General features: G+C 71.3%; 51 protein-coding genes and 1 pseudogene (2 of these 52 running past the window's edge). 20 read left to right on the forward strand and 32 right to left on the reverse strand.

Annotated features, from left to right (window positions below; translation table 11 throughout):
- Positions 1–107, forward strand: the 3' end of a protein-coding gene (locus ACZ516_RS23475) for an O-methyltransferase (RefSeq protein ID WP_358585532.1). 589 nt of this gene lie to the left of the window's left edge; the window shows 107 of its 696 coding nt (coding positions 590–696); its start codon lies beyond the left edge, outside the window; the stop codon is at positions 105–107.
- Between the two features lie 149 nt (positions 108–256).
- Here ACZ516_RS23475 and ACZ516_RS23480 read toward each other — a convergent pair whose 3' ends face one another.
- Entirely contained in the window at positions 257–424 is a 168-nt protein-coding gene (locus tag ACZ516_RS23480; RefSeq protein ID WP_003966491.1) for a DUF3117 domain-containing protein, read from the reverse strand.
- The gene (locus ACZ516_RS23485) at positions 412–693 is read right to left on the reverse strand and encodes a hypothetical protein (protein ID WP_358585513.1); all 282 of its coding nucleotides are present in this window, start codon (positions 691–693) and stop codon (positions 412–414) included. Before ACZ516_RS23485 ends, ACZ516_RS23480 begins: the two co-directional genes overlap by 13 nt.
- A 38-nt stretch (positions 694–731) precedes the next feature.
- On the opposite strand from ACZ516_RS23485, the gene chcB reads away from it, so the two are divergent.
- Positions 732–1,532, forward strand: coding sequence for a 2-cyclohexenylcarbonyl CoA isomerase (gene chcB / locus ACZ516_RS23490; RefSeq protein WP_358585515.1), 801 nt, complete (start codon positions 732–734; stop codon positions 1,530–1,532).
- 3 nt (positions 1,533–1,535) lie between these two features.
- On the opposite strand, the gene ACZ516_RS23495 is transcribed toward chcB, so the two are convergent.
- A complete protein-coding gene (locus tag ACZ516_RS23495; protein WP_469011614.1) occupies positions 1,536–2,126 on the reverse strand; it encodes a DNA-3-methyladenine glycosylase I in 591 nt (196 codons plus the stop codon).
- Between the two features lie 2 nt (positions 2,127–2,128).
- Positions 2,129–2,548, reverse strand: coding sequence for a DivIVA domain-containing protein (locus tag ACZ516_RS23500; RefSeq protein ID WP_361079613.1), 420 nt, complete (start codon positions 2,546–2,548; stop codon positions 2,129–2,131).
- A gap of 142 nt (positions 2,549–2,690) precedes the next feature.
- Here ACZ516_RS23500 and folP point away from each other — a divergent pair, with 142 nt between their 5' ends.
- Positions 2,691–3,551, forward strand: coding sequence for a dihydropteroate synthase (gene folP, locus ACZ516_RS23505; RefSeq protein WP_469011568.1), 861 nt, complete (start codon positions 2,691–2,693; stop codon positions 3,549–3,551).
- A gap of 191 nt (positions 3,552–3,742) precedes the next feature.
- Here folP and ACZ516_RS23510 read toward each other — a convergent pair whose 3' ends face one another.
- The gene (locus ACZ516_RS23510; RefSeq protein ID WP_469011569.1) at positions 3,743–4,519 is read right to left on the reverse strand and encodes an LOG family protein; all 777 of its coding nucleotides are present in this window, start codon (positions 4,517–4,519) and stop codon (positions 3,743–3,745) included.
- A 113-nt stretch (positions 4,520–4,632) separates the two neighbouring features.
- A complete protein-coding gene (gene dapE / locus ACZ516_RS23515; protein ID WP_469011570.1) occupies positions 4,633–5,712 on the reverse strand; it encodes a succinyl-diaminopimelate desuccinylase in 1,080 nt (359 codons plus the stop codon).
- A gap of 62 nt (positions 5,713–5,774) precedes the next feature.
- On the opposite strand from dapE, the gene ACZ516_RS23520 reads away from it, so the two are divergent.
- Together ACZ516_RS23520 and ACZ516_RS23525 are read left to right on the forward strand one after the other, a co-directional pair.
- Positions 5,775–6,677 carry a heavy metal transporter gene (locus tag ACZ516_RS23520; RefSeq protein WP_469011571.1) on the forward strand — a complete coding sequence of 301 codons (903 nt, stop codon included), beginning with the start codon at positions 5,775–5,777 and terminating at the stop codon, positions 6,675–6,677.
- A 324-nt stretch (positions 6,678–7,001) separates the two neighbouring features.
- Positions 7,002–7,490: an ATP-binding protein gene (locus ACZ516_RS23525; protein ID WP_358913658.1), complete on the forward strand. Its 489-nt coding sequence runs from the start codon at positions 7,002–7,004 to the stop codon at positions 7,488–7,490.
- A 66-nt stretch (positions 7,491–7,556) separates the two neighbouring features.
- Here the strand turns inward: ACZ516_RS23525 and ACZ516_RS23530 are convergent, their stop codons facing one another.
- Together ACZ516_RS23530 and fdxA are read right to left on the reverse strand one after the other, a co-directional pair.
- Entirely contained in the window at positions 7,557–8,651 is a 1,095-nt protein-coding gene (locus tag ACZ516_RS23530) for a bifunctional succinyldiaminopimelate transaminase/glutamate-prephenate aminotransferase (protein WP_469011572.1), read from the reverse strand.
- 122 nt (positions 8,652–8,773) lie between these two features.
- Positions 8,774–9,094 carry a ferredoxin gene (fdxA, locus tag ACZ516_RS23535; RefSeq protein ID WP_018089397.1) on the reverse strand — a complete coding sequence of 107 codons (321 nt, stop codon included), beginning with the start codon at positions 9,092–9,094 and terminating at the stop codon, positions 8,774–8,776.
- 143 nt (positions 9,095–9,237) lie between these two features.
- Here fdxA and ACZ516_RS23540 point away from each other — a divergent pair, with 143 nt between their 5' ends.
- On the forward strand, positions 9,238–10,239 hold the full coding sequence (locus ACZ516_RS23540) for a GNAT family N-acetyltransferase (RefSeq protein WP_469011573.1): 1,002 nt from the start codon (positions 9,238–9,240) through the stop codon (positions 10,237–10,239).
- A gap of 57 nt (positions 10,240–10,296) precedes the next feature.
- Complete coding sequence (locus tag ACZ516_RS23545; protein ID WP_361079625.1) at positions 10,297–11,145, forward strand: transglutaminase-like domain-containing protein; 849 nt, start codon at positions 10,297–10,299, stop codon at positions 11,143–11,145.
- A gap of 16 nt (positions 11,146–11,161) precedes the next feature.
- Here the strand turns inward: ACZ516_RS23545 and ACZ516_RS23550 are convergent, their stop codons facing one another.
- The 8 genes from ACZ516_RS23550 to ACZ516_RS23585 form a co-directional block, all read right to left on the reverse strand.
- Positions 11,162–11,812, reverse strand: a complete 651-nt coding sequence (locus ACZ516_RS23550; protein WP_469011574.1) for a response regulator — start codon at positions 11,810–11,812, stop codon at positions 11,162–11,164.
- The gene (locus ACZ516_RS23555) at positions 11,809–12,969 is read right to left on the reverse strand and encodes a sensor histidine kinase (protein ID WP_361079742.1); all 1,161 of its coding nucleotides are present in this window, start codon (positions 12,967–12,969) and stop codon (positions 11,809–11,811) included. Before ACZ516_RS23555 ends, ACZ516_RS23550 begins: the two co-directional genes overlap by 4 nt.
- Positions 12,970–13,025: 56 nt before the next feature.
- Positions 13,026–13,784 (reverse strand): ABC transporter permease, encoded by a 759-nt coding sequence (locus tag ACZ516_RS23560; protein WP_469011575.1) that lies wholly within the window; start codon positions 13,782–13,784, stop codon positions 13,026–13,028.
- On the reverse strand, positions 13,781–14,695 hold the full coding sequence (locus tag ACZ516_RS23565) for an ABC transporter ATP-binding protein (protein WP_469011576.1): 915 nt from the start codon (positions 14,693–14,695) through the stop codon (positions 13,781–13,783). The genes ACZ516_RS23560 and ACZ516_RS23565 overlap by 4 nt, the downstream gene beginning before the upstream one ends.
- Positions 14,696–14,804: 109 nt before the next feature.
- Complete coding sequence (locus ACZ516_RS23570) at positions 14,805–16,973, reverse strand: hypothetical protein (protein WP_469011577.1); 2,169 nt, start codon at positions 16,971–16,973, stop codon at positions 14,805–14,807.
- Between the two features lie 165 nt (positions 16,974–17,138).
- The gene (locus ACZ516_RS23575) at positions 17,139–17,555 is read right to left on the reverse strand and encodes a DUF6113 family protein (RefSeq protein WP_469011615.1); all 417 of its coding nucleotides are present in this window, start codon (positions 17,553–17,555) and stop codon (positions 17,139–17,141) included.
- 53 nt (positions 17,556–17,608) lie between these two features.
- The gene (mshB, locus tag ACZ516_RS23580; protein WP_361079633.1) at positions 17,609–18,532 is read right to left on the reverse strand and encodes an N-acetyl-1-D-myo-inositol-2-amino-2-deoxy-alpha-D-glucopyranoside deacetylase; all 924 of its coding nucleotides are present in this window, start codon (positions 18,530–18,532) and stop codon (positions 17,609–17,611) included.
- 55 nt (positions 18,533–18,587) lie between these two features.
- Positions 18,588–18,782 carry an SH2 domain-containing protein gene (locus tag ACZ516_RS23585; RefSeq protein WP_358583875.1) on the reverse strand — a complete coding sequence of 65 codons (195 nt, stop codon included), beginning with the start codon at positions 18,780–18,782 and terminating at the stop codon, positions 18,588–18,590.
- A gap of 148 nt (positions 18,783–18,930) precedes the next feature.
- Here ACZ516_RS23585 and ACZ516_RS23590 point away from each other — a divergent pair, with 148 nt between their 5' ends.
- Positions 18,931–21,108: a prolyl oligopeptidase family serine peptidase gene (locus tag ACZ516_RS23590; RefSeq protein WP_469011578.1), complete on the forward strand. Its 2,178-nt coding sequence runs from the start codon at positions 18,931–18,933 to the stop codon at positions 21,106–21,108.
- Between the two features lie 13 nt (positions 21,109–21,121).
- Here ACZ516_RS23590 and ACZ516_RS23595 read toward each other — a convergent pair whose 3' ends face one another.
- From ACZ516_RS23595 to ACZ516_RS23615, 5 genes are read right to left on the reverse strand one after another with little or no spacing between them, the layout of a single operon-like run.
- Entirely contained in the window at positions 21,122–22,162 is a 1,041-nt protein-coding gene (locus ACZ516_RS23595) for an ABC transporter ATP-binding protein (RefSeq protein WP_361079637.1), read from the reverse strand.
- Entirely contained in the window at positions 22,149–23,195 is a 1,047-nt protein-coding gene (locus ACZ516_RS23600) for an ABC transporter ATP-binding protein (protein ID WP_469011579.1), read from the reverse strand. Before ACZ516_RS23600 ends, ACZ516_RS23595 begins: the two co-directional genes overlap by 14 nt.
- A 6-nt stretch (positions 23,196–23,201) precedes the next feature.
- Positions 23,202–24,179, reverse strand: coding sequence for an ABC transporter permease (locus tag ACZ516_RS23605; RefSeq protein WP_469011580.1), 978 nt, complete (start codon positions 24,177–24,179; stop codon positions 23,202–23,204).
- Complete coding sequence (locus tag ACZ516_RS23610; RefSeq protein ID WP_361079641.1) at positions 24,172–25,095, reverse strand: ABC transporter permease; 924 nt, start codon at positions 25,093–25,095, stop codon at positions 24,172–24,174. The genes ACZ516_RS23605 and ACZ516_RS23610 overlap by 8 nt, the downstream gene beginning before the upstream one ends.
- A gap of 16 nt (positions 25,096–25,111) precedes the next feature.
- Positions 25,112–26,746 carry a peptide ABC transporter substrate-binding protein gene (locus tag ACZ516_RS23615; RefSeq protein WP_469011581.1) on the reverse strand — a complete coding sequence of 545 codons (1,635 nt, stop codon included), beginning with the start codon at positions 26,744–26,746 and terminating at the stop codon, positions 25,112–25,114.
- Between the two features lie 491 nt (positions 26,747–27,237).
- Between ACZ516_RS23615 and ACZ516_RS23620 the strand changes: the two genes are divergently transcribed.
- From ACZ516_RS23620 to ACZ516_RS23640, 5 genes are all read left to right on the forward strand, one after another.
- Entirely contained in the window at positions 27,238–28,221 is a 984-nt protein-coding gene (locus tag ACZ516_RS23620; protein ID WP_358583864.1) for an ABC transporter permease, read from the forward strand.
- Positions 28,222–28,307: 86 nt separating this feature from the next.
- Entirely contained in the window at positions 28,308–30,095 is a 1,788-nt protein-coding gene (locus ACZ516_RS23625; RefSeq protein ID WP_361079645.1) for an ABC transporter substrate-binding protein, read from the forward strand.
- Between the two features lie 90 nt (positions 30,096–30,185).
- Positions 30,186–31,166: an ABC transporter permease gene (locus tag ACZ516_RS23630; protein WP_358583861.1), complete on the forward strand. Its 981-nt coding sequence runs from the start codon at positions 30,186–30,188 to the stop codon at positions 31,164–31,166.
- Between the two features lie 12 nt (positions 31,167–31,178).
- Complete coding sequence (locus ACZ516_RS23635) at positions 31,179–32,258, forward strand: ABC transporter ATP-binding protein (protein ID WP_358583860.1); 1,080 nt, start codon at positions 31,179–31,181, stop codon at positions 32,256–32,258.
- A 26-nt stretch (positions 32,259–32,284) separates the two neighbouring features.
- Positions 32,285–33,325, forward strand: coding sequence for an ABC transporter ATP-binding protein (locus ACZ516_RS23640; RefSeq protein WP_361079648.1), 1,041 nt, complete (start codon positions 32,285–32,287; stop codon positions 33,323–33,325).
- Positions 33,326–33,434: 109 nt separating this feature from the next.
- Here the strand turns inward: ACZ516_RS23640 and ACZ516_RS23645 are convergent, their stop codons facing one another.
- The 8 genes from ACZ516_RS23645 to ACZ516_RS23680 form a co-directional block, all read right to left on the reverse strand.
- Entirely contained in the window at positions 33,435–33,995 is a 561-nt protein-coding gene (locus ACZ516_RS23645; protein WP_469011582.1) for a GNAT family N-acetyltransferase, read from the reverse strand.
- 440 nt (positions 33,996–34,435) lie between these two features.
- Positions 34,436–35,590 (reverse strand): ABC transporter ATP-binding protein, encoded by a 1,155-nt coding sequence (locus tag ACZ516_RS23650; protein WP_358583855.1) that lies wholly within the window; start codon positions 35,588–35,590, stop codon positions 34,436–34,438.
- Positions 35,583–36,644, reverse strand: coding sequence for an ABC transporter ATP-binding protein (locus ACZ516_RS23655; protein WP_358583853.1), 1,062 nt, complete (start codon positions 36,642–36,644; stop codon positions 35,583–35,585). Before ACZ516_RS23655 ends, ACZ516_RS23650 begins: the two co-directional genes overlap by 8 nt.
- A gap of 11 nt (positions 36,645–36,655) precedes the next feature.
- Positions 36,656–37,615 (reverse strand): ABC transporter permease, encoded by a 960-nt coding sequence (locus ACZ516_RS23660; protein ID WP_358583851.1) that lies wholly within the window; start codon positions 37,613–37,615, stop codon positions 36,656–36,658.
- Complete coding sequence (locus ACZ516_RS23665) at positions 37,608–38,537, reverse strand: ABC transporter permease (protein WP_358583849.1); 930 nt, start codon at positions 38,535–38,537, stop codon at positions 37,608–37,610. The genes ACZ516_RS23660 and ACZ516_RS23665 overlap by 8 nt, the downstream gene beginning before the upstream one ends.
- A 90-nt stretch (positions 38,538–38,627) precedes the next feature.
- Complete coding sequence (locus ACZ516_RS23670; protein WP_358583848.1) at positions 38,628–40,253, reverse strand: peptide ABC transporter substrate-binding protein; 1,626 nt, start codon at positions 40,251–40,253, stop codon at positions 38,628–38,630.
- Positions 40,254–40,765: 512 nt separating this feature from the next.
- The gene (gene typA, locus ACZ516_RS23675; protein ID WP_358583847.1) at positions 40,766–42,640 is read right to left on the reverse strand and encodes a translational GTPase TypA; all 1,875 of its coding nucleotides are present in this window, start codon (positions 42,638–42,640) and stop codon (positions 40,766–40,768) included.
- Between the two features lie 304 nt (positions 42,641–42,944).
- Positions 42,945–45,419 (reverse strand): ABC transporter family substrate-binding protein, encoded by a 2,475-nt coding sequence (locus ACZ516_RS23680; protein ID WP_469011583.1) that lies wholly within the window; start codon positions 45,417–45,419, stop codon positions 42,945–42,947.
- 408 nt (positions 45,420–45,827) lie between these two features.
- On the opposite strand from ACZ516_RS23680, the gene ACZ516_RS23685 reads away from it, so the two are divergent.
- From ACZ516_RS23685 to ACZ516_RS23700, 4 genes are all read left to right on the forward strand, one after another.
- Positions 45,828–46,148 (forward strand): hypothetical protein, encoded by a 321-nt coding sequence (locus tag ACZ516_RS23685; protein WP_358583843.1) that lies wholly within the window; start codon positions 45,828–45,830, stop codon positions 46,146–46,148.
- Between the two features lie 153 nt (positions 46,149–46,301).
- Complete coding sequence (locus tag ACZ516_RS23690; RefSeq protein ID WP_361079659.1) at positions 46,302–47,138, forward strand: hypothetical protein; 837 nt, start codon at positions 46,302–46,304, stop codon at positions 47,136–47,138.
- Positions 47,138–49,066 carry a fumarate reductase/succinate dehydrogenase flavoprotein subunit gene (locus tag ACZ516_RS23695; RefSeq protein WP_469011584.1) on the forward strand — a complete coding sequence of 643 codons (1,929 nt, stop codon included), beginning with the start codon at positions 47,138–47,140 and terminating at the stop codon, positions 49,064–49,066. Before ACZ516_RS23690 ends, ACZ516_RS23695 begins: the two co-directional genes overlap by 1 nt.
- Positions 49,063–49,839 (forward strand): succinate dehydrogenase/fumarate reductase iron-sulfur subunit, encoded by a 777-nt coding sequence (locus ACZ516_RS23700; protein WP_358583839.1) that lies wholly within the window; start codon positions 49,063–49,065, stop codon positions 49,837–49,839. The genes ACZ516_RS23695 and ACZ516_RS23700 overlap by 4 nt, the downstream gene beginning before the upstream one ends.
- A gap of 31 nt (positions 49,840–49,870) precedes the next feature.
- Here ACZ516_RS23700 and ACZ516_RS23705 read toward each other — a convergent pair whose 3' ends face one another.
- Positions 49,871–50,635, reverse strand: coding sequence for an SMI1/KNR4 family protein (locus ACZ516_RS23705; RefSeq protein WP_469011585.1), 765 nt, complete (start codon positions 50,633–50,635; stop codon positions 49,871–49,873).
- 57 nt (positions 50,636–50,692) lie between these two features.
- A complete protein-coding gene (locus tag ACZ516_RS23710; RefSeq protein WP_469011586.1) occupies positions 50,693–51,286 on the reverse strand; it encodes an MBL fold metallo-hydrolase in 594 nt (197 codons plus the stop codon).
- Positions 51,287–51,424: 138 nt separating this feature from the next.
- Between ACZ516_RS23710 and ACZ516_RS23715 the strand changes: the two genes are divergently transcribed.
- The 3 genes and pseudogenes from ACZ516_RS23715 to ACZ516_RS23725 all read left to right on the forward strand — a co-directional run.
- On the forward strand, positions 51,425–52,333 hold the full coding sequence (locus ACZ516_RS23715) for a GlxA family transcriptional regulator (RefSeq protein WP_358913679.1): 909 nt from the start codon (positions 51,425–51,427) through the stop codon (positions 52,331–52,333).
- Between the two features lie 75 nt (positions 52,334–52,408).
- A complete protein-coding gene (locus tag ACZ516_RS23720) occupies positions 52,409–54,526 on the forward strand; it encodes a TPM domain-containing protein (protein ID WP_469011587.1) in 2,118 nt (705 codons plus the stop codon).
- Between the two features lie 64 nt (positions 54,527–54,590).
- Positions 54,591–54,792: pseudogene (locus ACZ516_RS23725) on the forward strand (PspA/IM30 family protein); the annotation flags it as partial.
- A 22-nt stretch (positions 54,793–54,814) separates the two neighbouring features.
- Here the strand turns inward: ACZ516_RS23725 and ACZ516_RS23730 are convergent.
- Positions 54,815–56,314, reverse strand: the 3' portion of a protein-coding gene (locus ACZ516_RS23730) for a SpoIIE family protein phosphatase (protein ID WP_469011588.1). The gene runs 1,239 nt beyond the window's last position; 1,500 of the gene's 2,739 nt are visible here — the last part of the coding sequence; its start codon lies beyond the right edge, outside the window; its stop codon occupies positions 54,815–54,817.

Genomic DNA, 56,314 nt, shown 5'->3' on the forward strand with positions numbered 1-56,314 from the left:
AGATCCTGGCCCTGCGGGACCTGCTGCGCACCGTGCGGGAGAGTCCGGAGCTGGTGACGTCGCTGCTGCCGGTGGGCGACGGGCTGCTGTGCGCGGTGAAGCGGTAGCGCGGGGCCGGCGGGCATGAACAGAAAAAAGGGGCGGTTGCCGACCGCCCCTTTTTTTCTGCCCCCGCACCCCGGTCGGGCCCGAAAAAACAGCACTGCCCCGGCATCGACGATGCCGGGGCAGTGAAAAGAGTGGGTGCGCTTCCGCGTCAGCCGACGACCTTCTTCAGAGCGTCGCCGAGCGCGTCGGCCTCGTCCGGAGTCAGTTCGACGACAAGTCGTCCGCCGCCTTCGAGCGGAACGCGCATGACGATGCCCCGCCCCTCCTTGGTCACCTCGAGCGGGCCGTCGCCCGTCCGCGGCTTCATGGCCGCCATGCTCGTTCCCCTTCCTGAAACCAGCTCATCGCAGCCGACAACCCAGGTGTCACCGGCATCGAACATATTGCTTCCAGGCCATTATCCCGCATCGCGGGACCCGATGACCAACATCGGTCTGCATCGCTTGCGCAACGCGCGCCCGCAAAACCACCCAATTCGGCGATGTGGCTGCGATACTTCGCCGCCCCGCACACCCGACAGAACCGGAATTCTTTGACGCAGGTCACATATCCGGCCTCGTGCCGGACCGTGATGATCTCCGTCATGCTGAGGTCCACGTACTGGACCAGCGGAGGGGACCACCATGGCCGACAGCGTGCTCTACGAGGTGAGCGACGGACTGGCGACGATCACGATCAACCGTCCCGAGGCGATGAACGCCATGAACACGGAGGCCAAGGTCGCCCTGCGGGAGGCCGTGCGGTCAGCCGCCGCGGACGCCGAGGTGCGCGCGGTGCTGCTCACCGCGACCGGGCGCGCCTTCTGCGTGGGCCAGGACCTCAAGGAGCACATCGGCTCCCTCGCGGCCGACCGCGAGGCGGGCACGGGGCAGACCATGAGCACGGTCCGGGAGCACTACAACCCCATCGTGCGGGCGCTGACGGGCATGCCGAAGCCGGTCGTGGCCGGGGTCAACGGCGTCGCGGCCGGCGCGGGGCTCGGTTTCGCGCTCGCCGCCGACTACCGCGTGGTCGCGGACACCGCCACGTTCAACACCTCCTTCGCCGGGGTCGCCCTGACCGCCGACTCGGGCGTCTCCTGGACGCTGCCGCGCGTGATCGGCCCCGGGCGCGCCGCCGATCTGCTGCTCTTCCCGCGCAACATCACCGCGCAGGAGGCGTACGACCTGGGCATCGCCGGCAAGGTCGTGCCCGCGGCCGATCTCGCCGCCGAGGCCGCGCGGGTGGCCCGCGCCCTGGCCGAGGGGCCGACGCTCGCGTACGCGGCACTGAAGGAGTCCCTCGCCTACGCGGCCGGCCACTCGCTGGACGAGGCGCTGGACAAGGAGGACGAGCTCCAGGGCAGGGCGGGCGCGTCGCAGGACCACACGATCGCCGTCGAGGCCTTCATCGCCAAGGAGCGGCCGAAGTACCTGGGGCGCTGAGCGTCAGGCCCCGGCCGCCTCGCGGGCCACGCAGTCCGCGAGGTGGTCGTTGACCAGGCCGCAGGCCTGCATCAGGGCGTACGCCGTGGTCGGGCCGACGAAGCGGATGCCGCGCTTCTTGAGGGCCTTGGCCAGGGCGAGGGACTCGTCGGTGATCGCGGGGACGTCACCGAGGGTCCTCGGCGCCTCGCGGGAGGCCGCGTCGGGCGCGTACGACCAGATGAGCGAGTCCAGCTCGCCGGCGGACCAGTCGGCGAGCACGCGCGCGTTGGCGAGGGTCGCGTCGATCTTGGCGCGGTTGCGGATGATGCCCGGGTCGGCCAGGAGCCGGGCGCGGTCCTCCGCCGTGAACTCCGCGACCGCGGCGATCTTGAAGTCCGCGAAGGCGGCGCGGAAGCCCGCGCGGCGGCGCAGGATGGTGAGCCAGGACAGGCCCGACTGGAAGGCCTCCAGGCAGAGCCTTTCGTAGAGCGCGTCGTCGCCGTGGACGGGGCGGCCCCACTCGTCGTCGTGGTACGCGATGTAGTCCGCGGTGGACAGGCCCCAGGGGCAGCGCAGGGCGCCGTCCGGGCCCGCGAGCGCGCTGCCTTCGATGCTCACTGGCCGCTCTCCCCGTCCTCGGTGTCCTGTATGCCCTTGCCGTCCGCCGGATGGGCGCCGGTGGCCCCGCGCCGCTCGTACCCCTCGAAGAGGGCCGGGCCCGCGACCGCCGTGGCCTGGACGCCCGCCAGGGCCGCCTCCAGCTCGGCGATGCGGGCGTCACGCTCGGCCAGTTCGGCGCCGAGGCGGCCGAGCACGTCGTCGACCTCGTCCATGTGGTAGCCGCGCAGGGTCGTCGGGAAGCGGACCGCGTCCACGTCGGCCCTTCGCAGCGGTCGGTCGGGGGGCAGCGGATCGGTGAACCGCTCGGGCGCGGCGTCGGGCAGGACGGCGCTCTCGCCGCCGCCGACCACGGCGAGGGTCACCGCGCCGACCACCACGACGAGGGCGATGACCAGGAACAAGAACAAGACCATGCCGTCAGGCCCTCACACTCGACTGCCCGTACTGAAACTGTGCGGCTCCGATCGTGCCATGCGCCTGTGACAGTTAAGGTCGCAGGCGGCCGAACCGCGGCACGGACCCACCAGCGACAAGGACCCAGGAGGGCCACAGGGGATGCTCAGGCTTGGCAGGCGCGAGTTCGACGCGCACGAGCCGGTGATCATGGCGATCGTCAACCGGACCCCGGACTCCTTCTACGACCAAGGGGCCACGTTCCGCGACGAGCCCGCGCTGGCCCGGGTGGAGCAGGCGGTCGCCGAGGGCGCGGCCATCATCGACGTCGGCGGGGTCAAGGCGGGCCCCGGCGAGGAGGTGACGGCCGAGGAGGAGGCGCGGCGCACGGTGGGCTTCGTCGCCGAGGTCCGCAGGAGGTTCCCCGACGTGGTGATCAGCGTCGACACCTGGCGGCACGACGTCGGCGCGGCGGTCTGCGAGGCCGGCGCCGATCTGCTCAACGACGCCTGGGGCGGCGTCGACCCGCGGCTTGCGGAGGTCGCCGCGCGGTACGGCGTGGGCCTGGTGTGCACGCACGCGGGCGGTGCCGAGCCGCGGACGAGGCCGCACCGCGTCACGTACGACGATGTGATGGCCGACATCCTGCGCGTGACGGTGGGCCTCGCCGAGCGCGCGGTCGGCCTCGGCGTGCCGCGCGAGTCGGTCCTGATCGACCCGGGGCACGACTTCGGCAAGAACACCCGGCACAGCCTGGAGGCCACCCGCAGGCTCGGCGAGATGGTGGAGACGGGCTGGCCGGTGCTGGTGTCGCTGTCCAACAAGGACTTCGTGGGCGAGACGCTGGACAAGCCGGTCAAGGAGCGGGTGATCGGCACCCTGGCGACGACGGCGGTCTCGGCGTGGCTGGGCGCGCAGGTCTACCGCGTCCACGAGGTCGCGGAGACGAGGCAGGTACTCGACATGGTGGCGACGATCGCGGGACACCGGCCCCCGGCGGTCGCCCGTCGGGGGCTGGCCTGACCAACCGGGCCCGCCCCCCAGCGGCCGGACGGAGTCCGGCACAGCCGTGCGAAGCCCGGGAGGCGCCCCGGCGCCGAGCGGTGCGAGGACGGCACGAAGAAACGGCCATGGTGGCGAGCATCGCCGGGCACCGGCCCCCGGCGGTCGCCCGTCGGGGGTTGGCCTGAGGTGTTCGTGTGGGCGCGTTGCGGTTACTTGCCGACTTCCTTGGTGACCAGGGAGATCGCCTCTTCCACGTCGTCCGTGACGTGGAAGAGGAGCAGGTCGGCCTCGGAGGCCTTGCCCTGGGCGATGACCGTGTTCTTCAGCCAGTCGACCAGGCCGCTCCAGTACCCCGTGCCGAAGAGGACGATCGGGAAGCGCGTGACCTTGCGGGTCTGGACGAGGGTGAGCGCCTCGAACAGCTCGTCCAGGGTGCCGAGACCGCCGGGCAGCACCACGAACCCCTGCGCGTACTTCACGAACATCGTCTTGCGGACGAAGAAGTAGCGGAAGTTCACACCGATGTCGACGTAGGGGTTCAGGCCCTGCTCGAAGGGCAGCTCGATGCCGAGGCCGACCGAGGTGCCCTTCGCCTCGACGGCGCCCTGGTTGGCCGCCTGCATCGCGCCGGGCCCGCCGCCGGTGATGACCGCGAACCCGGCCTCCACCAGCGCCTTGCCGATCTCGACCCCCGCCGCGTACTCCGGCGAGTCCATCGGGGTGCGCGCCGAGCCGAAGACGCTGATCGCGGGCGGGAGTTCGGCGAGGGTGCCGAAGCCCTCGATGAACTCCGACTGGATGCGCAGGACCCGCCAGGGGTCGGTGTGCACCCACTCGGAGGGGCCGTCGGAGTCGAGGAGACGCTGATCGGTGGTGCCTGCCTGGACCTTGTCGCGGCGGCGCAGCACCGGGCCCAGCCGCTGCTCCTCGGGACGCTTCCCGGCAGCGGGGGTCCCTCGGTCCGTGCCGGCGTCGGGGTTGGTCATCGTCTGCTCCCTCCATGCGTGCGTGACCCACAGGGTAGGTCCACGCGGGTTACACCGGAGGGACCTGTGGATGTCCGGCACCGGGAGGGTGACCCGGTGCCCCTGGGGTCGGGCTAGGCCGTCAGCCAGGCCCGCAGCCGCTCCTCCGCCTCCGGGATCCGCGAGGCCTTGACGCGTTCGTCGACCTTGTGGGCGAGCAGCGGGTCGCCGGGACCGAAGTTCACCGCGGGCACGCCGAGTGCGCTGAACCGGGAGACGTCCGTCCAGCCGAACTTGGGGCGGGCCTCACCGCCGACGGCCGCCATGAACGCGGCGGCGGCGGGGTGGGTGAGGCCGGGGCGGGCCGGGCCCGTGTGGTCGTCGACGACGAACTCGTCGACGCCGCAGTCGGCGAAGTACTCGCGCACGAAGGCGAGGGCGTCCTCCTCGCTGCGGTCGGGGGCGTAGCGGAAGTTGACGGTGACGGTGCACTCGTCGGGGATGACGTTGGTGGCGACGCCGCCCTCGACGCGGACGGCGTTGAGGCCCTCGTGGAACTGGAGGCCGTCGACGAACGGCCTGCGGGGCTCGTACGCGGCGAGCCTGGTCAGGATCGGGGTGGCGGCGTGGATGGCGTTGGAGCCCATCCACGCGCGCGCGGAGTGCGCCCGTACGCCCCTGGTCCTCAGCAGGACGCGCAGGGTGCCCTGGCAGCCGCCCTCGACCTGGCCGTCGGTGGGTTCCAGGAGGACCGCGAAGTCGCCGGCCAGCCAGTCGGGGTGGGCCTCGGCGACGTGGCCGAGGCCGTTGAGGTGGGCGGCGACCTCCTCGTTGTCGTAGAAGACGAAGGTGAGGTCGCGGTTGGGCTCGGTCACCGTCCGGGCGATCCGCAGCTGGACGGCGACGCCCGACTTCATGTCGCAGGTGCCGCAGCCCCACAGGACGCCGTCCTCGTCGAGGCGCGAGGGCACGTTGTCCGCGATCGGCACCGTGTCGATGTGCCCGGCGAGGACGACCCGCTCGGCGCGGCCGAGGTGCGTGCGGGCCACGACGTTGTTGCCGTGCCGGTCGACGCTGAGGTGCGAAAGGCCGCGCAGGGCTGTCTCGATGGCGTCGGCGAGGTCCTTCTCCGAGCCACTCGGGGACGGGAAGTCGACGAGCCGGGCGGTCAGCTCGGCGGCGTCCAGCGTGAGGTCAAGCGGGGTCTGGGACATGCGCACGACCCTAACGCCGCGGGGCGGGCGGGCCGGTCGGCGGACTCCAGTACCTTGGTCGCGTGCCTGAGCCACCGATCTTCCCGCGGCGCGGCCGACTGCGCCGCCTGGCGGCCGCGGTCCTCGTGCTGTGCGCCGTCGCGGGCTATGTGGCGGTGCAGTACGTGTACGGCGGCAAGCCGCCGGCGCGGTGCCGGGTGGTGTCGGCGCACGACGACGGCGCGACGTACGAGTTCACCGCGGAGCAGGCGCGCAACGCCGCGACGGTCGCCGCCGTCGGCACCTCGCGCGGCATGCCCGAGCGGGCCGTGACGATCGCGTTGGCGACCGCCCTCCAGGAGTCGGGGCTGCGCAACATCCGCCACGGCGACCGGGATTCGCTCGGCCTCTTCCAGCAGCGCCCCACGCAGGGCTGGGGCGACGAGCGCCAGATCATGGACCCGGCGTACTCGGCGGCACGCTTCTACGAGCATCTCGCCGATGTCCCCGGCTATTCGAGGCTGCCGCTGACGGTGGCCGCCCAGCGCGTGCAGCGCAGCGGCTATCCGCAGGCGTACGCCAAGCACGAGCCGGACGCCGTGCTGCTCGCCGCCGCGCTCACCGGCCGCGCGCCCGCCGCCTTCAGCTGCGAGGGCCGCCCGGGCGCGGACCCCGGCGGCCCGGCGCGGGTGCGGGCGGCGCTCGCACGCGACTTCGGGCGCGGGGTGCGGACCGGGGGCCAAGGGCGGACGGTGACGGTGCCGGTGCCCGCCACGGCCGCGGCCGACGGCAGGGCGCCGCGGCGCGGCTGGGAGCTGGCGCACTGGGCGGTGGCGCAGGCCTCCGCGCTGCGCGTCGAGCGCGTCTCGTACGGCGGGCGGGAGTGGGTCGCCGCCGAGTCGGGGACGTGGCGCAGGGTGCGCGGGGACGGCGCGGCGGGGCCGGGCGGCACCTCTGGCGAGGTGCGCATCGTCACCGGGCAGTAGTACGCCCCGTCACCCGTTCGGGGGGCGGCGCTCCTCGCGGCGCGGCGGGTCCGCCGGTCTCTCCACCGCCTGTGCGGGCCCCGGCCCGATCCCTTGGGGGCAAAGGGGATGAAGGATTCGGCAGCGCCCCCGACCGTGATCCGTTTGCCCGTTTTTATCCAGAGCCGATAATGCGACGTATTGCCAACTCTTTACGTCCGCGCACCGCAACCTTCCCGGGCTTCGAGCGGTAGTCACGGCGTCCGATCGCCGGAAGCCATCCGGTGGGACGCCGGAGCCGATCCGGCTGGACACCCAACGTTCTCTCCCGTCTGAAGGAGCACCATGTCCCTCCCCCTGACCCGCCGGATCGCCCGCGCCGCGCTGCTCAGCGCCGCAGGTGCAGCTTCCGTGGTCGGTGCGGCCGGCTCCGCGAGCGCCGTTGGCCTGCCCGCCTCCCCCGACCTGGGCGGGCTGACCGCGCTGGACGGCGCCGGTCTGGGCAACACCGTCGACGGCGCCGCCCAGACCACCACCAAGACCGCCGGGGACACCGGCGGCAAGGCCGTGAAGAAGGCCGTCCCGGCCGCGGGCAAGGTCGTCGGCAAGGGCGCCAAGACCGCCGCCCCGGCCGCCCAGAAGGCCGCCGGCGACGTCGCGGGCAGCGCGGGCGAGGTGCTCGGCGACACGGCGGGCACCGCCACCAAGGACGGCCTGCCCACCGACGCCGTCAGCAAGGGCGGCCTGCCCACCGACGTGGTGACCAAGGGCGGCCTGCCCACCAGCGGTCTGCCCACCGCCGGTCTGCCGACCCAGGGTCTGCCGCTCGGCTGATCGCCCGGCACCCGCACGCGGGCCCGGAGCCAGTGGCTCCGGGCCCGCGTCATGTCCGGGCGCGGCTCACGCCAGGCGCCGGACCGCCGCCGCCACCCGCTCGTCCGTCGCCGTCAGCGCCACGCGCACGAAGCGCTCGCCCGCCGGCCCGTAGAAGTCACCGGGCGCCACCAGGATGCCGAGCCCCGCCAGATGCCCGACGGTCTCCCAGCAGGACTCGTCGCGCGTGGCCCACAGGTACAGGCTCGCCTCGCTGTGCTCGATGCGGAATCCGTGCTTCAGCAGGGCGTCCCGCAGAGCGGCGCGCCGGGCCGCGTACCGCTCGCGCTGCTCGCGCACGTGCTGGTCGTCGCCGAGGGCCGCGACGACGGCCGCCTGGGTCGGCGCGGAGGTCATCATGCCGCCGTGCTTGCGGATCTGCAGCAGGTCGCCGAGGACGGCCGCGTCACCGGCGACGAACGCGGCGCGGTAGCCCGCGAGGTTCGACCGCTTGGACAGGGAGTGGACGGCGACGATCCCCTCGTAGGAGCCGCCGCACACGTCCGGGTGCAGGACCGAGACCGGCTCGGCTTCCCAGCCCAGTTCCAGGTAGCACTCGTCGCTGACGAGCAGCACGCCGTGCTCGCGGGCCCAGGCGACGGTGCGGGTCAGCTCCTCGCGGGTCAGGACGCGGCCGGTCGGGTTCGAGGGCGAGTTGAGCCACAGGAGCCGCAGGTTCGTGGGGTCGAGGTCCGTCGGCTCGTCGTAGGCGACGTACTCCGCCCTGGCCAGCCGGGCGCCCACCTCGTAGGTCGGGTAGGCGAGGCGCGGGTAGGCGACGACGTCGCCGGGGCCGAGGCCCAGCTGCGTGGGGAGCCAGGCGACGAGTTCCTTGGAGCCGACCACCGGCAGGACCTCGCGGTGCGTGATGCCCCGTGCGCCCAGACGGCGTTCGCACCAGCCGGTGAGCGCGTCGCGCAGTTCGGGGGTGCCCCACACCGTCGGGTAGCCCGGCGAGTCGGCGGCGGCGACCAGGGCCTTTTGGATCAGCTCGGGGACCGGGTCGACCGGGGTGCCGACCGATAGGTCGACGATGCCGTCCGGGTGCGCGGCCGCGGTGGCCTTGTAGGGCTCCAGCTTGTCCCAGGGGAAGGCGGGAAGCCGATCGGAGACTGCGGACACGTGCTCACTCCCGTGGTGCGCTTGTTTCGTGGGGACGGCCCGCGGCGCCGCGGTGGAAATGCCTCGGTCCCGTACGGCAGGACATGCCGTACGGGACCGGGGCGGCGCTCAGGCTGCCGTTCTTACTGGTTCTGCGGCGGCAGTGCGGCGATGAAGGGGTGGTCGCGCTCGATCAGACCGAGCTTGCTCGCGCCTCCGGGCGAACCGAGCTCGTCGAAGAACTCGACGTTCGCCTTGTAGTAGTCCTTCCACTCCTCGGGAGTGTCGTCCTCATAGAAGATCGCCTCGACCGGGCAGACCGGTTCGCAGGCTCCGCAGTCGACGCATTCGTCCGGGTGGATGTACAAGGACCGGGAGCCCTCGTAAATGCAGTCGACCGGGCACTCCTCGATGCACGCCTTGTCCTTGACGTCGACACAAGGCTGCGCGATGACGTAGGTCACGCTGTCGTTCCTCCTCGATACGGGCGTTGGCGGGCCGTCCTCAGGCTCCGCTCGCCTGGCGCGCGGGAGCGCGGCGTCGTCGATGCCCGCCCCTAGTATCTCCGTTCCCGGGCAAGATCCGAACAGGAGGGGCGTACAGAGCTGTGGAATTCACTGCGGGCGGACGGCTCGAGGTCCGCATCACCCCTGCTGACGTGGGGAAAAGGGTGTCGGTAAGACGCCTGAGGGAAGCGGGTTCACCGGGCGGCGGGTTCACCGACACGGTCGGTGTTCTCACATCGTGGAACGATGGTGTGGTGCTCATCACACGACGGACGGGCGAGAGCGTGCGGATCGCGGAGGACACCTTGGTCGCGGCGAAGGTCGTGCCGGCGGCGCCCGCCCGCAGACGGGGGCCCGCCGCCTCGTACGCGGAACTGGCGCGGGTCTGCGCGCGGGCCTGGCAGCCCCTCGAGAGCGAGCGGCTCGGCGACTGGGAGCTGCGGGCCGCCGGCGGCTTCACGCGGCGCGCCAACTCGGTGCTGCCGCTGGGCGATCCGGGACGGCCGCTGGACGAGGCGCTGGCCTACGTACGGCAGTGGTACGCGGCGCGCGGCCTGCCCGCCTATGTGCAGACCGCGACCGGCGCCGAGGGCACGCAGGAGCTGCTCTGCGCGGAGTTGGAGGCGCGCGGCTGGGCGCGCGAGGTGAGCGCTCAGCTGCGCGTCGCCGCGCTGGCGCCGGTCGCGGATCTGGACGCGGACGTGGCGCGCGTGGAGCTGTCCCGCTCGTGCGACGAGGGGTGGCTGCGGCGGTACGGGCGGGCCGGGGACTCGGCATCCCATGTGTCCCAGGTGCTGGCGAGCGGGCCGTCGGTGTGGTTCGCTTCCGTGCCCGGGAGCGGTGATGGCCCGGCCGCCATCGGGCGGTGCGTGGTGGACGGGCGCTGGGCGGGCTTCATGGCGGTCGAGGTGGACCCCGAGCACCGGCGGCGGGGACTCGCCACCGCGGTGATGACCGCGCTGGCCCGGCAGGCCCTGCTGGACGGCGCGTCGGCGGCCTGGCTCCAGGTCGAGGACGGCAACGACGGCGCGCGGGCGCTGTACGACCGGATGGGCTTCGCGGCGCATCACACCTACCACCACTACCGGCACGACGGTCCCTGAGGCGGCGGCCCGGCGGGGCGGCGCACGGCACGGCACGGAAAGCAGCCCGGCGAGGGCATGAGACACGAGGCACGTATGCACGCGGAGTCCGGCGAATGGCGGCGGCGGTTCGCCGAAGAGGCACGGTCCGAACGGCCCGGACTCGCCCTGCTGTGCCTGCTGATCGGCGCGGAGGCCGACCCTTCCCTGGACGAGGCGGGCATCGACGCCGCCGAGATCGAGCTGGACCGGCTCGCGGGCCTGCTGCCGTTCCGTCCCGGCGGGCCGCGCGCGTGGGCGGCCGCGATGGCCGAACTCCTCGGCGATCAGTGCGGCTTCGAGGGGACGCCGGGCGACTACCAGCGCCTGGAGTCCTCGCTCCTGCACCAGGTGCTCCGGCGCCGCAGGGGCCTGCCGATCCTGCTCTCCGTGGTGTGGATGGAGGTGGCGCGGCGCGCGGGCGCCCCGGTCTACGGGGTGGCGCTGCCGGGGCACTTCGTGGTCGGTTTCGGACCGCGCGACGAGCAGGTGCTCGCCGATCCGTTCGACGGCGGGCGGCTGCTGACCGGGCAGGACGCGGAGCTCTTGGTGGCCGGGACCGCGGGCACCGGCATCCAGCCGTCGATGCTGACGCCCGCCGACCCGCTGAACATCGTGCAGCGCATCCTGAACAACATCCGCGCCTGGGCCGCCGCGCGCCCCGAGCGCTCCGAGGTCGCCCTGTGGGCCCTGGACCTCTCCCTGCTGCTGCCCGCGCACCCCGCGCGGCTGCGCTACGAGCGGGCCCAACTCCTGGTGCAGCGCGGCGACTTCCTCGGCGGCGCGGCGGAGCTGGACGAGTACGCCGACGTCGTGACGGCGGTGGAGCCGACCACGGCGGAACGGGTGCGTCAGCAGGCGCGGGCCGCGCGGGCGATGCTGAACTGAGCGGCGGGGCCGCCGCTCAGAGCCAGCCCTTGTCGCGGGCGGCGCTCACGGCCTCCGCGCGGTTGCGGACGGCGAGCTTCTGGATGGCCATGGACAGGTAGTTGCGGACGGTGCCCTGCGACAGGTGCAGGGCACGGGCCAGCTCTGCGTTGGTGGCGCCGTCGGCCGCCGCGCGTAGCACCTCGCGCTCGCGGTCCGTCAGCGGGTTCGCGCCGCCCGCGAGGGCCGCCGCCGCCAGCGTGGGGTCGATGACCCGCTCCCCCGCGAGGACCTTGCGCACCGCCGCGGCGAGCTGGGCGGCGGGGGCGTCCTTGACCAGGAACGCGGCGGCGCCCGCCTCCATGGCGCTGCGCAGATAGCCGGGGCGCCCGAAGGTGGTGAGCACGACGATCTTCGTGGCGGGGAGCGCGGCGTGCAGCTCGGCCGCCGCCTCGATGCCCGTGAGTCCGGGCATCTCGATGTCGAGCAGCGCCACGTCCACGGCGTGTTCGCGCGCCGCCGCGAGCACCTCGTCGCCGCGGGCGACCTGGGCGACCACCTCGATGTCCGGCTCCAGGCCGAGCAGGGCCGCGAGGGCCTCGCGGACCATCGACTGGTCCTCGGCCAGCAGCACCCTGATCACGCCGCTCGTCCCCGCCGCCACGCCCTCGCCGCCCTCGCCGCTCATGCGGGCGATCCTACGGCCGCGGAGGTCAGCGGCACGCGGGCCGCCAGCCGGAAGCCGCGGCGGGCCGCGGGGCCGGTCTCCAGGGTGCCGCCGACGGCCGCCACGCGCTCGGCGAGGCCCGTCAGTCCGTTGCCGGCGACCGCGCCCGGGCCGCCGCCCGTGCCGTCGTCCTCGACGGACAGTTCCAGGAGCGGCCCGGCCAGGGTCTGGCGGGCCGTGAACGCCACCGTGCAGCGCCGGGCGCCGCTGTGCCGCACGACGTTGGTGACGGCCTCCCGCAGCGCCCAGGCGAGCGCCGCCTCGCCCGTCTCGTCCGGCAGTTCGGCGGGCCCCTGGAGCGGCACGTCGGCCTCGATGCCGGCGGCGGTCAGCGCCGTGCGGGCGCCCGCCAGTTCGCCGGCCAGGGTGCGCCTGCGGTAGCCGGAGACGGCCTCGCGGACGTCCACCAGGGCCTGCCGGCTGACCTGTTCGATGTCGGCCACCTGCTGGGCCGCCTTATCGGGGTGGTCGGGGAGCATCCGCCCGGCCAGCTCGCTCTTGAGCGTGATCAGGGAGAGCGAGTGCCCGAGCAGGTCGTGCAGGTCCCTGGCCAGGCGCAGCCGCTCCTCGTTGGCGGCGAGCTGGGCGACGGTGGCCCGTGCCTGGCGCAGCTGGACCGTCGTACGCACCAACTGGCGTACGCCGCTCATCGCGAAGCCGACGAGGAGGCTGAGCACGGCGAGGTTGCCGAGGAGGTCCTGGAGGCTGTCCGTGCGCAGGCCCACCGCGACCATCACGGCCGTCACCGCGGGGATGATCCCGCCCGCGTACCGCATCGGGAGCACCGCGCCGGCGGAGACCGAGACGTACACGAACAGCCCGAGCCAGTGGCTGCCGAAGACGAAGGCGAGGACCACTGCGAGGGCGAGCTGCACCGCGAACGACACGGACACCGCACGCCAGTCGAGCACCCGCACGGTGTAGCGGAAGACCAGCGAGAGGTAGCAGGCCACGAAGGCCGCGAGGCCCAGGGAGCCGAGCGCCGTGGCCACGCCGGAGCGCTCGGTCACCACGAGGTCGTGCACCGGGCCGGCCAGGAAGACCAGCCAGATGCCGATCCACAGCGCCTTGACGAGGATCTGCCGGCGGTCGAGGACGGGCCGGCCGAAGACGTGCAGCGGGTGGGCCTCTTCGAGGAGCGGGTCGTGCGCGTCGCGGGCGCGGGGAGCCTTGCTCACGCCTTCAGGGTGTCCTTCCGGTACAGCCACGCCGCGCCGCCCGCGAACAGCAGGAAGTAGGCGACCAGCAGGGTGACGTCCTTCGCGTGCGGGGCGTCGCCCAGTTCGATGGCCTGCCCGAGGGCAGCGTACGCGTGGGTGGGCAGCCAGGACGCCACGTCCCGCAGCCACCCCGGGAAGGTCGTCGTGGGCATCCACAGGCCGCCGAGCAGGGAGAGCCCGAAGTAGACGATCATCGTGAGGGGGCGGACCGCGTCGCCGGACGCCAGGTAGCCGATGGCCACGCCGAGCGCCGCGAAGCAGAGGCTGCCCGCCCAGATCGCGCCGGTCAGCGCCAGCCACTGCCAGGCTTCGAGGCGGACGTCCTTGAAGGCGGCGGCGACGGCGAACACCACGACGATGGACGGCAGGCTGACCACCGCCGCGCTCGCTGTCTTCGCCAGGACGTAGCCGCGCCCGGGGAGCGTCGTCAGGCGCAGCTGGCGCACCCAGCCGCTCTCCCGCTCCTTGGCGATGCGCTCGCTGTTGCCCATCAGTACGGCGGTCAGGGCGCCGAAGGACGCCATCGAGACCATCATGAAGGCGGGGACGGAGAGCCCCGAGCCGGGCACCTCGTCGGAGCCGCCCTGGGTGCCCGCCACGATCAGGAAGAGCACCGAGGGGTAGATCACGGAGAAGAACAGGAACTTGCGGTTGCGCAGGGCGCGGACGATCTCCAGCCTGATCAGGCCGCGGGAGGCGAGTGCGTTGGTCATCGGTTCCTGGCCTCCTCGGCCTCGGTGATCGCCACGAAGGCCTGCTCCAGGCCGAGCCCGGCGACTTCGAGGTTGCGGGGGTGGACGCCGAGCCCGTACAGGGCGTGCACGGTGGCGTCGGCGTCGGCGGACTGGATCCGGACCGTGCGGCCCGAGACGTCCAGCGACGTCAGGAAGGGCAGTTCGCGAAGTCGTCCGGTCAGCGCCTCGTCGATCTCGGCGAGGTCGAAGGCGACCTTGCGGGCGCCCGCCCTCGCCTTGATCTCGGCGGCGGTGCCGTCCGCGAGGAGACGGCCGCGGTGCAGGACCAGGACGCGGTCGGCGATCGCGTCGGCCTCTTCCAGGTAGTGCGTGGCGAACAGGACCGCGCGGCCCTGGTCGGCCTGCTCGCGCATGGTCGCCCAGAACGCCTGGCGGGCGGTGACGTCCATGCCGGTGGTCGGCTCGTCCAGGACGATCAGGTCGTTCGCGCCCGCCGTGGCGAGTGCGAAGCGCACACGCTGCTCCTGGCCGCCGGAGAGCTTGTCGACCTTGCGGTCGGCGATCTGCGTGATCCCCGCGTCGGCGAGCACGTCGGTGACGCGGCGGGGCCTCGGGTGCAGATCGCAGGCCAGGCGCACCAGCTCGCGGACGGTGACCTCGCCCATCAGGCCGCCGCTCTGCAGCATGGCGCCGACCCGGCCGGCGGTGATCGCCTCGCGCGGCGAGGTGCCGAAGACCCGCACCGTGCCGCTGTCCGGGCGCCGCAGGCCGAGCAGCAGGTCGAGGGTGGTGGACTTGCCCGCGCCGTTCGGCCCGAGCAGCGCCACGGTCTCACCGGGGCGCAGGTCGAGGGTGAGACCGTCCACGGCGCGCATGGCGCCGTAGCTCTTGGTCACCTGGGTGAAGCTCACTGCCGTCATGTGCTCCATCGTCGGCGACGGCGGAGGGCGGCGGCAGTGTCGTCCGTGCCGGGTCCGGGATGACAGATGTCATGTGGTGCTGTCGTCCCGGACCCGCGCGGACCTGTGCCTGCGGCGGCTAGTCGGCGTTCGTCTCGATCACGCCGATGCGTTCGGCCGGTGTCTTGCCGAGCAGCGCCTTGTTCATGGCGCCCGCCACGTCGGTCGGCTGGACCGGCGTCTTGTCGCCGTTGCCGCGCTGGATGAGGATGCCGTCGAAGATGTTGCCGTACAGCTTCTTCAGCTCCACCAGGTCGTAGTGCGGCTGCAGGCTGCCGTCGTCCACGGCCTTGGCCGACAGGATCTTCGGCAGGGACCTCGCCGGGCCGAAGGGGATCTCCTTGGCGCCCGCCCTGATCGTGACGTTGGCGGACATCGCCGGCTTGGCGAACCGGGTCATGAACTTGTCGACCTCGGCCTTGGAGACCCGCGGGCTGCGGGTGGTGACCGGCACCCGGACCGGGCCGGCGCTGCCCGTCTCGACCTGCTTCTCGTAGGCCTGGGCGACAGCGGTGGTGGACGCCTTGGGGTCGATGCCCTTGCCGACCCTGCCGTAGACGGGGACGGCCTTGCCGGGCAGGAACTTGACCGTGCCCTCCTTGGCCGAGCCCGAGCCGCCCGCGGCGCGCTCCAGGGCGGCCGCCAGCTTCTCCTCGTCGACGGGCATGACCGGCTCGACGACACGCTGGTTGCCGAAGAGCGAACCGATCACCGACACGGGGTTGTAGTCGCTGCCCGCGGCCTCGCGGACGGTGGCCTGGCTGTCCAGCGTCAGGCCCGCCTGGTCCGGCTTGAGCGTGACCTGCTCGCCGGCCACCGACAGCTTCAGGGGCTTGGCGACGCGCTCGCCGAGGGCGTCGTCCAGCTTCTTGACGGCCTCGTCGCGAGTGCCGCCGCCGATGTCGACGCCGAGCACCGTGGTGCCCTTCGGCACGTCGGCGTGGTTCATCAACAGGCCCGCGCCGTACGCGCCGCAGGCCACCACGACCACGGCGGCCGCGAGGAGGACCAGCTTGTTGCGGCCCTTCTTCTTCGGCTTCGGCGCGGGCTTGGCGGCGACGGGCGGCACGTCGGAGCGCACCGGGTCGGGCAGCTTCGGCGGGGTGTGCGCCGACGGCCCGTCGTCCTGCGTGGCCGGTACGACGGGGATGCCGCTGGTCAGCGTCTCCCCCGAGACGTTGCCGCCCGGGGCGGGGGCACCCGGTCCGCCGGCGGGCGGGCGCGGGCCGCCGGGGGGCGGCGAGAGGGGGCCGCCCTTCTGGGGCGTGAGGATCGCGGTGTCGTCGCTCAGGGCGCCCGAACGCGGCGGGACGCCCGTGGAGTTGCCGGGGCCGGTGGGACCGGCGGGGCGGGAGCCGGGCGTGGTCGGCGCGAGCGGGCCGTCGCCGGTGACGGGGCCACCGGTCGGGCCCGCGGGGCCCCGGGAGCCCTGGGGGCCGTTCGCGGCTTCCCCCGGGCCCGTGCCCGGGCCGCCGGTGAAGTACGGCAGGTCGCCCTGCGGCGCTCCCGAGCCGAGGGGTCCGGACGCCACGGCGCCCGATACGTCGTAGGAGCCCGAGCCGTCGTAGGCACCCGAGCCGTCGAAGGAGCCCGGGCCGTCGTAGGAACCCGAACCGGAACCGTTCGCCCCTGGGCCGCCGGGGGCGCTCGAACCGCTCGCCGGGGGCGCGCCGTTGCCGGCGCCCGCCGCGCCGCTGTCGCCCCGCGCGGGCTTGCGCGGCGCGAACCAGTCGCTGGTCTTCTCCTCGGCCGCGCCGGAACCCGCCGTGCCGCCCTCACCCGGGGCGGACCCGGCACCGGCGTCCCCGCCGGACGAGGTGGAAGCGGAACCGGAAACGGAACCGGACGAGAAGTCTCCGCCGACGCCACCGGAAGCGGCGCCTCGCGCGGCAGCGGCGTCCGCGTCCCCGGCCGTGTCCCGGGCACCGGGAGCCCCGGGCGCGGCGTTCGCGTCCTGGGCGCGCGAGGTGTCACCGCGCGAGCCGCCCTCGTCGCCGACGGGCGTCCGCATGACGACCGGTGGGATGGGCCGCGAGCCGGGGATGTTGATCCGGACGCGGGTGGTCAGCGTGGTCTGGGTCTCGGGCTCGTCCGGCCGCTGCTCGGCGGCCTGCCGCCGCCGGCCGTCCGCGCCGCCGTCCGCGGCAGGGCCTTGCGCCGGGGAGCCGTACGGCGGCGTCCCCGAGGGGTATGCGGCTCCACCGCGCCCCTGGGGCCCGGAGGACGAACTGTCAGTTTCACGACTCAAGGCAGGTTCTCCTGGTTGACTCCGCCGCCCGGTCTCGGCCTCGTCCGGGGTCCCCCCGGCCGGAGGATGGGGAGGATCGGCGGCCGCACCACCATACTGGCCGCCGTCGGCGCTCTTCCTGTGACCGGCGTCAAACCCGTGCGGAACACGGTCCGAAGTGGTACGTCACTTGCCAAGTCGGGCGGTGCCGCCGCCCGGTTGCGGCAGCTGTCCGAGCGTGGCGCACATCACAGCCACCGCCATACCGCCGAACAGGAACCCGTACGAGCGCAGGCCCGCGCCGAAGAGGAAGTCCCCCTCGGATCTGGTGGCGGTGAGCAGCATGACGGCGACCAGCCAGCCCGCGGCGGGCGCGACGGCCCCCGCTCTGGTGCCGGCCGCCCGCGCCCCGCCGTGGAAGGCGCCGGCCGCACCGAGGAGCGCGAGCAGCAACCCGGCGGGGAAGTAACCGCCTTGGACGAGCGCGCCGGCGGTGCCGACGAGGGCGCCGAGCACGAAGAGAGCGGCGTACGCGGCGAGCCGTCCCGCTCGCAGCGGCTGCGCGAGGAAGCCCCCGGCGGGGGCCGGGGCCGACGCGGGCAGGGGGCCCGGGGGCGGCGAGGCGGAACCGGCGGACGACGCCCGGGAACGCGTGCTCACAGCGAGGTCACCTCGGCCATATCCGTCGTCCTTTCGAGTCCCGCGAACAGATCCGTCTCGCGGTGCGTGCCGTCACCCGACATTTCTCCCCGTACCAGCTCGTAGTACTCCACCTCGAAGAGGGGTTGGGCGAGATCGTTCGAGAGGGCGAAGAGGGGTTCGCTCACCGTGATCTGGGTGGCGTGGGCGCGCATGGCCGCCGCCTTGGCCGCCTTGAAGGGGCCGCCGTCGATCTCCGTCGTGATCCGCTCGTCGTCCGTGACGCCCGGCACGTCGGCGACGGCGGCGGGCCGCGTGAACGGCGAGAAGCGCAGCGGGTCCGCCATCCGCCGGAAGCTCTCCTCGGCCACCGAGCGGGGCACGCGGTTCCAGTAGATCTTGGCGATGGTGTGCGGCTCACCGAGGTCGCGGCGGAAGGCCGGCTCGGCCGCGAGATCGGCGGCGCGCATGGCGACGCGGTGCGCCTGGATGTGGTCGGGGTGGCCGTAACCCCCGTCGGGGTCGTACGTCACGAGGACCTGCGGCCGGACCTCGCGGATCACCTCCACGAGGTACGCGGCGGCCTCGTCGAGGTCGGCCGACCAGAAGGCGCCGGGCCTGTCGTTCTGCTCGACGCCCATCATCCCGGAGTCGCGGTACCGGCCCGCGCCGCCGAGGAAGCGGTGGTCGGTGACGCCCAGCTCCTTCATGGCGGCGGCCAGTTCCCCGACGCGCCAGGCGCCCAGTGAGTCCTCGCGGTCGGCGGCGAGGTGGGCGAGCCCGGCCGGAATGACCTCGCCCTCCTCGCCCAGCGTGCAGGTCACCAACGTCACATGGGCGCCCTCGGCCGCGTACTTGGCCATGGTCGCGCCATTGTTGATCGACTCGTCGTCGGGGTGCGCGTGCACGAGCAGCAGGCGCCGGGCGGGCGGTTCCGTCATGGGACCACCCTACGAGGACATCGCGGGACCTCCCCACGAGGACCGCGGGCGCGGGTCAGAACTTGATGTCACCGATCATCCCCGCCACGTTCGTCGTCAGCTCGTTGATCGTGGGGGCGATGGACGAACTCGCCAGGTAGAAGCCGAGCAGCGTGCAGACGACAGCGTGTCCCGCTTTCAGGCCTGACTTCTTGACCAGCAGGAAGACGATGATCGCCAGCAGCACCACCGCCGAAATCGAGAGTGCCACGGCGGTCACCTCCAAGTCGTTTGACGAAACCCAGTGCGGACACCGGCGGGTTCATACCCACCAAGCGCTACGGATCATAACTATCCGTGCGGACGCATGACTCGGAGCACGGCAGCACAGGGGGGCGCATGCGCCCTAGGGTCGGGGGATGACGACCGAGAACCCCGCAATCCACAGGCCCGCCCCGAGCCCCGAGCCAGAGCTCTCCTTTCCCCGGGAGCACGCGCGTACGCAGCGGTTCACCCTGGGCGCGCCCCGTGCGTTCACGGTGGCGCCGGACGGGTCGCGGGTGGTCTTCCTGCGTTCGTCCTCCGGCACCGATCCGTCGCACCGCCTGTGGGTCCTCGACCTCGCGGACGGCATGGCCGAGCGGCTCGCCGCCGATCCGGGCGTGTTGCTGGGCGGCGCGGCCGAGCGGCTCTCCCCGGTGGAGCGGGCGCGGCGCGAGCGCAGCCGAGAGGGCGGCGCGGGCATCGTGGAGTACGCGACGGACGCGGCGGTGGAGTTGGCGGCGTTCGCGCTGTCGGGCCGGCTCTTCACGGCGGAGCTGCGGGCGGGCACGACGCGTCAACTGCCCGCGCGGGGCCCGGTCATCGATCCGCGCCCCTCGCCCGACGGCCGGCATGTCGCGTACGTCTGCGGGGGCGCCCTGCGGGTGACCGGCGCCGACGGCGAGGGCGACCGGGCGCTCGCGGAGCCGGAATCCGGCCATGAGTCGACCGTCACCTACGGCCTCGCGGAGCATGTCGCGGCGGAGTCGATGGCGCGGTACCGGGGCTTTTGGTGGTCGCCGGAATCCGACCGGCTGCTCGTCGCGCGGGTCGACGACGCGCCGGTCGGGCGGTGGTGGATCGCGGACCCCGCGCACCCCGACCGGGAGCCCGCCCAGATCGCCTATCCGGCGGCGGGCACGGCCAACGCGGACGTACGCCTGTTCGTTCTCGGGCTGGACGGCTCGCGCACCGAGGTGGTGTGGGACCGTGTCCGGTTCCCGTACCTCGCCCGGGTGCACTGGTCCTCGGACGGCGCCCCGCTGCTCCTGGTGCAGGCCCGTGACCAGCAGAGCCAGCTGTACCTCGCGGTGCGCCCGGAGAACGGTTCGACGCGGATGGTGCACGCCGAGGAGGACGCCGACTGGCTGGAACTCTTCGCCGGGGTGCCCTGCTGGTCGCCCAGCGGCAAGCTGGTGCGGATCGTGGACGAGGGCGGGGCGCGGGTCCTGGCGTGGGGCGAGCGGCCGCTGACGGGGGCCCAGTTGCACGTCCGCGCGGTCCTGGACGTGACCGAGCAGGACATCCTCGTCTCCGCGTCGGCGGGCGAGGCGGCGGCCGACCCGGGCATCGGCGAGGTGCACGTCTACCGCGTCAACGAACTGGGTGTGGAACGCCTGTCGCGGGAACCCGGGGTGCACTCGGCGGTCCGCGCGGGCGGGGTCACCGTACTGGTTTCGGCCACTTTGGACCGTCCGGACGCAAGGGTGCGCGTGCTGCGCGACGGCAAGCAGGTGGCCACCGTCGCCTCGCACGCCCGGCGCCCGGGGCTCACGCCGCGCGTGACGCTCACCGAAGGGGGCACGCGCTGCGTTCCGTGCGCCGTCCTGCTCCCCACGGATTACCAGGCGGCGGACGGGCTGCTTCCGGTACTTCTCGATCCGTACGGCGGTCCGCACGGTCAGCGCGTCCAGTGTGCGCAGAACGTCTTCTTGACCTCGCAGTGGTTCGCCGACCAGGGTTTCGCGGTGATCGTGGCGGACGGGCGCGGCATGCGGGGCCGCTCCCCCGCCTGGGAGAAGTCGATCAGGAATGATCTGACGCTCACGCTCGACGACCAGGTCCACGCGCTGCACGCCCTCGCGGCGAGCGGCGAATACCCCCTGGACCTGGACCGGGTGGCCATTCGCGGCTGGTCCTACGGCGGCTACCTCGCGGCGATGGCCGTGCTGCGCCGCCCCGACGTCTTCCACGCGGCGGTGGCCGGCGCCCCGGTGACGGACCTGCGGCTGTACGACACGCACTACGAGGAGCGGTACCTGGGCGATCCGACCCGGACCCCGCAGACGTACCGCCACAACTCCCTGGTCTGGGACGACGGTCTGGTGAACGCGGCCGAGCCGCACCGTCCGATGCTGATCGTGCACGGCCTCGCCGACGACAACGTGGTGGTGGCGCACTCCCTGCGGCTGTCCTCGGCCCTGCTCGCCGCGGGCCGCCCGCACGAGGTCCTGCCCCTGTCGGGCGTCACGCACATGACGCCGCAGGAGCAGGTCGCGGAGAACCTGCTGCTGTTCCAGGCCGACTTCCTGAAGCGGTCGCTGAACCTGGCCTGAGCGGGCCGCGGCGCTACGGCACGACCTGCTTCTCCTCGGCGAAGTGACAGGCCGAGTCGTGCGCCGCGGGCCCGGCCGCGTACCGGAACTCCGCGGGTACCGCGAGCGCCGGCACCTCCAGGGCGCACCGCTCCCGCGCCTTCCAGCAGCGGGTGCGGAAGCGGCAGCCCGAGGGCGGGTTGGCGGGCGAGGGCACGTCGCCGCTGAGGATGATCCGCTCCCGGTGCTCGCGCGCCTCGGGGTCGGGGACCGGCACGGCGGAGAGCAGGGCCTGGGTGTAGGGGTGCGTCGGATGCTCGTAGATCTGTTCGTCGGTGCCGATCTCGACGATCCGCCCGAGGTACATGACGCCGACCCGGTCGGAGATGTGCCGCACGATCGACAGGTCGTGGGCGATGAAGACGTAGCTGAGGTCGAACTCGTCCTGGAGCTGGTCGAGGAGGTTGATGACCTGGGCCTGGACGGAGACGTCGAGGGCGGAGACGGGCTCGTCGGCGACGATGACCTCGGGCCGCAGCGCGAGGCCGCGCGCGATGCCGATGCGCTGGCGCTGGCCGCCGGAGAACTGGTGCGGGTAGCGGTTGATGTACTCGGGGTTGAGCCCGACCACGTCGAGGAGTTCCTGGACCTTCTGGCGCCGTGACCCCTTGGGGGCGACCTCGGGGTGGATCTCGTAGGGCTCCCCGATGATGTCGCCGACGGTCATCCGCGGGTTCAGCGAGGTGTACGGGTCCTGGAAGACCATCTGGATGTTGCGGCGCACCGCCTTCAGGGCCCGGCCGGAGAGCCTGGTGATGTCCTCGCCCTTGTAGCGGATCTCGCCCGCGGTGGGCCGCTCCAGGTTGACGAGCATCTTGGCGACCGTCGACTTGCCGCAGCCGGACTCCCCGACGATGCCGAGGGTCTCGCCCCGCGTGAGGTCGAAGTCGACGCCGTCCACGGCCTTGACCGCGCCGATCTGTTTGCGGATGAGAACGCCCTGGGTCAGGGGGTAGTGCTTGACCAGGCCGCGCACCTGGAGGATCGGTTCGTGCCCGGGGTCAGCGTGCGGCATCGAGCGTCTCCTTCCAGAAGTGGCAGGCGCTCCCGCGCTCGGCGACGAGGCCCTCGTACGTCACGCGCGCGAGCGGCGGTTCCTCGGTGACGCAGATGTCCTGGGCCATGGGGCAGCGCGGGTGGAAGGCGCAGCCGGGCGGGATGCGCGTGAGGTTCGGCGGCAGGCCCTTGATCGCGTAGAGGGCGCGGCCCTTCTGGTCCAGGCGCGGGATGGATTCGAGGAGGCCGCGGGTGTACGGGTGGGCGGGCGCCCGGTAGATCTCGTGGACGGGGGCCTTCTCGACGATGCGGCCCGCGTACATCACGGCGATGGTGTCGGCGACGTCGGCGACGACACCGAGGTCGTGGGTGATGAGGATCAGGCCCATGCGCATCTCGCGCTGGAGTTCGGCGAGGAGGTCCATGACCTGGGCCTGGACGGTGACGTCGAGGGCGGTGGTCGGCTCGTCCGCGATAATGAGGGAGGGTTCGAGGGCCATCGCCATGGCGATCATGATGCGTTGGCGCATGCCGCCGCTGAACTGGTGCGGGTACTGGCCGACGCGTTCGCGGGCGGCGGGGATGCGCACCCGGTCCATCAGCTCGACGGCCTTGGTCCTGGCGTCCTTGCGGGACATGCCCCGGTGGACGACGAACATCTCGCCGAGCTGTTCGCCGACGCTCAGCACCGGGTTCAGCGACGACAGCGCGTCCTGGAAGATCATCGCCATGCCGGCGCCGCGGATCCCCCGACGCTCGTCCTCCTTGAGTTTCAGCAGGTCTCTGCCCTGAAAGAGGATCTCGCCCTTGGTGATCCTGCCGGGGGGCGTGTCGAGGATGCCCATGACGGCCTGGGCGGTCACGGACTTGCCCGAGCCCGACTCGCCGAGCACGGCCAGCGTCTCGCCCTCGCGGACGGCGTAGTCCACGCCGTTGACGGCCTTGGCGACGCCGTCCCTGGTCCGGAACTCCACGTGCAGGTCGCGCACGTCGAGCAGGGTGGGCGCCGCCCCGGTGGGGGCCGCGAAGGCCTCGGATGCCTCGGTTGCCATGGGCGCCTACCTCAGCTTCGGGTCGAGGGCGTCGCGCACCGCGTCGCCGAGCATGATGAACGCGAGCACGGTGACCGCCAGCGCGCCGGCCGGCCAGAGCAGCATGTGCGGGGCGTTGCGGATGTACAGGGAGGCGGCGGAGATGTCGATGCCCCAGCTCACCGTCGGCGGCTTCAGGCCGACGCCGAGGTAGGAGAGCGTGGCTTCGAGCGCGATGAACGTACCCAGCGCGATGGTCGCGACGACGATGACGGGGGCGACGGCGTTCGGCGCGATGTGGCGCAGCAGCATGCGGGTGTTGGAGGCGCCGAGGGCCCGCGCCGCCTGGACGTAGTCGTTCTGCTTGGCGGTGATCACGGAGCCGCGCGCGATGCGGGAGATCTGCGGCCAGCCGAGCAGCACCATGAAGCCGACCACGGGCCACACGGTGGAGCTGGTGACCACGGACAGGAGCACCAGGCCGCCGAGGACGACGGGGATGGCGAAGAAGACGTCGGTGAGGCGGGAGAGGATCGCGTCCCACATCCCGCCGAAGAACCCGGCGAGGCCGCCGAGGACGCTGCCGAGGAGGGCGACGCCGAGCGTGGCGCACACGCCGACGGTGACGGAGACCCGGGTGCCGTACACGACGCGGGTGTAGACGTCGCAGCCCTGTTCGTTGAACCCGAAGGGGTGGCCGGGCGAGGAGCCCTTCTGGGCGTTGGCGAGGTCGCAGGCCAGCGGGTTGCCGGTGGCGATGAGCGAGGGCCACAGCGAGACGACGACGAGGAAGACGATGATCAGGCCCGAGACGAGGAAGACGGGGTTGCGCCGCAGGTCGCGCCAGGCGTCCGACCACAGGCTGCGCGCGGGCGCCGAGGGGCCGCCGCCGTCGGGCCCGGCGGGGACCTTCTCCAGCGAGGTCGCCTCGCTGGTGGCGAGGTCCATGGCGCCGCCCGCCCCGGTCGCCGCGATGGCGCGCTCCGGCTGATGGGGTTCAGGCATAGCGGATCCTCGGGTCGAGTACGGCGTACAGGAGGTCGACGATGAGGTTGGCCAGCAGGAAGACCAGCACGAGGACGGTCACGAAGCCGACGACGGTCTGCGTGCTCTGGCGCAGGATGCCCTGGTACAGCTGGAAGCCGACGCCGTGGATGTTGAAGATCCGCTCGGTGACGATGGCGCCGCCCATCAGCGCGCCGACGTCCGTGCCGATGAAGGTGACGACGGGGATGAGCGAGTTGCGCAGCAGGTGCCGGATGATGACGCGGCGCCGGGGCAGGCCCTTGGCGATGGCGGTGCGGACGTAGTCGGCGCGCCGGTTCTCGGCGATGGAGGTGCGGGTCAGGCGGGTGACGTACGCCAGGGAGACCGAGGCGAGGACGAGGCCGGGGATCAGGAGTTCGTCGAAGGGCGCCTCGCTGGAGACGGAGGGTTTCATGACGCCCCACTTGACGCCGAGCAGGAGCTGCAGCAGCAGGCCGGTGACGAAGGTCGGCACGGAGATCACCACCAGCGTCAGGAGCAGCACGCCGGTGTCGATCGGGCGCCCGCGCCGCAGCCCGGTGAGCACGCCCAGCGAGATGCCGATGACGATCTCGAAGACGATGGCGACGACGGTCAGGCGGATGGTGACCGGGAAGGCGGCCGACATCAGCTCGGTGACCTTCTGGCCGTTGAAGGCGGTGCCGAAGTCACCGGTGAAGACGTTGCCCATGTACGTGAGGTACTGCTGCCACACCGGTTTATCGAGGCCGAACTCCTTCTTCAGCTGGGCGGCCGTCGCGGCGTCGCACTTGCGGTCCCCGCACAGGCCCGCGACGGGGTCGCCCATCACGTTCACCATCAGGAAGATCAGCAGTGTGGCGCCCACGAAGACCGGGATCATCTGGAGCAGACGCCGGATCACATAACGTCCCATGGCCGCTCCCGGCGTCTCAGTCGACCTTGATCTGGTCGTACACCGGCACGCTGAACTGGTTCAGCGTGACATCGGAGATCTTGTCGGAGTAGCCCGCGCTGCCGTTCTGGTACCAGAGCGGGATGGACGGCATCTTCTCGGCGAGGATCTTCTCGGCGTCCTGGAACTTGGCGACGGCCTTGGCGCTGTCGGTCTCGGCGTTGGCCTCGTTGACGAGCTTGTCGAACTTCTCGTCGGAGAACTTGCCGTCGTTGGACGAGGCGTCGGTGAAGTAGTTCGGCTCCAGGAAGTTCTGGATGAGCGGGTAGTCCATCTGCCAGCCCGCGCGCCAGGCGCCGTCGAGTTTCTGCTGGGAGGCCTTGCTGCGGAAGTCCGCGAAGGTGCCGACGGGGTTGCCGACGCAGGCCTTGTCCTTCTCCAGCGCCTTGTTGATGGAGTTGCAGACGGCGTCGACCCACTCCTTGTGGGAGCCGGTGTCCGCGTTGTACGTGATCTTCAGCCGACCGCCGGGGATGCCGCCGCCCTCCTCGACCAGCTTCTTGGCCTTGGCGGCGTCGTACTCGCAGGCCTCGCCGCAGAGCCCGGACTTGTACCCGCCGTCCGCGCCGAGCACCGGGGAGGTCCAGTCGGTGGCGGGCGTCCGCGTCTTCTGGAAGATCGTCTCGGTGATCTGCGCGCGGTCGATGGCCATGGACAGTCCCCTGCGGACCTTCTCCGCGCCGGGCTTGGTCCACTTGTCGTCGTAGAAGGGGAAGGCGAGGACCTGGATGATGCCGGCGGGGGTGTTGATGTACCGGTCGCCGAGGTCGCTCTTGGCGTTCCTGAGCTGGGCGGCGGGCACGTCGTCGACGAGGTCGAGGTTGCCGGCCATCAGGTTGGTGTAGGCGGTGTTGTTGTCGGTGTAGACCGTCATGTCCACACCGCCGTTGCGCGCCTTGTCCTCGCCGGGGTAGTCGTCCCACTTGCGCAGGGACATCTTCGAGCCCTTGGTGTACGACTCCACGGTGTAGGGCCCGTTGCCGACGGGCTTGGCGAGCCAGGCGTCGTGGTCGTCGTAGAACGCCTTGGGCAGGGGGGCGAAGGCGGGGTAGCCGAGGGTGTCGGGCCAGGTGGAGAACTTCTGGGTGAGCTTGACGGTGAACGTCTTGTCGTCGACGACCTTCAGCCCGGAGAGGGTCCGCGCGCCGGGCTCGCCCTTCTCGGGGTGGACCTTGTCGAAGCCCTCGATGTAGCCGAAGAAGTAGGCGTTCTTCTGGTTGTTCTTGAGGTTCGCGCCGTAGTTCCAGGCGTCCACGAAGGACTTGGCGGTCACTTTCTCGCCATTGCTGAACGTCCAGCCGTCCTTGAGCCTGACCGTGAAGTTCTGCGCGTCCTTGGTCTCGATCGACTCGGCGACCATGTTCTTGGCCTCGCCGGTCTTCGGGTCGTACTCCTTGAGACCCCGGAAGATCATGGCGAGGATCTTGCCGCCCTGCACCTCGTTGGTGTTGGCCGGTTCCAGAGGGTTCTGCGGGTCGCCCCAGGAGGAGCTGACGATGCCGGAGCCGTCGCCGCCACCGCCGCCGTCGTCCCCGCCGCCGCCACAGGCGGTCGCCGTGAGGGCGGCGGTCACCGCGCATGCGGCCCATCGGGCGTGCGTGGCTCCACGCATGGAGTCCTCCTGTTCCGGGCTGTCGCCGTGCTGTTCGGGGCCCTCGCCGTGTTCCGGGCCGTGCTGTTCCGGGCTACCGCCGTACCCCGAGTCGCTTATCGGCCAATATCACCCCAGGAGTCATGAACCGCACATTTACCCCACCCATATGGGGACCGTACGAGGTCGAGTCCATCCGGATGTACGCATTCCGAGACAGCGGCGCCCGCATATCGGACTCATTGCCGCGCTTGCCCGATTGGGTCCGACCTTGTCCATCACGCATGATTACGCGAAGGCAATGCTATGGCCCTTATTCTTCAAAGCCTTGGCAAAGAATCCCAAGAGCCCATCAAGGCGGCCGAACATTCATTGACCGCGTGGGAAGCACCTTGCGAAAGTCGCGCCTAGCCCGTAGGTGCCCTGGTTGTCCTGCGGAATCCTGATGACCCCTCCGGGCCTGGAGCGCCATGACCTCGCCAACTCCCGCTGCTGCCGCCACGCTTGACGTGATGGCCAAAAACGACGGCATGCCGCCCTCGCCCAAGGACCGGGGCGGCGAAGGGCGTTCGCCGGGCCGGCTGGCCTGGACCCGCTTCAAGAGGGACAAGTCGGGCGTGGTCGCCGCGTGCGTCGTGCTCTTCTTCTTCGTCATCTCGCTGGCGGCGCCGCTGATTTCGAAGGTGTACGGCAAGGATCCGTTCACCACGTACGGCGTGAACGACCCAAGCCTCTTCAACGAGTTCAGCTACCCGTTCAAGCCGAACGGCGGCATCGACGGCGAGTTCTGGTTCGGCATCGAGCCGCAGCTGGGCCGGGACGTCCTGACGTTCCTGCTGTACGGCATGCGCAACTCGCTGCTGATCGCCACGGCCACCACGATCCTGGTGACGCTCATCGGCATCGCGGTCGGTGTCACCGCCGGGTACATCGGCGGCAAGACCGACTACTTCATCGGCCGGGTCATCGACATCCTGCTGGCCTTCCCCTCGACGCTCTTCTTCATCGCCTTCTGGCCGGTGATGATCTCCGTGGTCGTGGCCCCGGAGGACAAGACACCCACCTGGCTGACGGTCACCAGCCTCATCGCGGTGATGACGGCCTTCGGCTGGGCCTCGATCGCCCGCCTGCTGCGCGGAGAGGTACTGGCCCTGCGCGAGCGGGAGTTCGTGGAGGCCGCGAAGGTGACCGGCGCCTCACCGGCCCGGATCATCTTCAAGGAACTGCTCCCCAACCTGTGGACGCCGATCCTCATCCAGGCAACGCTCGCGCTGCCGATGTTCGTCACCGCGGAAGCCGGTCTCGCCTTCCTGGGCGTGGGACTTCAGGAGCCCACTCCCGACTGGGGCGTGATGATCCAGCGCGCCTCCGAGGTGTACGAGCAGGACATCACGTACATGGCCTTCCCCGGCATCGCGATGGTGATCTTCGTCGTCGCCTTCAACCTCCTCGGCGACTCCGTGCGCGACGCGCTGGACCCGAAGACCAAACGCTGACACTCCCCAAGCCGGGCACCTGCGACGGGGCAGTGCCGGGCCGTTCCTCCGCTCTTCTTCCTCGACACATCAGGGTTGGTAGCCACATGTCTCTCTCCCGCAGAAACTTCGTCGTCGCGACCTCGGTCGCGGCCGGCGGTTCGATGGTCCTGTCCGCGTGCAGCAGCGGCGGCTCCGGCAACGGTGGCAAGGGCGGAAACCACGGCGGCGCCACCAAGTACACGGGCGCCGAGGTCAAGATCGGCACCGCTGAGGACTCCAAGGGCCCGGCCCCCGAGGTCGAGGGCGCGCAGAAGGGCGGCACGATCTACGGCGTCGCCGAGGACGACGTGTCGCACATGGACCCGCAGCGCATCTACTTCGCGTACAACTCCTCGGTCGCCAACCTCTTCGCCCGCGCCCTCACCGGCTACTACATCGACGCCAAGGGCGGCATGACCCTCGTCGGCGACCTCGCCACCGACACGGGCAAGGCCTCCGACGGCAACAAGACCTGGACCTTCACGCTGAAGGACGGCCTGAAGTGGCAGGACGGCAGCGAGCTGACCGTCGAGGACGTCCGCCACGGCATAGAGCGCTCCTGGGCCTCCTTCATCACCGAGGGCGCCTCGTACGTCCAGATGGCGCTGACCGGCAAGGGCGCCAAGTGGCGTGAGGGCTACAAGGGCCCGTACGGCGGCGACCACCTCGACTCGATCGTCATCGACAAGGCGAAGAAGACGATCACCTTCAAGCTGAAGGAAGCCCGCCCGGACTTCAACTTCACGCTGGCGATGACCTCGTACTCCCCCGTGCCCGTCAAGCACGACACCAAGGAGAAGTACGACAAGGCGCCGGTCTCCTGCGGTCCGTACATCGTCAAGCACCGCTCCATCGACAAGTCGATGACGCTGACGCGCAACAAGCACTGGGACCCGAAGACCGACCCGATCCGCAACGCCTACCCGGACAGCTTCGAGTTCGAGTTCGGGCCGACGGGCCTTGACTCCTGCGACCGCTTCATCGCGGACCAGGGCAAGGACCAGCAGATGATCGCGATCTACGAGAACATCCCGGCCGAGCGCATGCAGAAGGTGCTCAGCAACCCGGACGTCAAGAAGCGGTCCTTCAACGGCCTGTCCTCCGGCACGTACTACTACGCCATCAACTGCAAGCGCATCACCGACGTCGAGGTCCGCAAGGCCCTCAACATCGCCTGGCCGCTGGAGCAGATCCGCCGGATCTACGGCGGCGAGTCGGCGGGCGAGCTGGCGACGACCATCCTCAGCCCCGACATCATCGGCCGCGAGAAGTTCGACGTCTTCGGCAAGCTGAAGAAGCCGCAGGGCGACCCCGAGCGCGCCAAGGCGATCCTGAAGAAGGCCGGCAAGCTGGGCCAGAAGATCGTCTACGCCTTCCCGCAGCGCCCCACGTACGACAAGACCAAGGTCGTCATCGAGAACTCGCTGAAGGCCGCGGGCTTCGACCCGGTCATCAAGCCGCTGAACTCGACGGACTACTACGACCAGGCGCAGCGCGTCGACAACAAGTTCGACGTCATGTGGTTCGGCTGGTCCCCGGACTGGCCGACCGCCTACACCCTGATCCAGCCGCTCTTCGACGGTGACGCCATCGGCGACGGCCAGAACAACATCTCGCAGACGAACGTCGACTGGATCAACGAGGCGATCAAGAAGAACGCGGAGATCTCGGACCAGAAGGAGGCCGGCAAGGCCTGGGCCGCGCTGGACAAGCGGATCATGGAAGAGGTCGTGCCGATCATCCCGGAGACCTACCAGCGCCGCTTCTACCTGCACGGTTCCAAGGTCGGCGGGGCCCAGCACGACCCGCAGTTCGCCGCGACGCTGATCTACAAGACCTACGTCAAGGCCTGACGAACGGCCCCCGTGGCGGGGCGGGCCTCCTGAGGGAGGACCGCCCCGCCCCCTCCTCACCCACGGCATCCGTCAGGAAAACCAACTGCCATGCTCCGCTTCCTCCTTCGCCGCATCGCCGGTGGCGCGGTGATCCTGCTGATCATCAGCGTTCTCGTCTTCGTCCTCTTCTACGCCGCCCCGCGCGACCCCGCCCGGCTGGCCTGCGGCAAGGTCTGCTCCCCGGAGACCCTGGACCTGGTACGGCACAACCTGGGGATCGCCGACTCACTCCCGGTGCAGTACTGGCACTGGTTCCAGGGGCTGTTCGTCGGCCGTGACTACGCCTCGTTCGGCAACTGCCCGGCGCCGTGCCTCGGTTACTCCTTCCGCAACCGTGAGCCCGTCCTCGGCACGATCCTGGACCGCTTCCCGACCACCTTGTCGCTCTCGCTCGGCGCGGCCCTCGTCTTCGTGATCTTCGGTGTCGGCACCGGCATGCTGGCCGCCCACAAGCAGGGCAAGACCCTCGACAAGATCGCCTCGTCCGCGTCGCTGGTCGCCTCCTCGCTCCAGATCTACGTCGTCGGCGTCTTCGCCGTGTACCTCTTCACCTACAAGCTCCAGTGGCTGGACCGGCCGCAGTACACCTCGATCAGCGAGGACCCGGGCGCCTGGTTCTCGGGCCTGATGATCCCCTGGCTGGTCCTCTCACTGATCTTCACGGCGAACTACACCCGCATGACGCGCTCCCAGATGGTCGAGACCCTCAGCGAGGACTACGTCCGTACGGCGCGCGCCAAGGGCCTCTCCGGCCGCTCGGTCTTCTTCCGCTTCGCCTGGCGCGGCGCGATGGGCCCGATCGTCACGATCTTCGGCCTCGACCTGGGCGTGCTCCTCGGCGGCGCGATCATCACCGAGAAGACCTTCGCCCTGCACGGCATCGGCGACCTGTCGGTCCGCGCGGTCTACACCAGCGACCTGCCCATGCTGCTGGGTGTCGTCCTGGTGGCCGCCACGGCGATCATCTTCTTCAACATCATCGTCGACGCGGTGTACGCCCTCATCGACCCGCGCGTGCGCCTCGCCTAGGAGCCGGATCCCATGAGCACCCCCTTCCTCTCCGTACGCGATCTGCGCGTCCACTTCTCCACCGAGGACGGCATGGTCAAGGCCGTGGACGGCCTCGACTTCGACCTGGAGAAGGGCAAGACCCTCGGCATCGTCGGCGAGTCCGGCTCCGGCAAGTCCGTCACCAACCTCGCCATCCTCGGCCTCCACCACAAGGACAGCACGGTGATCGAGGGCGAGGTCCTGCTCGACGGGCAGGAGCTCCTCACCGCCACCGAGCGGGAGCTGGAGAGGCTCCGCGGCAACAAGATGGCGATGATCTTCCAGGACGCCCTGGCCTCGCTGTCGCCGTACCACACCATCGGCCGGCAGATCGGCGAGACGTTCCGCAAGCACACCGGCGCCTCCAAGAAGGAGGCGCGGGCGCGGTCGATCGAGATGCTGACGAAGGTCGGCATCCCGCAGCCGGACCTGCGCGTGGACGACTACCCGCACCAGTTCTCCGGCGGTATGCGCCAGCGCGCGATGATCGCGATGTCGCTGGTCTGCAATCCGACGCTGCTGATCGCCGACGAGCCGACCACCGCGCTCGACGTGACGGTCCAGGCCCAGATCATGGACCTGCTCAAGGACCTCCAGCAGGAGTTCGGCACGTCGATCATCTTCATCACCCACGACCTCGGCGTCATCGCGGACATCGCGGACGACGTCCTCGTCATGTACGGCGGCCGGTGCGTGGAGCGCGGCACGAAGAAGGAAGTGCTGCGCGCCCCCCAGCACCCCTACACCTGGGGCCTGCTCGGTTCCATGCCGTCCCTGGACGGGCCGGTGGACGTGCCGCTCTCGCCCATCCCCGGCACCCCGCCGAGCCTCCTCAACCCGCCGTCCGGCTGCCGCTTCCACCCGCGCTGCACGTTCACCGAGCAGGTCGGGGGCGGGCGCTGCTCCAGTGAGCAGCCGCTCCTGGAACTGACCGGGGGCCGGGGCGCCGCCTGCCACCTCACCACGGAGCAGCGGTCGCAGTTCTTCGCCGACTTCGCCGGCACCGCGGGTGCCGCGGGCCTCGTGGCCGAGGCGGGCCGCGGCGCGCACGACGCCGACCGACGCGACTGACGTACAAGAGACGGGACTTCACGACAATGAGCAGCACCACTCCCACTCCTCTCCTGGATGTCAGCGGGCTGACCAAGCACTTTCCGATCATGGGCGGGTTCCCGTTCAAGCGGAAGATCGGTGCCGTGCAGGCGGTGGACGGGCTGGACTTCGCCGTCGCCGAGGGCGAGAGCCTCGGCCTGGTCGGCGAGTCCGGCTGCGGCAAGTCGACGACGGGCCGGCTGATCACGCGCCTGCTCGAACCGACCGGCGGAAAGATCACCTACCGCGGGCAGGACATCACGCACGCCTCCCGCAAGGAGCTGGCGCCGGTCCGCTCGGAGATCCAGATGATCTTCCAGGACCCGTACGCGTCGCTGAACCCGCGCCAGACGGTCGGAAAGATCATCTCCGGGCCGATGGAGGTCAACGGCATCACTCCGAGCGGCGGCCGGGAGGCCCGCGTCCGGGAACTCCTGGAGACCGTCGGTCTCAACCCCGAGCACTACAACCGCTTCCCGCACGAGTTCTCGGGCGGTCAGCGCCAGCGCATCGGCGTGGCGCGGGCGCTGGCCCTGGAGCCCAAGCTCATCGTGGCGGACGAGCCGGTCTCGGCCCTGGACGTCTCGATCCAGGCGCAGGTGGTGAACCTGCTGCAGAAGCTCCAGAAGGAGCTGGACATCGCGTTCCTGTTCATCGCCCACGACCTGGCGGTGGTCCGGCACTTCTCGCAGCGGGTCGCGGTCATGTACCTGGGCCGGATCGTGGAGATCGCGAACCGCGAGGACCTGTACGGCAATCCTCGCCACCCCTACACCAAGGCGCTCCTGTCGGCCGTCCCCGAGGCGACCCCCGACGACGTTCCGCGCCGCGAGCGCATCCTGCTCACGGGCGACGTCCCCTCCCCGGTCAACCCGCCCTCGGGCTGCCGCTTCCGTACGCGCTGCTGGAAGGCGACGGACAAGTGCGCCTCCGAGGACCCGCCGCTGGTCCAGCTCGACGGCAACCGCGGCGGGCACCTGACGGCGTGCCACTACCCGGAGGACTCGGCCCGGCTCTCGGTCCCGGCGGCCCGCAAGTCCCTCTGACCGGCACCCGGAACCCACCCGGCACACCGGGTCCCGCCCCCGGCCACAGCCACGGAACCGGCCCGCCCTCCCCCTTGACCCGAGCGGGGCGGGGCCGGTTCCGGCGGGCTCACCCGCACTCCGGGTCCGTCGCCAGCCGGGCGTGCAGTTCCACGTCGTGGCGGACGCCGTCGTACGACAGTTTCCGGCGTTGCAGGCCCTCCACCGTGAAGCCCGCCGCCATGGCCACGCGGCAGGAGGCGGGGTTGTTCGTGCGGTGGCCCAGTTCCAGGCGGAAGAGGGACAGTTCGGCGAAGGCCCAGCGGGCCAGCGCCCCGCAGGCGTATGTGGCGATGCCTCTGCCGCGTGCGGCCGGTGTCGTCCAGTAGGAGACCCAGCCGGTGGAGTGGGTCCGGTCCACCGCGCCCACCGCGACGTTGCCCAGGGTCACACCCGTGCGGGCGTCCACCACCGCGAGGGCGTACGCCGAGCCGGCCGCCCACTCGGCGCCGCGGCGGGCTATCCAACCGTCCGCTGCCGCCCGGGAGTCGACGGGCCTGTCGGCCTGACGGGCCATCCCCGGGGCGGCGAAGGCCGCCAGGACGGCGGGGGCGTCCTCGGGCTCCCAGGGGCGCAGGAGCGGCCTCTGTGGGGTGGACGGGGGCGGGAGCGGGGGCCGGGGCTGGTACATGGCGCTGCTTTCGGGACGAGGTGAGGGGGTGACGGGACGCCGGGGTGCCGGGACTCCGGGGTGTCGGGACGCCGGGGTGCCGGGACTCCGGGGTGTCGGGACGCCGGGGTGTCGGGACGCCGGGGTGACGGGGTGTCGGGACGCCGGGGTGACGGGGTCGGGAGGCTACGGGGCGTTCGCCTCGGCATCAATCCCTGGCCGACACGTTGACGCGGGTCGCCCTCGCCCGTCAGGCGGTCCCACCGCTGCGAGGCCCGTACATACGCCTCCCGTACCGCGTCCGCCTCCGCCAGGACCCCGGTCATGGCAGAGACCCTTGCCACCCGAGCGCCGTCGCCCGCTTACACGCCCGGCGACCACGGGTTGTTACACACGAAGGCGCCCCCGGCCGTGTCGGCTGGGGGCGCCTTCGTTCTCGTACCGGCCGGGGGCCGGTGATGTCATGCCGCGTGCACGACGTCCTTCTCCTCCGCGAAGTGGCACGCCGACTCGTGTGCCGCCGGGGTGTCCCGGCCCACGAAGCGCTCCGGGATGGCGAGGAGCGGGGTCTCCTCGGCGCACTTGTCCTGCGCCTTCCAGCAGCGCGTGCGGAAGCGGCAGCCGGAGGGCGGGTTCGCCGGGGACGGGACGTCGCCGGTGAGGATGATGCGCTCGCGGCCCTCGCGGGCCTCCGGGTCCGGGACGGGGACCGCGGAGAGCAGCGCCTGCGTGTACGGGTGCGTCGGGTGGTCGTAGATCTGCTCGTCGGAGCCGATCTCCGCCATCTTGCCGAGGTACATCACGCCCACGCGGTCCGAGATGTGCCGGACGATCGACAGGTCGTGCGCGATGAAGAGGTAGGAGAGGTTGAACTCGTCCTGGAGCTTCTCCATCAGGTTGATGACCTGGGCCTGGACGGAGACGTCCAGGGCCGAGACCGGCTCGTCGCAGATGATGATCTCGGGGTTGAGCGCCAGGCCGCGCGCGATGCCGATGCGCTGGCGCTGACCGCCCGAGAACTGGTGCGGGTAGCGGTTGATGTACTCGGGGTTCAGGCCGACCACGTCCAGGAGGTCCCGGACCTTCTGGCGGCGCGAGCCCTTAGGGGCCACCTCGGGGTGGATCTCGAAGGGCTCCCCGATGATGTCGCCCACCGTCATACGGGGGTTGAGCGAGGTGTACGGGTCCTGGAAGACCATCTGGATGTTGCGGCGGACCGCCTTCAGCGCGCGCCCGGACAGCTTGGTGATGTCCTGGCCCTTGTAGAAGACCTCGCCGGCCGTGGCCCGCTCCAGGGTCATCAGGAGCTTGGCGACCGTGGACTTGCCGCAGCCGGACTCGCCCACGATGCCCAGCGTCTCGCCCTGGTAGAGGTCGAAGGAGATGCCGTCGACCGCCTTGACCGCGCCGATCTGCTTCTTGAGCAGGATGCCCTGGGTCAGCGGGAAGTGCTTGACCAGGTTGCGGACCTGGAGGATCGGCTCGCCGCGCTCGACCGGGGCCTCGATGGCGGCCACGGCCTCCGTCTCGGTGGCGGCGTCGACCAGTGCCACCTCGGAGACGTTCGGCATCACGTCCTGCGGCTCCTCGGGCGGGAGCTTCTTCGGCTCAGCCATGGATCGTCTCCTTCCAGAAGTGGCAGGCGCTGCCGCGGCCCGGCAGATCCGTGCCGTCCTGCTCGGTGACCGACATCAGCGCCGGGATCTCGGTGCGGCAGATGTCCTGCGCCTTCGGGCAGCGCGGGTTGAACGCGCAGCCGCCGGGGATCTTGAGCAGGTTGGGCGGCAGGCCCTTGATCGCGTAGAGCTCCTGGCCCTTCTGGTCCAGGCGCGGGATCGAGTCGAGCAGGCCACGGGTGTACGGGTGCGCGGGGCGCTTGTACAGCTCGTGGACGGGTGCCGTCTCGACGATGCGGCCCGCGTACATCACCGCGATCTTGTCCGCGACGTCGGCGACCACGCCGAGGTCGTGGGTGATCAGGATCAGGCCCATGTTGTACTCGCGCTGCAGCTCCGCGAGCAGGTCCATGACCTGGGCCTGGACCGTCACGTCGAGCGCCGTGGTGGGCTCGTCCGCGATGATCAGGTCGGGCTCCAGGGCGAGCGCCATGGCGATCATGATCCGCTGGCGCATACCGCCGGAGAACTGGTGCGGGTAGTCGTTCACCCGCTCCTTGGCGGCCGGGATCCTGACCCTGTCCATCAGTTCGACGGCCTTGGCCTTGGCCTCCTTGCGGCCGAGTCCCTCGTGCACCCGGAACATCTCGCCGAGCTGGTAGCCCACGGAGAGCACGGGGTTGAGGGACGACAGCGCGTCCTGGAAGATCATCGCGATCTTGCGGCCGCGGATCTTCCTGCGCTCCTCGTTGGACATCTTCAGCATGTCCTGGCCGCGGAAGAGGATCTCGCCCTGCGGGATCTTCCCGGGCGGCATGTCGAGGATGCCCATGATCGCCTGGGCGGTCACGGACTTGCCCGAGCCGGACTCGCCGAGGACGGCGAGCGTCTCGCCCGCGTCCACGCTGTAGTTGACGCCGTTGACCGCCTTGACCACACCGTCTCGGGTGTGGAACTCGACGTGCAGGTCCTTGACGTCCAGGAGCCTGCCGCTCTTCTCCTCGCCCGAGCGGGGGGCGGGGACGGAATCTGTCTTCTGATCGATGCTGGTCACGTACGCCTCCCTCAGCGCAGCTTCGGGTCGAGGGCTTCGCGTACGGCGTCGCCGAGCATGATGAACGCCAGCACGGTGACACTGAGCATCCCGGCGGGGAAGATCAGCGTGTGCGGGTTGTTCCGGATGTCGCTGAGCGCGTCGGAGATGTCGCCGCCCCAGGAGAGCGCGTCGTCGCCGAAGCCGAGGCCCAGGTACGACAGTGTCGACTCGGCGACGATGTAGGAGCCGAGTGAGATCGTCGCGACGACGATGACGGGGGCGAGGGCGTTCGGCAGGATGTGCCGGAACAGGATCCGCTTGGTGCCCGCGCCGAGCGCGCGCGCCGCCACCACGTAGTCCGCGTGCTTGGTGGTGATGACCGCGCCGCGCATCACCCGGGCGATCTGCGTCCAGCCGAGGAAGGCGAGGGCGCCGGTGATCACCGCCGCGTTGCGTTCGGTGAAGGCGTTCAGGACGACCATGGCGCCGAGCAGGAACGGGACGCCGAAGAACACGTCGACGATGCGGGACAGCAGGCTGTCCCAGATCCCGCCGAAGTAGCCCGCCAGCATGCCGACCAGGCCGCCGAAGACGGTGACCAGGATGGTCACGCCGAGGCCGACCATGATCGAGTTGCGGGTGCCGTAGACGGCCCGGGCGTAGACGCTGCGGCCCTGCCGGTCGTAGCCGAACCAGTCGGCCTGGAAGAAGTGACCGAGGTTCGGCTTCTCCAGGAAGTGGTTCGTCAGGTCGCCGTACCTGGGGTTCGCGTCGGAGAACACGCCCGGGAAGGCGGCCACGCACAGCAGCAGGAGGATCAGCGCCGCCGAGATCACGAAGAGCGGCCTGCGGCGCAGGTCGTGCCAGGCGTCGCCCCAGAGGCTGTGGGGCTTGCCGGGCGCCTCGACGGCGTCGGCGACGACCTGCTCCTCGGCCGGCGCGGTGGCCGCGATCGCCTCTTGCGGCGTGGTCTTGGCGATGTCAGGCATAACGGATCCTCGGGTCCAGGACCGCGTAGAGCAGGTCGACGAGCAGGCTGGCGAGGAGGTACACGAGGACGAGGACGGTGACGATGCCGACGATGACCGTTCCCTCGTGCTGGCCGAGCGCGCGGTAGAGGAGGTTGCCGACACCCCCGACGTTGAAGATGCCCTCAGTGATGACCGCGCCGCCCATCAGGGTGCCGATGTCCGTACCCAGGTAGGTGACCACGGGGATCAGCGAGTTGCGCAGCAGGTGCCGCGAGATGATGCGGTGGCGCGGCAGCCCCTTGGCGACGGCCGTGCGGATGTAGTCGGCCTGCCGGTTCTCGGCGATCGAGGTGCGGGTCAGCCGCGCCACGTAGGCGAGGCCGACCAGCCCGAGCACGAGGGCGGGCAGGATCAGTTCCCCGATGTTCTCCGAGTCCTGGACCGTCGGTGTGACCCAGCCCAGTTCGTTGCCGAAGATCAGCTGGAAGAAGAGGCCGAACACGAAGATCGGGACGGAGATCACGAGGAGCGTGAAGAGAGTCACGGTGTTGTCGATGATGCGGCCGCGCCGCACGCCGACGAGCACGCCCAGGGAGATCCCGACGACGAGTTCGAAGGTCCACGCCAGGGCGGCCAGACGCATCGAGACCGGGAAGGCCTGGGTGATCTCGTCGAGGATCGGCCGGTTGCCGGCGATCGTGTGCCCGAAGTCGCCCTGCAGCAGTCCGCCCATGTAGTGGAAGTACTGCTGCCACAGCGGCAGGTCGAGACCGCGGTCGTGCTTGATCTGTGCCACCTGCGCGGGGTCCGGCGGCTTGTCTCCCCACAGTGCCGCGACCGGGTCACCCGGGAGCACGTTGACCATCAGGAAGATCAGAAGAGTTGTCCCGATGAAGACCGGGATCATCTGGAGCAGTCGCCTCGCGACGTAACGCCCCATGGTGGTGCCTCCGTCCATTGCGGAGCCGCCCGCGAAGCGACGCCCGGGATCGCCGGGCGTCGCTTCGCGGGAGCGGAACTCCGACGACTGCTACTTCTCGAAGACCTCGACCTCGGTGAGGATCGGGTCGCCGGCCTGGTCGAACTCGACCTTCTTCACGTTCTTCGAGTACGCGGAGAGCGTCTTGTTGTACCAGAGCGGGATGCCCGGGAAGGTCTCCGTCAGGCGCTTCTCGGCCTGCTGGTAGAGCTTCGCGGACTCGTCGATGGACTTGGCCTTGTCGGCCTTGGCGGTCAGCTCGTCGAACTTCTTGTCCGAGAAGCCGCCCTTGTTGCCGTCGACGCCCGTGCCGTAGAGGTCGGCGAGGAAGTTGCCGTTGAACGGGTAGTCGAGCACCCAGCCGGAGCGGTACATCGACTTGACCTTCTTCTGGTCACGGATCTCCGTGTCCGCCGCGAAGTCGGTCACCGGGTCGCCGACGCACTTGACGCCGGTCGCGTTGGTGATCGAGTTGCAGACCGCGACGACCCAGTCCTTGTGCGGCTGGTCGGCGTTGTACTGGATGGAGATCTTGTTGCCGGGGACGCCGCCGCCGTCCTTGATGGCCTTCTTGGCCTTCTTCGGATCGAACTTGCAGTACTCGCCACAGGCGTCGCTCTGGTAGCCCTTGACGCCCTTGGCGACCCAGCCGGTGGCGGCCTCACGCGTGCCGTGGAACACCGTCTTGGCGATGGTGTCGCGGTCGATCGCCATCGACAGGCCCTGGAGGACCTTGACGTCGATGTCCTTCCACTGCTTGGTGTAGAAGGCGAAGTTGATCGTGTTGAGAGCCGAGAAGTCCATGTCGATCGCGCGGTCGCCGAAGTCCTGCTTGAAGTTGGCGATCTCGCTGTTCGGGACCAGCGGCATGGTGTCGACGTTGTCGGACTTCAGGTCGGCGTAGGCCGCCGTGTCCTTGTTGTACGCCTTGAAGTTGATGCCGCCGTTCTTGGGCTTGTCCTCGCCCTTGTAGCCGGACCAGGCGGTGACCTGGATCGACTTCTTGTGGTCCCAGCTCTTGAACTTGTAGGGACCGTTGCCGACCGGCGACTCGCCGTACTTCTTCGGGTCCTTCAGCGCGGCCGAGGGCATCGGGAAGAAGGGCTTGTAGACCAGCTTGTACGCGTAGTACGGGATGCCGTTCTTCAGCGTGATGGTGAAGGTGTTCTCGTCGACGACCTTCAGGCCGGACATGGCCTTCTTCTTGGCCTTGCCCTTGGCCGGGTGGACGTCGTCGTAGCCGACGATGTCGCGGTACCAGGAGCTGTTCTGCTGGCCGTTGGCCGGGTCGGCGGCCCAGTTCCAGGCGTCGACGTACGACTTGGCGGTGACCGCCTCGCCGTTGTGGAACTTCCAGCCCTGCTTGAGCTTGACGGTCCACACCTTGTTCGCCTTGTCGGGAGTGACCGACTCGGCGTTCTCGTACGTGATGTTGCCCTGCTTGTCGTAGTGGACAAGCCCGGTGAAGAGCGCGTCGATGACGACGCTGCCGTACGCCTCCATGGTGTTGGACGGCTGCAGGGCGTTCTGCGGCTCACCGTTGGCGTAGCTGACGATCCCCTTGGGGTCGACCTTTCCGCTGTTGCCGTTGTCGCTGTCGCCGCCACCACAAGCGGTGGCAGTCAAAGCCACAACACCGGCTATCGCGACCCACTTGGCGCTCTTGGCACCACGCATGGGGTTCCTCCTCATGAGTCCACTTGTTCACTGCGAGAGGGGGTACGGGTGATCGCGCCGACACCCCTGACGGCGAAGATCGAGTACCCCAGTGTGCTCGTGAGTCGGCGCTCCCCACAGCGCGTGACCCATTGACCCGAGCTATACGCGGTCAACTATTAGCCATGCGGTACCGGTCGACCACACCCTTTTGGTCTCGGTTCAATCACACCTGGCACGGACAACTTCCAAAATCCGGACAAACCGATCCTAGATAGATGGTTGCGAAACGGACGTGTTACCCATCTAACGGTCAGTGACGTCCGTATACCGGACACTCCGGGGGCAAAAAGGAGTTGCCGCGGGCGTCTTCACGCGACAGTGGCGGTACGTGGCCACACCGTACCGCCAGCACAAACGCGAGAGGCCGGCTTCCGCCCAACTCCCCTCGGGGGTGGTGGAAACCGGCCTCATCGGCCCCACGGGCACCGCCGGAGGTTTACCGGCCGGCGGCGCCTGTGGGAACGCGGACGTCAGCCGCGCTTGGCACGCGACGCGGTGCGGCCGCGCTCCTTCTGGTCCAGGACGACCTTGCGGATGCGCACGGTCTCCGGGGTCACCTCGATGCACTCGTCGTCGCGGCAGAACTCCAGGGACTGCTCCAGGGAGAGCTTGCGCGGCGGCACGACGTTCTCCGTGGAGTCCGCGGAGGCGGCGCGCATGTTGGTGAGCTTCTTCTCCTTGGTGATGTTCACGTCCATGTCGTCGGAGCGCGAGTTCTCACCGATGATCATGCCCTCGTACACCTCGGTGCCGGCCTCGGTGAAGATGACACCGCGCTCCTGGAGGTTGATCATCGCGAACGGCGTGACCGTGCCCGCGCGGTCGGCGACCAGGGAGCCGTTGTTACGCGTCTTCAGCTCGCCGAACCACGGCTCGTGGCCCTCGAAGATGGAGTGCGCGATGCCGGTGCCACGGGTCTGGGTCAAGAACTCCGTGCGGAAGCCGATGAGGCCGCGGGACGGGACGATCCACTCCATGCGGATCCAGCCCGAACCGTGGTTCGTCATGGTCTCCATGCGGCCCTTGCGGGTCGCCATCAGCTGCGTGATGGCGCCGAGGTGCTCCTCGGGCGAGTCGATCGTCATGCGCTCGATCGGCTCGTGGACCTTGCCGTTGATCTCCTTGGTGACCACCTCGGGCTTGCCGACGGTCAGCTCGAAGCCTTCCCGGCGCATGGTCTCGACGAGGATGGCCAGCGCCAGCTCACCGCGGCCCTGCACCTCCCAGGCGTCGGGGCGCTCGGTGTCCAGGACGCGGAGCGAGACGTTGCCGATCAGCTCCTTGTCCAGGCGGTCCTTCACCTGGCGGGCGGTGACCTTGTGGCCCTTGCCGCCCTTGCCGACCAGCGGCGAGGTGTTGGTGCCGATGGTCATGGAGATCGCCGGCTCGTCGACCGTGATCAGCGGCAGCGCGATCGGGTTCTCGGGGTCGGCCAGGGTCTCGCCGATCATGATGTCCGCGATACCGGCGATGGCGCAGATGTCGCCCGGGCCGGCCTTCTCGGCGGGCTTGCGGGTGAGCGCCTCGGTCATCATCAGCTCGGTGATGCGGACGTTCTGCTGGGTGCCGTCGCGCTTGATCCACGTGACGGTCTGGCCCTTGCGCAGCTCGCCCTGCTCGACGCGGCAGAGCGCGATGCGGCCGAGGAAGTTGTCGGCGTCCAGGTTGGTGACGTGGGCCTGGAGGGGGGCCGACTCGTCGTACTCCGGAGCGGGGACGTGCTCCAGGATCGTGGTGAAGAACGGCTCCAGGCTGTCGCTGTCGGCCGGGACGGTGCCGTCCTCCGGCTTGGTCAGCGAGGCGATGCCGTCACGGCCACAGGCGTAGACGATCGGGAACTCGATCTGGTCCTCGTCGGCGTCCAGGTCGAGGAAGAGGTCGTACGTCTCGTTGACGACCTCGTCGATCCGGGAGTCCGGGCGGTCGGTCTTGTTGATGCACAGGATGACCGGCATCCGGGCCTGGAGGGCCTTGCGGAGCACGAAGCGGGTCTGCGGCAGCGGACCCTCGGAGGCGTCGACGAGCAGGACGACCGCGTCCACCATCGACAGGCCGCGCTCGACCTCGCCACCGAAGTCGGCGTGGCCGGGGGTGTCGATGATGTTGATGGTGATGGGCTCGCCACCACTCTTGGGGTGGTACTTGACGGCCGTGTTCTTGGCCAGGATCGTGATGCCCTTCTCACGCTCCAGGTCGTTCGAGTCCATCATGCGGTCGTCGAGCGACTCCGCGGCGTGGGCGGCGAAGGCACCGGCCTGCTTGAGCATGGCATCGACGATGGTCGTCTTGCCGTGGTCGACGTGGGCGACGATGGCGACGTTACGAATGTCATGGCGCGTGGGCATACAGCTGCGGTTCTCCCGGGAAGAGTGGACGGCGTCGCGTACGGTCCGGTACGCGGCCCTGCCGGGCAGACAACACGCCACGGCCTTACCCCAGTCTACGTGGCTCGCGCGGAGGCGGCCCCCGCGGGGGGTTTTCGGGGGGTGGCGACAGCTCGCCCGAGGCACGGGCGTCAGGGGTGAAACCGCAGGTCAATGGGTAGGTACGACCTTGCCCGCCGGGGTGGTCGGCGGGCAAGGGAGTTGAGCGGAATCTGAGCGTCGGTCCCGTGAAGAGATCGTGTACGTCACCTGGACGAGGCGTACGTCACTTCGCCGACGGTGAGCCCGAGGACTTGGTGCCCTGCTTCAGGAAGCCGATGTCCTCATAGCGCGGGGCCTGGAAGCCGAAGGCTCCCGCGTTGGCGAGGTTCGGCCGGGCGGCCACCAGCTGGGGGCGCTGGTAGAGCGGGATGGAGCCGGCCTCGGCCCAGATGCGGGCGTCAGCCTTGCGCACCAAGGAGCGTGACGTTTCTTCATCCAGTTCGCTCACCGCCTGGTCGAACAGCTGGTCGATGTGGTCGGTGCCGACCCGCGTGTAGTTCTGCTCGACGTTCAGGGAGCCGTCCGCGGCCGGGACCGGCTTGGCGAAGATCGGCCGGGCGTCCGTGGCCGGGAAGGCCGACGCGGGCCAGGAGTACAGCGCGAGGTCGTACTGGCCGGACGCGATGTGGTCCTTGAAGTAGCTGGTGTCGGAGACCCGCGCCGTCTCGGTGCGCACGCCGATCCTCTCCAGCATCCGCGAGATCCGGTCGGCCACCGCCCGCAGGGGCTCCGAGCCGTCCCCGGAGGGCAGTACGAAGCGCAGGGTGAGGGCCTTGCCGTCCTTGGCGAGCGGTCCGCTCGCGGCGGCGGGGGCCGCGGTGCCCTTGGGGGCGTACGCGCCGGGGGCGTACGCGCCGGGGGCGCCGCCCTTGGCGCGGTCCCGGGAGTGGGACTGCACGGCGGAGTGGCGGTCGTCGTGCTGCCCGGTGCGGTCGGCGGCGTCCTTCCGCTTGGCGTTCTGCTTCTTCGTGCTCGTCTTCTCGGCGCTCGTCTTCTCGGTGCTCGCCTTCTCGGCGTTCTTCTTCTTGGTGCTGTTCTTCTTAACGTTCTTCTTCTTGGCGTTCGCCTTCTTCGCGTCTACCTTCCGCTTCGCGTCGGACTTGTTCTTCACGTCCGGCTCGCCGGGCAGCTCCAGGACGTCGGCCTGCCGGGCCAGGGCGGCCCTCTGGTAGGCGGCGGCGGGCGCGGGAGCCAGGACGGAGGCGCTGTTGTCAGCCGGCTTGTCGTCGCCCTCACCGACGACGTACGTGCCGTCGCCCGCCTCCTGACCGGAGTCATCCCCCTCCTGACCCGCCCCGGACTGCGACCCGGAACCGGCCTCTCCGCCCGCCGTCTTCGACTTCTTGTCCTTCAGGGCCGCGCCCGGCGTCCAGCCCGCGTCCGCGAGCAGCGCCCGCGCCTCGGCGGTGTCCTGCTCGCCGAGCGCCCCGCTGTTGTCCGCGTACGCCTCCTGCCCGGCGAGGGCGAGGTGGCTGCCGACCGGCTTCGCGGGCAGGCCGAGCGGCTTGAGCACCGCCTCGGCCAGCTCCTCGCGGTCCAGGGCTCGGGCCACCGCCCGGCGCACCCGGTCGTCGGCCAGCGGGCCGCTGGAGCCGTTGAGGGCGAGCTGGGTGTAGGCGGGCTCCAGCGACTTGCGGACCACGTAGCCGGTCAGGCCCGCCTGTTCGGTCGCGTACTTCTTCACGGCCTTGCGGATCTTCTGACGCGCCTGCGCCTCGGCCGCCGCCGCCTTCTCGTCGGAGCCGTGGGCGATGGCCCAGGAGCGCAGCGCCTTGGCGGGGGTGAGCCGGGCGGCGGGGCCTTGGGCCAGGGCGCCCTGGTCCGCCGGGTCGCGTCCGGCGAGCGAGATCCGCCCGGCTTCCGTGGCGTCGATCTCGGCGAGGTCGACCTTGCCCTTGGCCAGTGCCTCGGCGCGCTCCCCCCGCGCGACCCGGCGCAGCACCAGCTTGTCGAGCTTCGCCGGCCGGCCCCACCAGCGCGGGTTGCGGCCGAGTGTCACCTCGCCGGCCTTGCGGTCGATGGCCGAGAGGGCGAAGGGGCCCGCGGTGACCTTCAGCTTGCGGCGGGCGCCGTCGTTGAAGGAGTCGGGGGCGCCCATGACCTGCTTCGGGTACAGCGGCGAGAAGAGGGAGCGCCAGTCCGCGTACGGCTTGGCGAAGGTGACCCGCACCTCCAGGTTGTTCGCGCCGCGCTCGATCTTCTCGATGCGGTCGTAGCCGGCGTTGCGGGCCGTCCAGTACGCGGTGTCCTTGCCGGACAGGGCCCGCCACTGCGCGGCGAAGTCGTCGGCGCCGATCTCCCGGCCGTCGCTCCAGACGGCCTGCTGGTTGAGCTTGTACAGGACGACCTGGCGGGGCTCGCGCTCGACGACCTTGGCCGACTCCAGGAAGTCGGCGTTGCGCTGCGTCCTGCCCTGCGCGTCGAGGCGGAACAGGTTCGGCAGGACGGCGCCCGCGATCCGCGAGGTGCCCGTGTCGGCGTCGGACTGGAAGGTGTTGAGGGTCTCGGGCAGCGCGTCGAGCGCCCAGTTCACGGTCCCGCCGTCGGCGACCATGTCCCGGCCCGCCGGAGCGACGTCCTGACCCGCGACGGGCCGGCCGGCCTCGTCGTTCGAGCTGCAGCCGGCGAGGGCGGGCAGGGCCAGCACCCCCGTCGCGAGGAACACGACAGATCTGGCCCTGACGCGGTCGTGGGACATGGGTGGTACCTCCGGGGTCCGGGGCTCGCCCGGCCGCCCGCTACCAGGACCGGGCCGGGTTTGATCACGTTTGGCGGTATATGGAGCTGATCACATCTATGGCCCCACTGAAGGTGACCGGGCGGACCGCGCGGCGGCGCCACGGCGTGCGAGCCCCCAGATGCCACCCGTGCGGCCCAATGGGCCGGGCCGCCACCACAGCCCGCCGACCCTCGCCGGCGCGGGATCGGTCGCTGCCGGTCGGGATCGGCGCGATAGGCGCGATAGGCGCGATAGGCGCGTGTCGCGGCGCATTCACCGCCCCCGATCCGGCAATCGGCGCAGATCTCTTCACAAGCCGGGATGTGACGCGCGACACTCGCAGGCGCATGAGCGTTGCCACCGCACACTCCGAAGTGAGGGCAAGTCATGGCTCTGCACGATGAACTGACGGCCGTTCAGCACTGCGTGGAGGATCTGGCCCGCACGGTCGGCAGGCTGGAGCAGCAGGCCGGCGGCCGGCTGGCGGGCGTCGACGTGCGCCGCGTGCGCGCCGACGCGGACCGGCTGCGCGAGAGCGTCGCCCTGCTGCGCGCCTCGGCCGCGCCGCCGCTTCCGGGGGAGGGTGAGCAGCCGCGCGGGCCGGATCTCGTGACCATCTCCGACACGCCGTACGACAGCGCGCTGTGGACGAACGCCGGGGACTGCGACGACGAGGGCCTGGGCGGCCGCGACCGCCGCGCCCCCTGACGCACCGCCGCGGCGGACCCGCCCCCGTGAGCCACCCCGCGCGCCACCCCCGGCGGCCGGACCCGGCAGCCCATCCCGGCAGCCCACCCCGAAAACCAGCCCCGAAAGCCAGCCCCGACCCGAGGTACCCGAGGACGAAGGAGTGGAGCCTCGTTGGCCACCGGCACGGAACCCCGACCGAAGAGCGGACCGGCCCGCGGCGGCGGAGTGCGCGACGGCACGCGCGCCGCGATCGCCGCCGCCCATCTGCGGACCGACCGCTGGTGGCTCGCGCCCGCGGCGACCGCAGCCGGACTGCTCGCCTTCGTCGTCTACTCGACCTGGCGGGCCTTCGCGAACGCGGATTACTACCAGGCGCCCTACGTCTCGCCGTTCTACTCGCCGTGCCTGGCCGAGAACTGCGCGCCCATGCGCTCCGGCCCCAACTGGGAGGTATTCGGCGGCTGGTGGGGCCTGTCCCCCGCGCTGCTCATCCTGATCTTCCCGCTGGGCTTCAGGCTGACCTGCTACTACTACCGCAAGGCGTACTACCGCGGCTTCTGGGCGTCCCCGCCCGCCTGCGCGGTGGCCGAGCCGCACAAGAAGTACACCGGTGAGACCCGTTTCCCGCTGATCCTGCAGAACATCCACCGGTACTTCTTCTACGCGGCCGTGCCCGTCGCGGGCATCCTCACGTACGACACGGTGCTCGCGTTCCGCGACGAGGACTACGCGTGGGGCCACATGGGCCTCGGCACGCTCGTCTTCCTCCTCAACATCACCCTGATCTGGGCGTACACGCTCTCCTGCCACTCCTGCCGGCACATCGTCGGGGGCAAGCTCAAGCACTTCTCCAAGCATCCGGTCCGTTACCGGATGTGGCAGTGGGTCGGCAAGCTGAACGCCCGTCACATGCTGCTCGCCTGGGCGTCGTTGGTGAGCGTGGCGCTCGCCGACTTCTACGTGTACCTGATCGCGTCCGGCGCCTTCGACGATCCGAGGTTGTTCTGATGGCCCAAGTGGAGCGGCAGCAGTGGGACGTCGTCGTGGTGGGGGCCGGGGGCGCGGGTCTGCGGGCCGCGATCGAGGCGCGTGAGCAGGGCGCTCGTACGGCCGTGATCTGCAAGTCGCTGTTCGGCAAGGCCCATACGGTGATGGCCGAGGGCGGCATCGCGGCCTCCATGGGCAATGTGAACTCCGGCGACAACTGGCAGGTCCACTTCCGCGACACCCTGCGCGGCGGCAAGTTCCTCAACCAGTGGCGGATGGCGGAGCTGCACGCCCGCGAAGCCCCGGACCGGGTCTGGGAGCTGGAGACGTGGGGCGCCCTGTTCGACCGTACGCCGGACGGGCGGATCTCCCAGCGCAACTTCGGCGGACACGAGTATCCGCGTCTCGCGCACGTCGGCGACCGCACCGGCCTCGAACTGATCCGCACGCTCCAGCAGAAGATCGTCTCGCTCCAGCAGGAGGACTTCCGCGAGTTCGGTGACTACGAGGCGCGGCTGAAGGTCTTCCAGGAGTGCACGGTCACGCGGGTGCTGAAGGACGGCGACCGGGTCAGCGGAACCTTCTGCTACGACCGGGAGTCGGGCCGGTTCTTCGTGCTCGAAGCACCCGGCGTGGTCCTCGCGACCGGCGGCATCGGCAAGTCGTTCAAGGTGACGTCCAACTCCTGGGAGTACACGGGCGACGGACACGCGCTCGCGCTGCTGGCCGGGGCGCCGCTGCTGAACATGGAGTTCGTGCAGTTCCACCCGACGGGCATGGTCTGGCCGCCGTCGGTCAAGGGCATCCTCGTCACCGAGTCCGTGCGGGGCGACGGCGGGGTGCTGCGCAACTCCGAGGGCAAGCGGTTCATGTTCGACTACATCCCCGATGTCTTCAAGGAGAAGTACGCGCAGTCGGAGGAGGAGGGCGACCGCTGGTACGACGACCCGGACCACAACCGCCGGCCCCCCGAGCTGCTCCCGCGCGACGAGGTCGCCCGCGCCATCAACTCCGAGGTCAAGGCGGGCCGCGGCTCGCCGCACGGCGGTGTCTTCCTGGACGTGTCGACGCGCATGCCCGCCGAGGTCATCAAGCGCCGGCTGCCGTCGATGTACCACCAGTTCAAGGAGCTGGCGGACGTCGACATCACCGCCGAGGCGATGGAGGTCGGGCCCACCTGCCACTACGTGATGGGCGGCATCGCGGTGGAGTCCGACAGCGCGGCCGCGCGCGGGGTGCCGGGGCTCTACGCCGCGGGTGAGGTCGCGGGCGGCATGCACGGCTCCAACCGGCTGGGCGGCAACTCCCTGTCCGACCTGCTCGTCTTCGGGCGCCGGGCGGGGCTGCACGCGGCGCGGTACGCGTCCGGGCTCGCCGCGCGGCCCGCGGTGGACGAGGCGCAGGTGGACGCCGCGGCGGCCGAGGCGCTGCGGCCCTTCAGCGCCGAGGGGCGGCAGGCCGGGGCGGCCCCGGAGAATCCGTACACCCTGCACCAGGAGCTCCAGCAGACCATGAACGACCTGGTCGGCATCATCCGCCGCGAGGCCGAGATGGCGCGGGCCCTGGACAAGCTGGCGGAGCTGCGGGTGCGGGCCCGGCGGGCCGGGGTCGAGGGCCACCGCCAGTTCAACCCCGGCTGGCACCTCGCGCTCGACCTGCGCAACATGCTCCTGGTCAGCGAGTGCGTGGCGCGGGCCGCCCTGGAGCGCACGGAGAGCCGCGGCGGCCACACCCGCGAGGACCACCCGGCGATGAGCCGCGAGTGGCGGCGCGCCAATCTGCTGTGCCGGCTCGCGGACCCCACCGAGGGGCTGGCGGGGACCGACGCCGTGCACGGCCAGATCGACCTCGACCGCGTGACGACCGAGCCCATCCGCCCGGACCTGCTCGCCCTCTTCGAGATGGAGGAGTTGGTCAAGTACCTGGCTGAAGAGGAGCTGTACGAGTGAGTGCGAGTTCGTACGAGGCGCGGTTCAGAATCTGGCGCGGGGACGCGGACGGGGGCGGCCTGAAGGACTTCGGGGTCGAGGTCAACGAGGGCGAGGTGGTCCTCGACATCGTCCACCGCCTCCAGGCCACCCAGGCCCCCGACCTGGCGGTGCGCTGGAACTGCAAGGCGGGCAAGTGCGGTTCGTGCTCGGCGGAGATCAACGGCCGGCCCCGGCTGATGTGCATGACGCGCATGTCGGTCTTCGGCCGTGACGAGGTGATCACGGTGACGCCGCTGCGGGCGTTCCCGGTGGTGCGGGACCTGGTGACGGACGTCGGCTTCAACTACACGAAGGCGCGGGAAGTGCCGGCCTTCGTGCCGCCCGAGGGGCTCGGGCCCGGCGAGTACCGCATGCGGCAGGTCGATGTGGACCGCTCGCAGGAGTTCCGCAAGTGCATCGAGTGCTTCCTGTGCCAGGACACCTGCCATGTGGTGCGTGACCACGAGGAGAACAAGGCGGCCTTCGCCGGGCCGCGCTTCCTGATGCGGGTCGCCGAGCTGGACATGCATCCGCTGGACGCGGCGACACAGGCCGGCCTGGACCGCAAGCGCACCGCGCAGGACGAGCACGGGCTCGGCTACTGCAACATCACCAAGTGCTGTACGGAGGTGTGCCCCGAGGGGATCAAGATCACGGACAACGCGCTGATCCCCTTGAAGGAGCGGGCCGTCGACCGCAAGTACGACCCGCTGGTGTGGCTGGGGAACAAGATCCGGCGGCGGGGGGAGTAACCGCCGGAGCCCGCCTCCGGGGGCGGGCTCGTCAGGCCGGCGGGCGGCCGTGGGCGGCGGGCGGTCGCGCTGCCTGGCGTTCCGCGTGGTGCAGCCAGTGGAGGTACCAGGGGGCGAAGGTGAGGCGGCCCGGTCCGCCGATGGGTTCGACCGGGAGCAGGCCTTCGGCGGCCGCCCTCGCGTCATGCCACATCGTGCCGCGCGCGGGGCCGGTGAGGGCGAGCAGCGTGTAATAGCCGCAGCCCTGGGAGCTCACGCAGAGCGTGCCCTCGGACAGGGCGTCCAGGAGTTCGTCCTCGCGGGTGTCCCAGGCGTGGAGGTCGCGGCGGAACCGTTCCTCGTCCGCCGCCGTGTCGCCGTAGTCCGCGCGCCGGGGCTGCGCCTCCTGGTGGGCGGCCAGTTCGCGGGTGCGTTCGGGGCGGAAGAGGAGTGCGGAGTGGTCGCTCGCGGGCGGCGCGTCCCGCTCGGGATGCGTGCCCGGCTCGACCGGCGCGTCCCGCTCGGGATGCGTGCCCGGTTCCACGGGGGCGTCCGGCTCGACCGGCCGCACGGGGAACAGGCCGTAGTCGGGGCCGGCCCCGCCCGCGCCGACCTCCAGGAGGAAGGCGCGGTACTCCGCGGGGAAGGTCACGCCGCGGTGCCGTTCGACCGCGGCGACCTGTTCCTCCGTCAGCACGGGGAGCAGCTCGAACCGGTGGCCGTACGTGTGGAAGTCCGCGCCGAACACCGCCTGCCAGTTCGGCGCCGAGCGCAGGGCGAGCACGCGTTCCCGTACCCCTGTCCAGACACCGCTCATCCCCGTCCCTCCCCCGCGCGGGCCCACCCCTGGGGCGTCCGCACGTGATCACCGTACCTAGCGGGGCGTGCTGTCGTCCGGCGTGAACGGACCGCCGTGGCCCGGCACGATCAGGTCGGCGGCCTCGACGACCCGCTGCCGGGAGGCGCGCAAAACCTCGCGGTCCGGGGCGACCGGGTCGTCCGTCGGGCCCTGCGCGTGCCACCACAGGTCGCCGGCGAAGGCCACCACGCCCTCGTCCGTCCCCGCGAGCAGCGTGATGTCCTCGGTGCTGTGGCCCGGGGTGCGGATCAGCCGGAGCGAGGGGGTGAGTTCGTGCCCCTCCGCGTCGCGGTTGCTCCACTGGTCGCCGCGGTACTCCACCTTGTGGTCGTGCACCCGGGCCCGCCCGAAGAGGCCCACGTTCATGGTGTTGTCGGGGTGGTGGTGGCTGAGCACCACGTCGGTGATGTCGTCGGGGCCGAGCCCCAGTTCCGCGAGGGGGGCGAGGATGTCGTCGCGGCTCGCGACCATGCCCGGGTCGAAGATCACGTGCCGTCCGGCGTCGGCTATGTAGGAGACGGTGGCGGCGACTCCGGGGCCGGTGGAGCCGACGTAACCGGTGGTCAGGATCGTGTACACGGCGCTGCGGCCGAGCGGTGCGTCTGTCATGTCCTTGATCCTGCCGGGCGGGATGTGCGGGTACGAGTGGCACAGCTGCCGCTGATCGCAGGATTGCTGCCACGGTGTCAGACTGCACGCGTGCCTCCCTTCGAGACCATCGCCGCGTACACCCCGCCCGGAGTCGGCATGCTCGCCGTCGGCATCGTCAGCGAGGTGTTCGGTCCGCACGGCGAGGCCGTGCCCGGCTTCGACTTCGCGCTGTGCGCCGACCGGCCGGGGGCCGTGCCCACCGATCTCGGCGTGCCGCTGAGCATCGCGCACGGCCTGGACCGGCTCGCCCGCGCCGATCTGGTCATCGCCCTGCCGGGGGCCGGCTTCCGCACCCCGCCCCCGCCCGCCGTGCTCGACGCGCTGTCGGCCGCCCACGAGCGCGGCGCGCTGGTCGCGGCCCACTGTGTCGGCGCCTTCGCCCTCGCCGCGGCCGGGCTGCTCGACGGGCGGCGGGCCACCACCCACTGGCGGTTCGCCGACCTGCTCGCCCGCCGCCACCCGGAGGTCTCCGTCGAACCGGACGCCCTCTACGTCGACGAAGGACGCGTCGTCACGGGCGCGGGCGCCGCCGCCGGCTTCGACCTCTGCCTGCACCTGCTGCGCCGCGAGCACGGGGCGGCGATGGCCAACGCGGTCGCCCGGGACGTGGTGCTGCCCGCGCACCGCGACGGCGGGCAGGCGCAGTACCTGGCCGCCCCCGCCCCCGAGGACTGCCGGGACGAGCGGCTCGCCGAGGTGCTCGCCTGGGCCCGCGCGAACCTCCACGAGCCGCTGCCCGTCGCGGAACTGGCCCGGCGCGCCATGATGAGCAAGCGCTCCTTCGCCCGCCGCTTCACCGCCGCGACCGGCACCACCCCGCACGCCTGGCTGCGCAGCCTGCGGCTGAGCGGCGCCGAGGAGCTCCTGGAGACCACGGACCTGCCGGTCGAGGAGATCGCCCGCCGCGTCGGATACGGCAGCGCGGCCGTGCTGCGCGAGCAGTTCGTGCGCCGCCGCGGGGTGCCGCCCCGCTCTTACCGCCGCTCGTTCGGCGGCACGCCCTGACGCTCCCGCGCCCCTGGGCCCGGGGGCGCGCTTCCCAGGTCGCGGCACCCCGGAGGGGGTCATACGCTCCCCCATGTGACGCCGACCCCGTCCGGAGCCTCGCGGGCAGCCGCGGTCGCCGTGGCCGTGCTGCTCGCCTGGTGTGCGCTGCCGTGCCCCTCGCCCGCCGTCGCCGAGGACCCCGTCACGCTCTCCCGCACCGGCCGGACCACCGACCGGGTGGGCGCCCTCGGGGACCGTGCGGAGGCCGCCGAGCGGGCCCTGGACCGGCTCTACGACGACCGCGCGGTACAGCTCTTCGTCGTGTACGTACGTGATTTCTCCGGCCGTTCCGCGCAGGGCTGGGAAACCACCGCCGAGCGCAACGGCCTGGGCCCGGACGACGTACTGCTCGCCGTCGCCACCCACGACCGGCAGTTCGCCTACTCCGTGGACGACGACTCACGGCTCAGTGACGCGCGGCTCCGGAAGGTCGCCACCACCGCGATCCGGCCCGCCCTGCGCGAGAACGACTGGGCCGGGGCCGCCATCGGCGCCGCGAACGGCTACCGGGCACTCCTCGCGGGCGACCCCGTGCCGGTCCCGTCCCTCACCCCGGGGGCGGCCGACCCCGGCGGGGGCGGTTCCGGCGGTGACGAGTCCGTGGCCGGTGACCTGGTGCTGCCCGTGCTGGCGGCCGGCGCGGCCGGGGTCGCCGCGACGGTCGCCCACCGGCGGCGCAAGAAACGGCTCACGACGCGTACGACACCGGGCGGCGGCCAGGGCGCGGGGGGCGGTGCGGGCGGGCGTGCGGGCGGCCGGGCGGGCAAGGACCTGACGCCGCTGCCCGAGCTGGACAAGTGGGCCCGGCTGCTCCTCGTGGAGAGCGACGACGCGATCCGTACGAGCACCGAGGAACTGGGCTTCGCGACCGCGCAGTTCGGTGAGGAAGCGGTCAGGCCCTTCGGTGAGGCGCTGGCGTACGCGCAGGCGGAGCTGACGGCGGCGTTCCGGCTGCGGCAGGAGCTGGACGACGCCTACCCCGAGGACGAGCCGACCCGGCGCCGCATGCTGGACGAGATCCTCGCGCGCTGCGCGGCGGCCGACCGCCTGCTGGACGAGCAGAGTGCCGCCTTCGACGAGCTGCGCGCCCTGGAGAAGAACGCCGCCGGGGCCCTGGAGCACACCGAGGCGGTGTTCCGGCAGATCGCGGCGCGTACGAGTGCCGCCGCGGACACTTTGGCGGGGCTGCGCTGGACGTACGCGGCGACCGCCACCGTGGCCGTGGTCGGCCATGTCGAGCAGGCCAAGGACCGCCTCGTCTTCGCCACCACGCACCTCAACGCGGCCCGGCAGTCGCTCGACGCGGGCGAGGGCGGCGCGGCGGCCGTGCATCTGCGGGCCGCCGAGGGCGCCGTCGACCAGGCGGGCACCTTCGTGGCCGCCGTCGACCGCCTGGCCGGTGAACTGGCGCAGGCCGCCGAGCGGCTGCCGGCCGCGCTCGCCGAGACGGAGGCCGACCTCGCCGACGCGCGCGGCCTCCTCGACGGCACCGCGGCCGGGGCGCCCACGGCGGACCTGCGGGGCCGCGTCGCCCGCGCCGAGGCGGTGGCCGCCGAGGTGCGGGGGCAGCTCGCGGCCGGCCCCCACGACCCGATCGCCGCCCTGCGCCGCGTGGAGGAGGCCGACGCGGCGCTCGACGCGGCGCTGGCGGGCGCCAGGGAGCGCGAGGTCACCGACCGGCGCTCCCGTGACCTGCTCGGCCAGGCCCTGCTCACCGCGCGCAGCGCCGTCGGGGCGGCCATGGACCACGTCACCACGCATCGCGGTGCCGTCGGCAGCGAGGCCAGGACGCGGCTGGCCGAGGCCGGGCGGCTCCTGGCGCGGGCGGAGGCCGCCGAGGACGGGGACGCCGCGGCCGCGCTCGCGGCGGCCCAGCGGGCGGACTCCCTGGCCCGGCAGGCACACCGGCTCGCCGAGCGGGACGTGCGCGGCTACGGCAACCCCTACGGAGGTCTCGGCTCGCGCGGCGGGGGCATGGGGGGCGCGGTCCTCGGCGGGATCATCCTGGGCGAGCTGTTCGGGGGCGGGGGGCGCGGGGGCGGCGGCTACGGAGGCGGTGGCTTCGGGGGTGGTGGCTTCGGCGGGGGCGGGCCGGGGAGCTTCGGCGGCGGGGGGACGCGGGGCCGCCGGGGCGGGGGCGGCAGGTTCTGAGGCCCGGCGGCACATCGCGTACGTCCCTCTCGACCCTCGACCCTCGTATCAGGAGGACCAGGCCATGACGAAGCAGACCGTCCTCGGCCGTGTGGGCCGGCTCGCCAAGGCGAACGTCAACGCGCTCCTCGACCAGGCCGAGGACCCCCAGAAGATGCTCGACCAGCTGATCCGCGACTACACGGACAACATCCGGGAGGCCGAGGAGGCGGTCGCCACGACCATCGGCGACCTGCGGATGCTGGAGCAGGACCACAAGGAGGACGGGGCCCGGCAGGCGGGGGTGGGTCAGAAGAGGCTCAGGAGGGCTTCTGCCGCGTCCATTGGTTCGGTTTCGCCGTCGGGGAGGGGGAGTTCGAACCACACCGTCTTGCCGCGTGGTGTCCTGCGCGAGCCCCACGCGGCGCTGAGCAGGCCGACCAGCTGGAGGCCGCGCCCGCCCTCGTCGGTGTCGCGGGCCCGGCGGCGCCGGGGCTGGACGAAGCCGCCGTCCCAGACCTCGCAGACCAGGGTGCGGTCGAGCAGCAGGCGCAGCCTGATCTCGCCCTCGCCGTACCGCAGGGCGTTGGTGACCAGCTCGCTGACCAGCAGTTCCGCGTTGTCGCAGAGCTGCTCCAGGTCCCAGGCGCGCAGTTGGTCGCAGGCCAGTTCCCGGGCGCGGCCCACCGACTTGGGGTCGCGCGGCAGCGTCCAGTCGCCGACATGCTCGGCGGGCAGGCCCTGGACGCGGGCCATGAGGAGCGCGATGTCGTCCTCGCCGTGGTGGGTGTGGAGGCTGTTCAGGACGTGGTCGCAGACGTCCTCCAGGGCGGGCGGCGCGTCGCCGAGGGCCCGTACGAACGCGTTCAGGCCCTCGTCCAGCGGGTGGTCGCGGGATTCGACGAGGCCGTCGGTGTAGAGCGCGAGGAGGGCGCCCTCGGGCAGTTCGACCTCGACGTCCTCGAAGGGTTCGCCGCCGACGCCGAGCGGCAGGCCCGGGGGTACGTCGAGCATGAGCGCGAGCCGGTCGGGGTCCCCGGACTCGACCAGGACGGGCGGCAGATGTCCGGCGTTGGCGAACGTACAGCGCCGGGTGACGGCGTCGTAGACCGCGTAGACGCAGGTGGCGAGGTAGACCTCGCTGAGGTCGGCGTCGGCCGTCTTGCGGGCCGCGCGGGTGTTCTGCTGGGGGCCCGCGGGGTTGCCGAGGCCGCGGGCGATCTCGTCGAGCGCGGAGAGCACCTCGGCCGGTTCGAGGTCGAGCAGGGCGAGGGTGCGCACGGCGGTGCGCAGCTCGCCCATGGCGACGGCGGCGCGCAGCCCGCGCCCCATGACGTCGCCGACGACCAGCGCGGTGCGGTGGCCGGGCAGTTCGATGACGTCGAACCAGTCGCCGCCGACCTCCGTGGCCGCGTTGCCCGGCAGGTAGCGGCAGGCGATGTCCAGGCCGGAGGCCTCGGGGTCGCCGGGCGGGAGCAGGGACCGCTGCAGTATCAGCGCGCGCTCGTGCTCGCGGCGGTAGAGGCGGGCGTTGTCGATGCAGACGGCGGCGCGCGCGGCCAGCTCGACGGCGAGCGCGCGGTCGCGCTCGCCGAAGGGCTCGCTGCCCTTGGTACGGGAGAACTGGGCGAGGCCGACCACCGTGTCGTGGGCGACCATCGGCACGGCGAGGGTGGACTGGATGAGCCCGCCGGTGAGGCGGCTCGCGGACTCCTCGTCCCGGGCGCTGGTCAGCCGGGGCCGGGCGGCGCGCAGGGCCTCGGCGCAGGGCGAGGTGAACGGGAAGCGGTGCACGGCCCCGACGGCGAC

The sequence above is a fragment of the Streptomyces sp. NPDC034037 genome, assembly GCF_055575715.1.

What these genes read in the sequence shown, in the direction of transcription:
- ACZ516_RS23480 (WP_003966491.1), bottom strand. Translation starts at nt 424, where the DNA reads ATGGCGGCCATGAAGCCGCGGACGGGCGACGGCCCGCTCGAGGTGACC.
- ACZ516_RS23485 (WP_358585513.1), bottom strand. Translation starts at nt 693, where the DNA reads ATGACGGAGATCATCACGGTCCGGCACGAGGCCGGATATGTGACCTGC.
- chcB (WP_358585515.1), top strand. Translation starts at nt 732, where the DNA reads ATGGCCGACAGCGTGCTCTACGAGGTGAGCGACGGACTGGCGACGATC.
- ACZ516_RS23500 (WP_361079613.1), bottom strand. Translation starts at nt 2,548, where the DNA reads ATGGTCTTGTTCTTGTTCCTGGTCATCGCCCTCGTCGTGGTGGTCGGC.
- folP (WP_469011568.1), top strand. Translation starts at nt 2,691, where the DNA reads ATGCTCAGGCTTGGCAGGCGCGAGTTCGACGCGCACGAGCCGGTGATC.
- ACZ516_RS23510 (WP_469011569.1), bottom strand. Translation starts at nt 4,519, where the DNA reads ATGACCAACCCCGACGCCGGCACGGACCGAGGGACCCCCGCTGCCGGG.
- dapE (WP_469011570.1), bottom strand. Translation starts at nt 5,712, where the DNA reads ATGTCCCAGACCCCGCTTGACCTCACGCTGGACGCCGCCGAGCTGACC.
- ACZ516_RS23525 (WP_358913658.1), top strand. Translation starts at nt 7,002, where the DNA reads ATGTCCCTCCCCCTGACCCGCCGGATCGCCCGCGCCGCGCTGCTCAGC.
- ACZ516_RS23545 (WP_361079625.1), top strand. Translation starts at nt 10,297, where the DNA reads ATGAGACACGAGGCACGTATGCACGCGGAGTCCGGCGAATGGCGGCGG.
- ACZ516_RS23550 (WP_469011574.1), bottom strand. Translation starts at nt 11,812, where the DNA reads ATGAGCGGCGAGGGCGGCGAGGGCGTGGCGGCGGGGACGAGCGGCGTG.
- ACZ516_RS23560 (WP_469011575.1), bottom strand. Translation starts at nt 13,784, where the DNA reads ATGACCAACGCACTCGCCTCCCGCGGCCTGATCAGGCTGGAGATCGTC.
- ACZ516_RS23565 (WP_469011576.1), bottom strand. Translation starts at nt 14,695, where the DNA reads ATGGAGCACATGACGGCAGTGAGCTTCACCCAGGTGACCAAGAGCTAC.
- mshB (WP_361079633.1), bottom strand. Translation starts at nt 18,532, where the DNA reads ATGACGGAACCGCCCGCCCGGCGCCTGCTGCTCGTGCACGCGCACCCC.
- ACZ516_RS23590 (WP_469011578.1), top strand. Translation starts at nt 18,931, where the DNA reads ATGACGACCGAGAACCCCGCAATCCACAGGCCCGCCCCGAGCCCCGAG.
- ACZ516_RS23595 (WP_361079637.1), bottom strand. Translation starts at nt 22,162, where the DNA reads ATGCCGCACGCTGACCCCGGGCACGAACCGATCCTCCAGGTGCGCGGC.
- ACZ516_RS23600 (WP_469011579.1), bottom strand. Translation starts at nt 23,195, where the DNA reads ATGGCAACCGAGGCATCCGAGGCCTTCGCGGCCCCCACCGGGGCGGCG.
- ACZ516_RS23605 (WP_469011580.1), bottom strand. Translation starts at nt 24,179, where the DNA reads ATGCCTGAACCCCATCAGCCGGAGCGCGCCATCGCGGCGACCGGGGCG.
- ACZ516_RS23610 (WP_361079641.1), bottom strand. Translation starts at nt 25,095, where the DNA reads ATGGGACGTTATGTGATCCGGCGTCTGCTCCAGATGATCCCGGTCTTC.
- ACZ516_RS23615 (WP_469011581.1), bottom strand. Translation starts at nt 26,746, where the DNA reads ATGCGTGGAGCCACGCACGCCCGATGGGCCGCATGCGCGGTGACCGCC.
- ACZ516_RS23620 (WP_358583864.1), top strand. Translation starts at nt 27,238, where the DNA reads ATGGCCAAAAACGACGGCATGCCGCCCTCGCCCAAGGACCGGGGCGGC.
- ACZ516_RS23625 (WP_361079645.1), top strand. Translation starts at nt 28,308, where the DNA reads ATGTCTCTCTCCCGCAGAAACTTCGTCGTCGCGACCTCGGTCGCGGCC.
- ACZ516_RS23630 (WP_358583861.1), top strand. Translation starts at nt 30,186, where the DNA reads ATGCTCCGCTTCCTCCTTCGCCGCATCGCCGGTGGCGCGGTGATCCTG.
- ACZ516_RS23635 (WP_358583860.1), top strand. Translation starts at nt 31,179, where the DNA reads ATGAGCACCCCCTTCCTCTCCGTACGCGATCTGCGCGTCCACTTCTCC.
- ACZ516_RS23640 (WP_361079648.1), top strand. Translation starts at nt 32,285, where the DNA reads ATGAGCAGCACCACTCCCACTCCTCTCCTGGATGTCAGCGGGCTGACC.
- ACZ516_RS23645 (WP_469011582.1), bottom strand. Translation starts at nt 33,995, where the DNA reads ATGTACCAGCCCCGGCCCCCGCTCCCGCCCCCGTCCACCCCACAGAGG.
- ACZ516_RS23650 (WP_358583855.1), bottom strand. Translation starts at nt 35,590, where the DNA reads ATGGCTGAGCCGAAGAAGCTCCCGCCCGAGGAGCCGCAGGACGTGATG.
- ACZ516_RS23660 (WP_358583851.1), bottom strand. Translation starts at nt 37,615, where the DNA reads ATGCCTGACATCGCCAAGACCACGCCGCAAGAGGCGATCGCGGCCACC.
- ACZ516_RS23665 (WP_358583849.1), bottom strand. Translation starts at nt 38,537, where the DNA reads ATGGGGCGTTACGTCGCGAGGCGACTGCTCCAGATGATCCCGGTCTTC.
- ACZ516_RS23670 (WP_358583848.1), bottom strand. Translation starts at nt 40,253, where the DNA reads ATGCGTGGTGCCAAGAGCGCCAAGTGGGTCGCGATAGCCGGTGTTGTG.
- typA (WP_358583847.1), bottom strand. Translation starts at nt 42,640, where the DNA reads ATGCCCACGCGCCATGACATTCGTAACGTCGCCATCGTCGCCCACGTC.
- ACZ516_RS23680 (WP_469011583.1), bottom strand. Translation starts at nt 45,419, where the DNA reads ATGTCCCACGACCGCGTCAGGGCCAGATCTGTCGTGTTCCTCGCGACG.
- ACZ516_RS23685 (WP_358583843.1), top strand. Translation starts at nt 45,828, where the DNA reads ATGGCTCTGCACGATGAACTGACGGCCGTTCAGCACTGCGTGGAGGAT.
- ACZ516_RS23695 (WP_469011584.1), top strand. Translation starts at nt 47,138, where the DNA reads ATGGCCCAAGTGGAGCGGCAGCAGTGGGACGTCGTCGTGGTGGGGGCC.
- ACZ516_RS23705 (WP_469011585.1), bottom strand. Translation starts at nt 50,635, where the DNA reads ATGAGCGGTGTCTGGACAGGGGTACGGGAACGCGTGCTCGCCCTGCGC.
- ACZ516_RS23710 (WP_469011586.1), bottom strand. Translation starts at nt 51,286, where the DNA reads ATGACAGACGCACCGCTCGGCCGCAGCGCCGTGTACACGATCCTGACC.
- ACZ516_RS23715 (WP_358913679.1), top strand. Translation starts at nt 51,425, where the DNA reads ATGCTCGCCGTCGGCATCGTCAGCGAGGTGTTCGGTCCGCACGGCGAG.